Source organism: Marinibactrum halimedae, from assembly GCF_021234875.1.
Classification (GTDB): domain Bacteria; phylum Pseudomonadota; class Gammaproteobacteria; order Pseudomonadales; family Cellvibrionaceae; genus Marinibactrum; species Marinibactrum halimedae.
This window is the reverse complement of the sequence record NZ_JAJQVM010000034.1, coordinates 1-57,671: the sequence shown is the minus strand read 5'-3', so window position 1 is coordinate 57,671 and position 57,671 is coordinate 1. Positions and strand designations below refer to the sequence as shown.

The 57,671-nt window shown below is 44.4% G+C and carries 42 protein-coding genes (1 of these 42 running past the window's edge); 15 read left to right on the top strand and 27 right to left on the bottom strand.

Going from position 1 to position 57,671, the window contains the following annotated elements; all coding sequences use genetic code 11:
* A protein-coding gene (locus LU351_RS17130; RefSeq protein ID WP_232595316.1) for a penicillin-insensitive murein endopeptidase crosses the window boundary here: on the top strand, positions 1–301 show its final stretch. The gene continues 407 nt to the left of window position 1, outside the view; only the last 301 of its 708 coding nucleotides appear in the window; the start codon falls outside the window, past its left edge; the stop codon is at positions 299–301.
* Positions 302–464: 163 nt separating this feature from the next.
* Complete coding sequence (locus LU351_RS17125) at positions 465–968, top strand: endonuclease V (protein ID WP_232595315.1); 504 nt, start codon at positions 465–467, stop codon at positions 966–968.
* A gap of 118 nt (positions 969–1,086) precedes the next feature.
* Here the strand turns inward: LU351_RS17125 and LU351_RS17120 are convergent, their stop codons facing one another.
* Together LU351_RS17120 and LU351_RS17115 are read right to left on the bottom strand one after the other, a co-directional pair.
* A complete protein-coding gene (locus LU351_RS17120; RefSeq protein WP_232595314.1) occupies positions 1,087–1,767 on the bottom strand; it encodes a hypothetical protein in 681 nt (226 codons plus the stop codon).
* A gap of 209 nt (positions 1,768–1,976) precedes the next feature.
* On the bottom strand, positions 1,977–3,281 hold the full coding sequence (locus tag LU351_RS17115) for an MFS transporter (protein ID WP_232595313.1): 1,305 nt from the start codon (positions 3,279–3,281) through the stop codon (positions 1,977–1,979).
* 308 nt (positions 3,282–3,589) lie between these two features.
* Between LU351_RS17115 and LU351_RS17110 the strand changes: the two genes are divergently transcribed.
* Entirely contained in the window at positions 3,590–4,159 is a 570-nt protein-coding gene (locus LU351_RS17110) for a hypothetical protein (protein ID WP_232595312.1), read from the top strand.
* 13 nt (positions 4,160–4,172) lie between these two features.
* Here LU351_RS17110 and LU351_RS17105 read toward each other — a convergent pair whose 3' ends face one another.
* Entirely contained in the window at positions 4,173–5,084 is a 912-nt protein-coding gene (locus tag LU351_RS17105) for a LysR family transcriptional regulator (RefSeq protein WP_232595311.1), read from the bottom strand.
* 152 nt (positions 5,085–5,236) lie between these two features.
* On the opposite strand from LU351_RS17105, the gene LU351_RS17100 reads away from it, so the two are divergent.
* Positions 5,237–6,076: an SDR family oxidoreductase gene (locus LU351_RS17100; RefSeq protein ID WP_232595310.1), complete on the top strand. Its 840-nt coding sequence runs from the start codon at positions 5,237–5,239 to the stop codon at positions 6,074–6,076.
* A 224-nt stretch (positions 6,077–6,300) separates the two neighbouring features.
* Here LU351_RS17100 and LU351_RS17095 read toward each other — a convergent pair whose 3' ends face one another.
* Together LU351_RS17095 and LU351_RS17090 are read right to left on the bottom strand one after the other, a co-directional pair.
* Positions 6,301–8,445, bottom strand: a complete 2,145-nt coding sequence (locus LU351_RS17095) for a carbohydrate-binding protein (protein WP_232595309.1) — start codon at positions 8,443–8,445, stop codon at positions 6,301–6,303.
* Between the two features lie 502 nt (positions 8,446–8,947).
* Positions 8,948–10,177 carry a hypothetical protein gene (locus LU351_RS17090; protein ID WP_232595308.1) on the bottom strand — a complete coding sequence of 410 codons (1,230 nt, stop codon included), beginning with the start codon at positions 10,175–10,177 and terminating at the stop codon, positions 8,948–8,950.
* Positions 10,178–10,278: 101 nt separating this feature from the next.
* On the opposite strand from LU351_RS17090, the gene LU351_RS17085 reads away from it, so the two are divergent.
* A complete protein-coding gene (locus tag LU351_RS17085) occupies positions 10,279–11,229 on the top strand; it encodes a site-specific integrase (protein ID WP_232595307.1) in 951 nt (316 codons plus the stop codon).
* A 45-nt stretch (positions 11,230–11,274) separates the two neighbouring features.
* Here the strand turns inward: LU351_RS17085 and LU351_RS17080 are convergent, their stop codons facing one another.
* The 16 genes from LU351_RS17080 to LU351_RS17005 form a co-directional block, all read right to left on the bottom strand.
* Positions 11,275–12,561, bottom strand: coding sequence for a hypothetical protein (locus tag LU351_RS17080; RefSeq protein WP_232595306.1), 1,287 nt, complete (start codon positions 12,559–12,561; stop codon positions 11,275–11,277).
* A gap of 22 nt (positions 12,562–12,583) precedes the next feature.
* A complete protein-coding gene (locus LU351_RS17075; protein ID WP_232595305.1) occupies positions 12,584–13,429 on the bottom strand; it encodes a hypothetical protein in 846 nt (281 codons plus the stop codon).
* Between the two features lie 360 nt (positions 13,430–13,789).
* A complete protein-coding gene (locus LU351_RS17070) occupies positions 13,790–14,419 on the bottom strand; it encodes a hypothetical protein (protein ID WP_232595304.1) in 630 nt (209 codons plus the stop codon).
* 101 nt (positions 14,420–14,520) lie between these two features.
* Complete coding sequence (locus LU351_RS17065) at positions 14,521–16,659, bottom strand: LruC domain-containing protein (protein WP_232595303.1); 2,139 nt, start codon at positions 16,657–16,659, stop codon at positions 14,521–14,523.
* A 381-nt stretch (positions 16,660–17,040) separates the two neighbouring features.
* Positions 17,041–18,327: a hypothetical protein gene (locus tag LU351_RS17060; protein WP_232595302.1), complete on the bottom strand. Its 1,287-nt coding sequence runs from the start codon at positions 18,325–18,327 to the stop codon at positions 17,041–17,043.
* Positions 18,328–18,349: 22 nt separating this feature from the next.
* On the bottom strand, positions 18,350–19,195 hold the full coding sequence (locus LU351_RS17055) for a hypothetical protein (protein ID WP_232595301.1): 846 nt from the start codon (positions 19,193–19,195) through the stop codon (positions 18,350–18,352).
* 293 nt (positions 19,196–19,488) lie between these two features.
* Complete coding sequence (gene alr, locus LU351_RS17050; protein WP_232595300.1) at positions 19,489–20,568, bottom strand: alanine racemase; 1,080 nt, start codon at positions 20,566–20,568, stop codon at positions 19,489–19,491.
* Between the two features lie 77 nt (positions 20,569–20,645).
* Positions 20,646–21,791, bottom strand: coding sequence for an N-acetylglucosamine-6-phosphate deacetylase (gene nagA, locus LU351_RS17045; RefSeq protein WP_232595299.1), 1,146 nt, complete (start codon positions 21,789–21,791; stop codon positions 20,646–20,648).
* Positions 21,792–21,893: 102 nt separating this feature from the next.
* Positions 21,894–22,919 carry a glucosamine-6-phosphate deaminase NagB-II gene (gene nagB-II / locus LU351_RS17040; RefSeq protein WP_232595298.1) on the bottom strand — a complete coding sequence of 342 codons (1,026 nt, stop codon included), beginning with the start codon at positions 22,917–22,919 and terminating at the stop codon, positions 21,894–21,896.
* Between the two features lie 71 nt (positions 22,920–22,990).
* Positions 22,991–25,384, bottom strand: a complete 2,394-nt coding sequence (locus tag LU351_RS17035) for a GH92 family glycosyl hydrolase (RefSeq protein ID WP_232595297.1) — start codon at positions 25,382–25,384, stop codon at positions 22,991–22,993.
* A 2-nt stretch (positions 25,385–25,386) separates the two neighbouring features.
* Entirely contained in the window at positions 25,387–27,273 is a 1,887-nt protein-coding gene (locus tag LU351_RS17030) for a sodium:solute symporter family protein (protein WP_232595296.1), read from the bottom strand.
* A gap of 9 nt (positions 27,274–27,282) precedes the next feature.
* Positions 27,283–29,937 carry a beta-mannosidase gene (locus tag LU351_RS17025; RefSeq protein ID WP_232595295.1) on the bottom strand — a complete coding sequence of 885 codons (2,655 nt, stop codon included), beginning with the start codon at positions 29,935–29,937 and terminating at the stop codon, positions 27,283–27,285.
* 66 nt (positions 29,938–30,003) lie between these two features.
* Entirely contained in the window at positions 30,004–30,915 is a 912-nt protein-coding gene (locus LU351_RS17020; RefSeq protein WP_232595294.1) for a glucosamine kinase nucleotide-binding domain-containing protein, read from the bottom strand.
* Between the two features lie 58 nt (positions 30,916–30,973).
* Positions 30,974–32,848 carry an endo-beta-N-acetylglucosaminidase gene (locus LU351_RS17015; protein WP_232595293.1) on the bottom strand — a complete coding sequence of 625 codons (1,875 nt, stop codon included), beginning with the start codon at positions 32,846–32,848 and terminating at the stop codon, positions 30,974–30,976.
* Between the two features lie 158 nt (positions 32,849–33,006).
* Complete coding sequence (locus LU351_RS17010; RefSeq protein ID WP_232595292.1) at positions 33,007–35,976, bottom strand: TonB-dependent receptor; 2,970 nt, start codon at positions 35,974–35,976, stop codon at positions 33,007–33,009.
* A 414-nt stretch (positions 35,977–36,390) separates the two neighbouring features.
* Complete coding sequence (locus LU351_RS17005; RefSeq protein ID WP_232595291.1) at positions 36,391–37,410, bottom strand: LacI family DNA-binding transcriptional regulator; 1,020 nt, start codon at positions 37,408–37,410, stop codon at positions 36,391–36,393.
* 408 nt (positions 37,411–37,818) lie between these two features.
* Between LU351_RS17005 and LU351_RS17000 the strand changes: the two genes are divergently transcribed.
* The 6 genes from LU351_RS17000 (at position 37,819) to LU351_RS16975 (ending at position 48,582) form a co-directional block, all read left to right on the top strand.
* Positions 37,819–40,173: a GH92 family glycosyl hydrolase gene (locus LU351_RS17000; protein WP_232595290.1), complete on the top strand. Its 2,355-nt coding sequence runs from the start codon at positions 37,819–37,821 to the stop codon at positions 40,171–40,173.
* A gap of 166 nt (positions 40,174–40,339) precedes the next feature.
* Positions 40,340–41,641, top strand: a complete 1,302-nt coding sequence (locus LU351_RS16995) for a sugar MFS transporter (protein ID WP_232595289.1) — start codon at positions 40,340–40,342, stop codon at positions 41,639–41,641.
* A gap of 3 nt (positions 41,642–41,644) precedes the next feature.
* Positions 41,645–42,667, top strand: a complete 1,023-nt coding sequence (locus LU351_RS16990; RefSeq protein ID WP_232595288.1) for a carbohydrate kinase family protein — start codon at positions 41,645–41,647, stop codon at positions 42,665–42,667.
* Positions 42,668–42,726: 59 nt separating this feature from the next.
* A complete protein-coding gene (locus LU351_RS16985) occupies positions 42,727–43,941 on the top strand; it encodes an AGE family epimerase/isomerase (RefSeq protein ID WP_232595287.1) in 1,215 nt (404 codons plus the stop codon).
* 62 nt (positions 43,942–44,003) lie between these two features.
* Positions 44,004–46,265, top strand: a complete 2,262-nt coding sequence (locus LU351_RS16980) for a GH92 family glycosyl hydrolase (RefSeq protein ID WP_232595286.1) — start codon at positions 44,004–44,006, stop codon at positions 46,263–46,265.
* Positions 46,252–48,582: a GH92 family glycosyl hydrolase gene (locus tag LU351_RS16975; RefSeq protein WP_232595285.1), complete on the top strand. Its 2,331-nt coding sequence runs from the start codon at positions 46,252–46,254 to the stop codon at positions 48,580–48,582. The genes LU351_RS16980 and LU351_RS16975 overlap by 14 nt, the downstream gene beginning before the upstream one ends.
* Here LU351_RS16975 and LU351_RS16970 read toward each other — a convergent pair.
* Positions 48,579–50,549 (bottom strand): outer membrane protein assembly factor BamB family protein, encoded by a 1,971-nt coding sequence (locus LU351_RS16970; RefSeq protein ID WP_232595284.1) that lies wholly within the window; start codon positions 50,547–50,549, stop codon positions 48,579–48,581. The two genes, LU351_RS16975 and LU351_RS16970, sit on opposite strands and share 4 nt — an antisense overlap.
* 332 nt (positions 50,550–50,881) lie before the next feature.
* Entirely contained in the window at positions 50,882–51,682 is an 801-nt protein-coding gene (locus tag LU351_RS16965) for a ferredoxin reductase domain-containing protein (protein ID WP_232595283.1), read from the bottom strand.
* 99 nt (positions 51,683–51,781) lie between these two features.
* Between LU351_RS16965 and LU351_RS16960 the strand changes: the two genes are divergently transcribed.
* The 3 genes from LU351_RS16960 to LU351_RS16950 all read left to right on the top strand — a co-directional run bounded on the left by LU351_RS16960 (position 51,782) and on the right by LU351_RS16950 (position 54,928).
* Positions 51,782–52,684: a LysR family transcriptional regulator gene (locus LU351_RS16960; protein WP_232595282.1), complete on the top strand. Its 903-nt coding sequence runs from the start codon at positions 51,782–51,784 to the stop codon at positions 52,682–52,684.
* A 197-nt stretch (positions 52,685–52,881) separates the two neighbouring features.
* Complete coding sequence (locus LU351_RS16955; protein WP_232595281.1) at positions 52,882–53,859, top strand: DUF1852 domain-containing protein; 978 nt, start codon at positions 52,882–52,884, stop codon at positions 53,857–53,859.
* Between the two features lie 40 nt (positions 53,860–53,899).
* Positions 53,900–54,928, top strand: a complete 1,029-nt coding sequence (locus LU351_RS16950) for a methionine synthase (protein WP_232595280.1) — start codon at positions 53,900–53,902, stop codon at positions 54,926–54,928.
* Between the two features lie 185 nt (positions 54,929–55,113).
* On the opposite strand, the gene LU351_RS16945 is transcribed toward LU351_RS16950, so the two are convergent.
* The 4 genes from LU351_RS16945 to LU351_RS16930 form a co-directional block, all read right to left on the bottom strand.
* Complete coding sequence (locus LU351_RS16945) at positions 55,114–55,641, bottom strand: PIN domain-containing protein (protein ID WP_232595279.1); 528 nt, start codon at positions 55,639–55,641, stop codon at positions 55,114–55,116.
* 1 nt (position 55,642) lies between these two features.
* On the bottom strand, positions 55,643–55,879 hold the full coding sequence (locus tag LU351_RS16940; RefSeq protein WP_232595278.1) for a UPF0175 family protein: 237 nt from the start codon (positions 55,877–55,879) through the stop codon (positions 55,643–55,645).
* Positions 55,880–55,913: 34 nt separating this feature from the next.
* On the bottom strand, positions 55,914–56,909 hold the full coding sequence (locus tag LU351_RS16935; RefSeq protein ID WP_232595277.1) for a transposase: 996 nt from the start codon (positions 56,907–56,909) through the stop codon (positions 55,914–55,916).
* Positions 56,910–57,010: 101 nt separating this feature from the next.
* Positions 57,011–57,229, bottom strand: a complete 219-nt coding sequence (locus LU351_RS16930; protein ID WP_232595276.1) for a hypothetical protein — start codon at positions 57,227–57,229, stop codon at positions 57,011–57,013.
* A 185-nt stretch (positions 57,230–57,414) separates the two neighbouring features.
* Between LU351_RS16930 and LU351_RS16925 the strand changes: the two genes are divergently transcribed.
* On the top strand, positions 57,415–57,671 hold a 257-nt coding region (locus LU351_RS16925), incomplete at its 3' end, for a transposase (protein WP_232593637.1).

Sequence of the window (57,671 nt, the reverse complement as noted above, 5' to 3'; positions counted from 1 at the left end):
CCTTCCGACAAATCCACTCAACCGTCTAGGGTACGATATAGAGTTCGATTCGGGTGGGTTTTATGATGGTCTTGAAATCGACTACGAGGCTTTGGCCGCTCATGTAGTTGCTCTCCATAAGAATTCGCAAAAAAAAGGCTATGATTTATGGCGCGTCATTTTTGATCCAGAACTTCAGCCGAATCTATTAAAAACAAAATATGGCGCGTACTTAAAAAAGCATGTTCAGTTTTCGAAAAAGAGGTCGTGGGTTAGACATGACGAACATTACCATGTTGATTTTTCAATTCCGTGCAAATGAATATGCTAATAAATAAACCTGAGCGCAAAATACTGATGCATTTTGATTACTGCGCTATGCTTTAGAGCTGCACATCGGCGCATTATAGATATAAGGAGTTCCCGATGAGATATAAATCAACTTCAAAGATACTCTTAGGGCCTTTAGAAGGGAATTAATCACGTTGATTTTAGCTATAGATGTTCAATATTCTGATCATTCCGCATTGGCCGCTGGAGTGCTCTTTGATTCTTGGGTTTCCAGTCACCCTATAGAATGCTTTATTAAGGCTGTACCCGACATTCAACCTTATGAACCAGGGGCATTTTATAAACGAGAATTACCTTGTATTTTAGCTTTGCTCGAAGAAATTCCAGACAATATTGAGGTCATCGTCGTTGACGGCTTTGTCACCTTGGGTCGTGAGAAGAAGAGGGGGCTGGGTATGCATTTATACGAGGCTTTGGATAATAAAATAGCGGTTGTAGGTGTGGCGAAGAAAGCTTTTAAAGATACGCCTTTACAGGCTGAAGTATACCGAGGCCAAAGCAATAAACCACTTTTTGTTACCTCGGTTGGTATTAGTCAACAGCAGGCAAACTCAGCTATAGTGCAGATGCATGGGAAGCATAGAATACCGACCTTGTTAAAAAAAGCGGATCAACTTTGTAGAGGCATAAGTACCTAAAAAATGAGAATCGCTGTTGTGAGGCTGTTCAAAATCGAAGGGAAGGTCTGATTTGGATATGTGTCATCCCCTCTGGTAATAACCAGTTTATGAAAGAAATGACACAGAGATTTGAACGCTATTGCTGGCTGGGAAAAACATCAGTATGCTTCATTATAAATGGCTCTAGCAACTTTCCGTCATTGCTAATATTTTGTACAACAAACTCCCAGCTTCCAGCCTCTGTTCGACAGCCAAAAAGCCGAGCTTCTTTTTGATAGTATACGGTGTTAAATTGTATTTCTCTTGCTTCCATATAATCTCTGGTTTTCTGTCCGAGCTGTTTGAGATCCCCGATAGAAAGCCTTCTTTTTTTTAGTGTATTATCTACTTCTATACCTTCTTCAAGCTGATCTCTTTCTTTCGTTCCCTCTATCTTTTGGCCGCCTTCGGTATCGCCAGCGACATGCATTACAGTCACTTTTTTACCTTCATTGTCGTGATAATTTATTGTAAAACGACAGCCGCTAAAATGAGAAGTGACAAAAAACTCAGGAGAATCATTGTCAAGTGTTACCGAGGTTACACCTCTTCGCTTCCAAGGGAGGTAATATATATTTTTTGCTTTTTCACCTTCCCTTTTATACATTTTTATTATATTAGGTTGTGAAAATTTCCAGTCAATGCTGACTTCATAGGGTTTTACATCTTCGTTTCCAAATATGTCGAAATCCATACTGTTGAAGTCAAGCTTATATTTTTTAAAGGCCTCTAGGCGGTCTTTTTTTACTAAAGCTCTAAAGTCTTTTATGTCACACATGTTTTCATCCTTGTTTTTTAAATAAAATTAATAATTCCTTCAAATGTAAAATTGATTTTAACGTTTCGCAGTAAAAATCAATTTACAGCGAATTTGTCGTTAAAAACAGGATGCAGTATAGCTTGAGTTTTATCTGTAATAAAACCCCGGAAGGGTCATAATTCTAATTTTATCTTTGATCAGTAAATCAATATAAGTGTTAATGTGGATTAACCTAATTCACGCACTGATGACGCTTCAGCGCCTACCGATAGTTGAAGTGTCTGTTTTTTAATACGCCACAACAAGGCCGCACTGGCCATAACACCGATAATAACGATAGCCAGCATAAGCCAGAAAAAATGTTGGTGACCTGCAATGCCTGGTGAGGCATCTAGAATTCTCCCTGCCAGTGGCGTGAAAAAGAGATCTGGCGTAAATCCGACCAATGAAATAATGCCTACTGCAGCGCCAGTTCGCTCTCTAGAAGTTTGTGACTCTTCAAGTAACGCAAAATAGACTCCTCTTAGAGCGTATACGGCGGCAAAAGTAACGATAATGTTCGCGTAAATAATCCAGAGATTACTCTTTATTGGAGTCCAAAACGCAAGAGCCCAAAAGGTTGCGATAAGGATTGAGAAACAACCCAGAATAACCCGGCTGGCAGATATTCGGTTTGCCAGAAAACCGGCTGAGATGGCAGCGAGGGGGCGTAAAAAAGCAATGCTTGACGTGAATTGTGCGGAATCTACTTCGTTCATACCCAAAGCGTCTACGACGTATAAGCCAAAATTGTCTAAGCCTTTATAAGCGCAATAGGCACAAATCACCACCAACGCTTGCAGCCAAATGGTGGGCTTCTTCAAGACGTTTGTCAGATCTGTCAATACATTTTGATTGGCGGAGGGGAGGGAATGGATTGTATCGGGCACCGCCCACCAGATAAATACACCGGCAAGGGCAGTCATAGCCGAGTAAAAATAAATCACATATTGCAGTGCGTTGCGTCGTTCGTTATCCATAACGGCGTCTATGGTGTTAGATAAATAATGGCTTAACAACATTACTGCTAAGGTAGACAGCACCGCCGCTACAAGGCCACGCCCACCATCAAGCAATCCGAACGCGCTGCCTTGTTTTGAGGTGCCGCCCCATTCTCGGGTGGCTTTGATCATGGCGGCCCAAAATAACAGTATGGAGGTTGCTCCCCAGTAGCCATACAACAACGATAAACCCAATAAGTTAGGAATTTGCGCCAGATAAATCCCGCCGGCAGCGGTGCTTAATAGCGCACAGGTCATCAGTTTTCGCGCCGAAAATTTATCCGCCAGCACGCCACCGGGAAAGTACACCAACATGGCGATAAGCCCATACATCGCGAAAGCATCTCCCAAGCCGGTGTTGGAAAGGTCAAATACGGTTAAGAAAGTGGGGCGAAAAAAACGGGCAATGTGAAAAGGCAGGCTGAAAATCATTTCTCCTGCGAAAATTAAACTTATTAGCACACAGTAACGCTTAACATTTTGATGTTGCATACAATGATGACCTGTGGATTGACGTTACTTCAGCTTCAGCGACGATATGAACCATTATGATTTTGATTTCGAACATAATCGCTTATCCAGTGGATTTCAATGTATGCGTAAAATAGGCGAGATAAAATAGGTGCGGTAGTTTTAATATCAACCAAAATGGCGTAACGGTAATCTTGAGAACAGGTTTTCTTATTTCGGATGACGCGCAATACCACATCAACGTTTTTATTTATTGCTATGATTGGCAGCAGCTTAAATGCTAGTCAAATCCCAAAACAAATACTCTCTATGATCAGAAAGGAATTCCGATGAAAACATTTATGTTCATTGTTGGTTTATTTTTATCGCCTTTGACTTGGCCTGCCGATAAACCTTTTACAAAAGATTTATTGTCTTCACTTCAAAGTACCATGATGCAACTAGAAGATTTGGAGCAACAATTTCCTGCATTGCAAAATGAAAAAGTTGATGAAGACCTCTTCGATACTAAAGCTCAATTGACATTAATAGAATCTGCTGGAGCCACAGATGCGGTGACCAAAGTGGTAAAATCGGCAGGCTTTGAGGGCATTGAACCTTTTCTACGGTATACCCAACGAATGATGAGCAGTATTTATGTTGTTATGACAGAGCAAATGCCTGCGTCCATGAATATGGATGCCATGATTCAGCAACAAGAAAGTATGCTAGCGTCAATGAAATCAAGCGGTATGCCCGATACCACATTACAAGAGATGCAAAATAGCATTCAGGAGATGAGATTTGAGGCGCTAAAAATAGAAAAGGCAGCCAAGCAAGCGAAACCTGAAGACATCACTTTTATGCGTGAAAATATGGGTTGGGTAATGCAAAAGTTTGAGTCGACATTTGACAATTAGGCGGGGCGTCCGATTAAAACACCAGTCCGTCGGGTTCTCCAAATTCCATCAATGATTTTTCAATGTGTGTTAAAAACGTTTTTGCTTTTAACGAACGATCACGATGACTGTTGGACACCAAATAAAAATGAGCGGGCTCTGCTCGATGATTTAAGAGTACTTCTTGGAGGGCGCCTTGTTTTTCCCAAGGTGAGGCGTCGTAGCGGCTTGCAAACGTATAACCCAGGCCAGTGATGGCCGCCTGTAGATTTTGTTCAGGTTCTTCTAATAGCATTTGAACACGTTGAGGCTGAATCACTTGATCCCGAAATCGCCACGGTAAAGGCTTGCCTTGTGCGCCCATTGCAATAACGGGGGCATGGATAAGGTCGCTGGGTACGAGCAGGGGTGGTTGTGTGGCGAGCCACTTTGGTGAAGCAAATACACCGTATTGAATGCTAAATAAGCGTTTTGCGATGAGGGTAGAGTTGGGCAAAGGCCCTTGTCGAAACGCAAAATCCAGCTGGTGGGTTTGAAAATCTAAGTAGTCATTGCTGTGGATGAGTTCTATGGTAACGCTTGGATAGCACCGTTTGTATTGAATCATCCACGTTGATAAAGGGCCTCGGGCAAAGCTGCTGGGCGCAGTAACGCGCAATATACCAGTAGGTTCACTTTGTTGATTGTTTTGCCATTGCTCAACTTGTTCCTGTAAGTCCATGAGTTGCCTTGCCATAGGCAATAGTTGTTTACCTTCTTCCGTTACGATAAGCGAGCGGGTGGTGCGCTGTAATAGCGGATACCCCAAAGCGTGTTCGAGCTTGGCAATACGGCGGCTAACGTTACTGCTGGGTTGACGGAGTCGGCGTGATGCTTGAGCGAATGATCCTGCTTCTACCACTTCACCAAACAAGATAATGGCTTCGATATCGAACCTTTTTGTCACCTTTGAGCCTCTTTTATTGTTTCATATTTGGGATAATAAATTTCATTTTAGCCCACTAATCATTCCAATTAGAACCGCTTAGGCTGTCCTCATTCCATCAACACGCTTTAACGATTTTTTAAAACACCATTCATCACCACGAGGACATTGATATGACAACGGTTTCCATTATCGGAGGAACGGGTATGCTGGGTGCGCCGGTTGCTCACCAACTTCTTAACGATGGTTTTTCAGTTCGCATTCTCAGTCGTTCACCTGAGAAAGCCCAAGCGCAGCTAGGGGAGGGCTTTTCGTATGCTCAGGCCGACATTATGGATGTAGAGAGCCTAAAAGTGGCGTTGGCAAACACGGATATGGTACACATCAACGTCAGTGGTCATGACCGTAAGAGTTATTACACTCAGCATGTGGTGGGAGCCGAAAATGTGCTGGCGGCTCTAGGAAATAGAACGATTGATTGCATCAGTATGATTTCCAGCGCATCGGCTTACCCTGAATTTAATGATCGCTGGGATAATCGATACAAACTGGAAGCGGAGGAGAAATTAAAAGCCAGTCATCAACCTTATTTAGCCTTTTTGCCCAGTTGGTTTATGGAGACGTTACCGCTATTTCAACAGGATGAAAAAATGGTACGCATTGGCCCATCCACAAAGCCAATCCACTGGGTCACTGCCGCAGAATACGCTCAAATTGTCAGTCAATCACTACAAGACCCGAATTGCAGGAATCAACGAATTTCGATTTATGGTCCAGAGGGCATTGCGATGAAAGAGGCGGTGGAGCGCTATGCTCAACATCATCAATTAGGCGTAAAAACACTACCGACTTGGATGGCCAAGTGTTTTGGGCGAATTGCCCGAGATGCGGTGTTGGTGGATGTGGCAGATCTTATGCAGCATTATGATCGCACCGGCGAAAAACACGTTCCCAATACAATAAGAACTCAAATTACACTATCTGACTGGTTGGCTGAACGGCCGGTGACATAAAAAAGTCCTTCTTCTTGGTGGCCATAAACCAAGAAAGAAGGGCGCAAGGTAATTAATGCGCTTCCTCTGTAGAGGTTCAGGATCCGCAGCAATAATCAACACCGTGTTTTAATTTACGTCGGCCATACCATGACCGCCGCATTTGCATTAATGGCCTGTGCGTTTTTTACCCGTGTGATTGGCCCCATTTCCATATGGGGCTATTACATTATTGATACACTCTTTTATTCAATAATAAACGGTTCCGAAGTAAATTGGATAGAATCCACGTTATACCCTGATTCAAATCTTAAAAACACATCATGAACACCGAATACCATTTTGCTTAAAGGAAGAGAGGCAAAGTCAAAATCATTCCAGCCACCGGCTATGGGCAGGTCTGATAACACCGCGACAGGGGCGTTCTCCAAACTGTCAAGATGAACAGAAATGGCTCCCGAACTGGTATCGGTTCTTGATGCAATTTCGGCGATGAATGTATTTGCGCCAGTACCAAAGGCCACATCGGTATATTTTACCCAATTACCGGTATCAATATATCCTAACCAACCTTTGGAGTTGACTTCTCGCACGTCTCCCTTGCTTTCATTATAATGCTCAGCCTCTATATACACCGATTGAACCGGAGCAAAAGAGAAAGACTCAAGGTTGTACCCATACCGAAATTTCAAATAAACATCGTGAAGGCCAAATAGGGGTTTCGGTAATGTTATCGTCGTTAAACCAAAATCGTTCCACCCCCCCATAACAGGAGTATCCGCTAAAACGGCAACAGGCTGATTGTCCAAACTATCCAGATACACCTCAATTGTGCCAGAGCTGGTATTGGTTTTCGATGCAATGTTAACCGTTAAGCTATCGACACCGCCGGCGAAATCAACGTTGTTATATTTTACCCAATTCCCGGTACTGATATGGCCAATCCAACCGCCATCGTCGGATTCTCTCACATCTCCCTTTTTCTCATCAAAGGCTTCAGCTTCAATAAACACCGTTTTCGATGGTGTGTTCGGTATTGGATTGAGAACCGCTAATTCTACTCGCTCTGAGTAAATTCTGTCGCTTTGGGTGTTGGAATTGGAATCCGTGTAGCGATTTAGATACTCAGTATCATTATTATTGAATTTGTAAAATGTGACTGCGCCATTCCACGAATCAGGAAATTTAAGTGAGCCCACCCGAGAGAGAAAGCTGATATCATATTCGTTATTGCTATCCTGTTGAGTAGGTAATACGGCTATTGTATGACGAATATTTGCTTTCTCTTTCGCATATAGGCTTATTCCCTGGCTGCGGAAATACGCTTGTCGACATTTGCTATTACAGTATTTCGGTTCAGCTGTGGAGTTAAACGCACTTTCTTGTTTGTAGTTTTCCATCGCTTTTTTGATACCCAGCACTAAGGCTTCTTGCGTCCCTTCTAAATACGAGTTTGGTTCACCACCAATCTCATCTTTTCGCATCGTCGTAGGCATTTCATAGTGTACGGCTTGAATCCGTTTAATATGCTCGGTCGAAAATCCATTAACATGATTGGTATTCACTGCCCATAAAAATTTAGTGAGATTAGCAATACCAAATTTATGGCCATTGGGTGCGCGCAATTCCGTTAATAACCTCGGATCAGCATCCGGAATTTCTCTTAGCGCTTCTCCCATGCCCTGCGCCAGCAGGTCATTAAAAGACGGTACATTAAATAATTTACGAGCGTTCATAGTCCATCTTTCATCCGCCGGCTGTATCATTCCGGAGGTTTTATAGCCATCGGGCTCGCCTTTATCATCCCTGCCCATACCGTGTAATACCACCACCGCTGATTGAGGGTATTTTTCCGTAACCGTGTTGCTCACATCCAAAAATACATGGCCATCAGGGCGCGCCGCATTCATTGAGTCAGGATAGTTGTTATGTTTGTTTAACGCGATGATCATCGCTTTGGCTGGCGTTTCACGCATCAATCGTACTGCAACGGGTAGTGCTTCGAAGAAATGCGGTGCTTGGTAAATAAGAGGGTCAACGGCATTGTTTTGTGTGCTTTCATCACCCGGTAAAACAATCTCGCCCACTCGCCACAGAATACCAATGGGGGTTCTATCCTCGTCATTTTTTGCAGTAGGATAAAAATACAGCAAATCCTTTTCCTGACATGCTGACATTTTTAAATCCGATAGGGAATTTTTTAAGGTTGCAGATAATTCATTGGGAATCTGTTGCAATGGAGCCAACTCATCCACCACAATTTTCAAGTCTGCTTTGACGCCACTGTTAGATTTTTGAAAATCACTCTTTGAATAATCGCGGTAACTTTCTCTTACTAACTTCTTTAATCCACCTATGTCTTCACAATAATCCACTGCATTTGCCGACATGGCCGGCAACATTCCAGCAACGATCGTTAATATCAAGTTGCTTATTTTTTTACAAGCGGCATTCTGTGATGGCAATAACTTTATTGTAGAGTCATGATGTTCACTTTCACTTGTTTTAACTGACATTTTTAATGAGTTTATTTGCGCTTTAAGCAACATTTTCATATAAGATTTTCTCGGATAATTGTTTTCAGTTAGGCTTTTTTATATTTGCCTAGCCTCGCCAAGTCGTTTTGAACTTAACCTAAAAGGACTTGGCTTACTGCCTGAATACAAAAATGGAGAAAATTTTCTTTCACATTAATTATGAAGTTTTTATGACTTTCATTAAAAGTGGTCTCGTTGATTTATAATTCACCATCGGTGACGCAGAAAATTATTTTTTAGAAGTTTTAAAGAGCATCATGTGACACTTCTAAAAAGGCGAATTTAATATTTCTTATTTAAATCTATTTTTATTTTCAAATTTTTGCTGATGGTTTGTCTGTTGCAGACCTCAATTTCAATAAATGATGTCGATCATGCTGTCTCGTCGAACTTGTAAAACCTCTTTTAACACTGAGAGGTTTTTCAGTTCAGAGAGTACCTCTAATGTGTTGGTTTCTTGTTTTTGAATATCTTTTTTCCAAGCGTTCAATTTACGTGTTTTCGCGGATTTTGAATTGGCATGGAGCTGATCGTAGACGAACTTTTGCATCGGAGAGTCAAAAAGTTCGAAATGCAGGGTATGGTCTATATCGTTTATTTGTTGCTCTAGGGCATCAATGACGGATTGAGAGTCAGCCTCAGACAAGGCAAGTTCGCCATCCTCAACGTGCTCAGCATACAAACTGAGTATTTCTGCCACATCTTCGCGGTCTCGTGCATCAAGGAGTTTTGCCATAATGGCTTCTTTTTCGGCCTTTCGAGTTTCATCTTGTTCTTTGTCTGGGTGCAGGGCGGCGGCGGTACGTCGAAACAGTGAACGTAGCCACTTTTGATTTACTACGCTGGTAGGCTTGGATTTTTTGTGATCAAAAGGCGATTCGAAATCAGCAGCACTATCGTCGTCATAGAAACCATCAAAACCATTGCCCTTGTTCTCGCTGTCTTCTTTTGCCTTGTTCTTAAAATCTTGACGCAGCTCGGCTTCAAACTCCGCCAGTGCTTCTTCAATGCCTTCATCGCCAAACATATCCTCGGTGGCGCTGCCCATCTTTTTCATTTTCTCACGCATAGCTTGGACAATCGCTTCTATGGTAGCTTCGAAGTCGTCCTCGTCCTCGTCGTCTTCGAATACAGATGCCTGAGCTTCTTGCTCTTCTTGCTGGGCTCGTAATTCAGCTTCTTCCATTGCGGCTGCTCTTTCTTCTGGAGTCTGGCCGGTTAATGTCTCGACAACATCATTGAACTTCATAGCCAACTCTCGGGCCAGTTCAGAATCCGTTTGGCCAATCAGATGCATCATTGATTGCAGCCATTCGTACATCTCATCACGGTGCCAGTTGGAGAGGCTTTTTCGGCTGAAGAAGACAATCAACTTCTCCGCCAGTTTGGCGATTGACGGATTCAAGACATCTCGTTCAAGGGGCATAATTTTTTCGTGGTAAACGGCCATGGCGGCATCGATATCGGCTCGTTTTTTCTCCACAAGACGTTGTTTAAATTGCAACTGTTTCCACAGATCATTGACTTTATTTTGTGCTTTTTGGCCTTTTTTCTTGGTTTTTTGTTCTGTTACTGTAATTTTCATAAAATGGTGACAGCCTGTGGAGTGATATTGTTAAGTTGCGGCATCATACCGCAGTTAATGTGGTGATTTCACAAAAGTGATACTGAAAACCAAGATTAAGTATGTCCAAATCCGTTAACGACTATATCCATGCCGCTACCCGCGACAATACCCGCAAAAGTTATCGTTCTGCCATTGAACATTATGAGAGTACTTGGGGGGGCTTCTTACCGGCCACCGCTGACAGCATTGCTCGATATTTAGCCGAACACGCCGAGAACTTATCCATCAATACGCTTCGCCAACGCCTCGCTGCACTGTCAGCCTGGCACCGAGAACAAGGCTTTGCTGACCCCACGAAGGCTCCTCATGTCAAGAAAGTGCTTAAAGGTATTTCTCAGCTGCATCCTAAGCGAGAAAAACGGGCGAAGCCGTTGGGGATCAAAGAAATAGCCGCCATTGTTGAGTACATTGACGCTCAAATGCTGAGTGTGAATAACCCAGAGCAACGACGACTCGTCCGAGATAAAGCCATCTTATTGATTGGGTTTTGGCGTGCTTTTCGTAGTGATGAACTGGCGAACCTATTGGCTGAACACATTGATGTGTTTCCTGGTGAGGGCATGACGTTCTTTCTTGCAAGTACAAAGGGTGATCGCAGTGGACGAGGTGTAGAGTATCGAGCGCCCGCCTTAAAGGAACTCTGCCCGGTTGAGGCGTATCAAGCTTGGATACATATTGCACACATTACAGAAGGGCCGGTGTTTCGTAAGATCAATCGCTGGGGTCATATCGGAGAAGACGCCTTACACCCCACCAGTATTATTGGGATTATTCGAGCGCTATGTGAACACTCGGGTATCGAAAACAGCAGCGAATACAGCAGCCACTCCCTACGCAGGGGCTTTGCGAATTGGGCGAATGACCAACGTTGGAATGTAAAAGAATTAATGGCGTATGTAGGATGGAAAGACTTTCATTCGGCCATGCGGTATTTAGACTCACCAGACCCGTTTCATAAAGAGAAGATTGAGCTGGGGCTTCAGGGTGATAAAGGGTTAGAACACCCATAAAAGCAGCCAACATTAACCGCTTTTTGTTGGTTATTTTATTGAATTCTAACGACTCATCATCTCGATTAAATGTTCATCATCCTCAGAGATAAAGTTATTACCTCCTTTACGAGAGACAAGGTAATACGCTTGAATGGCATTGCGCCAATCTTCAGAGACCTCTTTAATGGCGTTATAGCCTATTCTTCCGACCATGGCCGCCCCTAATGCGGCGGTTAGCATTCCTGCTGGGGTGGCGTCAGTCGTATAGTTTTTAATGATGGTAAAGGTGCCGCTAAGTTTTGAGCTGGACACCATGTCGGCTACGAAAGGCGTTGCTGGGGCAAACAGTGAGGCGGCGAGTATTTTTCCTGCATGATCATCAAATACGTCTTTGAAGGTTAAGTTACCGACATGCCGGTTATTCTCATAAGTAGCGACGACTTCAATACCGGCTTTTTCACACGCCTCTTTGAGATCTTTAGCGGGGACACCAACCGGGTTGACAATAATGGTGCGAATATTCGCTTCTTCATTAATTCTTGCTTCGGTCTGGCGAACAAATGCACGGCTAGTTAAATTTTTAGTGGCTTCATAAAGCGTCTGAGCTGCTTCACCGTGGGTAAGAATATTCAGCGGGGCTTTCCGCATAGCGGCTTGTTCAATCCCAGACACTAATCTTTGTACACTTTTTGAGTTTTTAAATTCCTTATCTTGTGTATAGCCAACGGTGATTTGAGAGCCAGAAGAGAGCGTTTTGACATTAAAATCTTCGGCTCGATTACCAAAAGCATCGACAATTAACGCGCCGACAATATCACTGGCTTCTTCGGGATTAGCAGATTTTCCAGATAAGCCCACGTAGTGAGCATCGGGTTTATTATTTTTATTGGAAGGCCATTTTTTTGTTTGTAATAAAGAGTTTACCGGTGTTTTGTTAACATTATCCCAATACTTATCATCCTCTCTTTTACCCGCAATGTAAAAACCAGATGCTTTGGGGTGATTGGTGAATTGATCACTAATTCTAAAGTTAGTGATTAATACGCTGCCATTCGCATGAAATTTATATTTAAACGCAAAGCCTTCATTGGTGAGTGAATGAAGGATATTGCTGATGGCTTGTTGTTGATTGCCGCCTTCATGGTAGGCATTAAGGTGACAGACTGCCCTCATGATCGAGGCTAAACGATAATTTTGATGCTGAAAGGATTTGGCCGCCTCAAAGTTAGGCAAATACACTTTAGCAACGTAAACGTCCCGGCCTCGTTTTGAGCCGTTTTGAATGTTTTCATATATCCTGATGTAGGTAATATTTTGGTCATCTCTCAGTTCTTGAGGAGTATTATTCATGCGTAATCCTTCATACATAGTGTTAAGGGTGGTAGTTGGGAAAAGGGCTGCCTGGATCAACTAAAATTTGCTCAGACTCAAATGGGCTAATTTTGTGTGTCCGGTAGGTTGCAAACGTCCAGTCAAGTTTGGGTTTTTGGTAAACAGTGCGTTTGGCTTTTTTCAAGGTCGATAATTTCAGATTTTCGCACCTAGAACTTAGCTTAATTTCAACAGAACCTATTAAATCTTTCGTTAAAGACTGGAGCAAAAGAGTTGCTGTTTCACGATTTGTGAGTGTGCTCGATTTACAACAAAGCATTAGATAGATATTCTCATCTAAAGGGTAAAACCCATAAGAATAAAAATAGTGATTATTTTGAGTGTCTTTGAGCGTATTTTGGTCGTGGGCTTCGACGTACACTACACCATTGTTTAATACTTCCCAGTTATGGAACTCATAGGGAATAAAAGAATTTAAAGGCCCTCTTGATCGATGTAATGATCGAGTAATTACTTGTTCAAAATGGGCTGGATTAAAGCAACTCATGGTTTTTGGCAGATCGTCCAAAAAATGAACAAGTGCTTTAAAAGTGGATAACCCAATCGCTTTTTTGAACAACGGCCCTGATATTTGAAACCAACGATTAAAGACAGAAGCAACTCCAAAGGCGTATTTGCCTTCTTCTTTATGGAATTCAAAGTTATCCCTGTTGTAAAGGTCGAAATTGCTTGGGCATGATTGATATAGAATGGGGTCTCTCGTATGAGCCGGTAGGCCTACCGTTAGTGTTGTACCGGAAAGGTCAACTTGTAATTGGTCTTTGTTGTACCAGCCTTTTACGTAAGGGCGTTTGAGGCTGGCCAATAATCGATAACGTGAAAACATCTAAAATCCGTTTTTATCCTATAAGTCAATGAGAAAGGCGTTTAACGAAACTCTGTAGCGCTTGTAACACAGGGTTGATGATATGATTTCTGATGGATAAAGACAGTGCTTTATTTCCGTTATGGCTGTTTTGTCGTTTAATTAGCTTTTTATGTCGTAAAGATTTGTCAAGACACCCAATGTGATGCAAAGAGGGGCTCTTTTTATCTGCGGCATCCCCAGCTAGAAGGGGAGTCGCAGGTAAAAAGCAAATCTCAGAGGAAGGCGAAATCATCGACACCATTTTTCATGGTCGAGCCTACCTCTTCAGAGGTTGTTTAAATTTCAGAAGCTACTCTTTTTATTCGTGTGCACATGGCGTTATTGAATTTCCCAAGATAAGCCACTTTGGCGCTGCCATTCATAGAGTACAGGTGTTACGGACTCTTTGGGTATCAGTACCGCCGCCATGAGGGTATGGGTATGTGGCGGTAGGTTAATGTCGGCCTGAAATGTTTTTGTTCTAATCCAGCTTCTGAATAAACATTGTTGGTAATCTATCGTTAATAGCATGGTATATTCGTCTTCTTTTGTATTGCATACGGATACGTAAGCAAGCTCCGATGCGCTTAAAGAAACGTTTAATTTTTCGGCTTCATTAAATGTAAAGCTCTCCGGTACGGTAATACCCGCAGTCCCTTCGGCTTCTTCCTCTGGAGCAACTTCACTATCGATATTGTTGTCAGCGTTATTATCGGAATCACTGATGGTATCTTCCTCGTTTATTGTGTTTGTATCACTGCCCGAGCTAGGCGGCGTACTACTTGGCTGTGTACTACTAGGTGGTGTGCTAGTCGTCGTCTCACCCTGGGAGCGGTTGTTGTTTCCTGAGTCTGAACCACCACCACCTCCGCCGCCACATGCCGTTAATGCAATAACGAGCATGAAGGAGAATGTGATGGTGGATAGTCGAGGTATTGAATAATTTTGTATTGCTTCATGAAGTTTCATTACAGTTACCTAAATTCAGTGTTCATTGAGTGGATTTAATCGAGTGATGCTCAATGGGTTAATTCTCAATGGGTTAATTCTCAATGGATTGAGTACCATCGCTATTGTGTAAAGAGATTTTTTTGTGTCGCTTTTTCTTGTAAAAACCAATCGTTATTGAGAAGACCACCGCTGTTTGCATGATCACCAAATTGAGGGTAAGCATAGATAATATCGATGTATTCCAATGGGTGATGCCATTGGGTGGGAATGTTAATGACCCAAGGCATACCATTTTCGTTGAGGTAATATTCGCCTGAATTAGGATTACTTTTATCATCGCCTCGTGTGAAAAAATCCTCTCGGGCAGCTTCTGTGGGCGCCATGTTTTTCAGATGAATTTCGTAAGCACGCCCTGGTGGCAAGCCAAACACATAATTACGTTCATGGCCTTCTGTCGCTGTGATAAAGGGGTCATAAGGTACTGCTGGAAAGTTATCGGTTGTTATACCACTGACCAGCGGAACGGTTAACGAGAATGTCATTTGAATATCGGAACCACAACCGGGCTCCGTGCGATAATGCTTACAGGTTTCACCCGGGGTGACAAAATTATGAAGGTCGTCGGCAATAAATAAGATGGCCGAATTTCGGTTTGCTTCTAATGGTGAGGTCGTTTGGGTGACGCCATTAATTTGGTAGCGAATACCGGCTTCAATAACTTGAGATCGTAAAACGCCGGGAAGATGAAAGGCAAAACCATTATGATAAGCCGCTCCTTGTGCAACCACGCGACCTTCAATCGTAATTTTACTGATTTCTTGTTCTGCATTTGACGAGTTTGGCACGGGCTTTAGGTATTCGGAGATACGATAATTCACCACTAAATCATTAAAGTCATAATCGCCCATTAATGGCCAATTGTCTTCGAAAGCCAGCGTTGCCCATTGGTTTTCTCCGGGGTAGGTTCTTACGCTGATATTGGGCTCGGTTAAATCGACTTTATAATCTTCGACTTCTCCGTCGTCCACTCCGCCGCTAGGGCCCACGACATCTTCGCTGCTGAGACGAAAACGAGCCCAGGTATTTCCACTGGCAGCCCAACTGGGTACCGCATATTCAAGGGTGTTCGTGCCTGTACTGACGGCATAGCCTGAGGCAATTTTCTCGTCACTATCAAATTCTCCGTCAATGTCGAAGTCGACCCAAGCATTCAAATAACCCGGAGCCGATGCGGTGACTTCTACAAACGCAGGGGCATCCACTTCCAAACCGGTGAGAAATACGATGCCTTCGTCTCCGGCGTCATCCATACCGGAGGCATTGGGCTCGGCGTCTACGGAGTTGCCGAGATACAATACGCCGTTGCTGGTATCGTGTCGCGCACCATTGTCATCAAGGCTGGTGCCATAGCTTGCCGGAGCATCACCGAAATCAATTGTTGGATTTTCCACGGAGGCAATGGGAGCCAGTGCACAGCGTGCGCCGTCGTTGTTGCCGGAGCTTGGGCCATAAGCAAAGAACTCTGCTGTATAATTTTCATCGCCAATTTTTATTCGATAAATATGGCCGTCATTATTTCGGCTTATATACAGGTTTTCTTCCACATCGAAATAGACAGCGCCAAAAGTACCGCTTTGGCCAACATTACCTAAAGATTCGATTACACTCCCATTGGTATTAAATCGATATAAATTGCCTTTGTGATTCACAGAGTAGGCAAACTCATTTGTGGGATGAAAAGCCATATCAAAAATATTTAATGACATAGCACTGGCATTAACGACTTTTTCAGAGACTAAGTATTGCGGGTGTTCGGGATCAAGAGGAATACGGTATAAACCATGGCCAGGCCTGTAAAAATAATAAATATTTTGCGATACAGCAACGTCACCGATATAAAAGTTAGTATCCGGTACGTTTTCTACCTCTAGCGGTGTGAGCTGATAATCTCGATCTATTTTAGCGAGGGTATTATGCTCATAGCTCCATGCATAGAGGTAATTGTCAAAATGATTAAACCCTAATGCGTTTATCTTTCCTGTAGTGCCCATATCTGAAGATAATAAATTATAATAACCGGTCGCGAGTTGGACGCTGTATAATTGAGGAATGGCATTCTGGCCAAGAAAGGCTTCAGCAGGGCAATCATCAAAAGGGGTGGCCCATGCTGTTGGCAAATACAGTGAGAGCGATAGAGACGAGCTTATCAGTAAAGGTATTTTGTTTCGTAGACACATTTTCAGAGCGCATTTCATCATTTGGCATTTCCATTTTTACATACGTTGCCCATTTCGGGATTGCAAATTGAGAGAGTGAGTGGCTCACTTAAATGATGAATTGCAATGACTATGCCATGCTTGTGCAAACGATAACGTGTTGTTTTATATGGATTTTATTTTATTTTGATTTTTTTATTTTGAGAAAAACAAAAAGCGAAAAGCGAAAATGACAAGGGTTTGGTTGAACATGTTGATGTGTTTCCTGATTTTAGATTCACCGGACCTGTTTCATAAGGAGAGGATTGAAATTGGGCTTCAGGACTAGAAAGGGTTAGAGCATCCGTTAGAGTAATCAACTAGGTAACGCTGCTCTAAAAGCGGCCAACATTGACCGCTTGTTGTTGGTTATTTTATTGAATTCTAACGACTCATCATCTCGATTAAATGTTCATCATCCTCAGAGATAAAGTTATTGCCTCCTTTACGAGAGACAAGGTAATACGCTTGAATGGCATTGCGCCAATCTTCAGAGACCTCTTTAATGGCGTTATAGCCTATTCTTCCGACCATGGCCGCCCCTAATGCGGCGGTTAGCATTCCTGCTGGGGTGGCGTCAGTCGTATAGTTTTTAATGATGGTAAAGGCGCCGCTAAGTTTTGAGCTGGACACCATGTCGGCTACGAAAGGCGTTGCTGGGGCAAAAAGTGAAGCGGCGAGTATTTTTCCTGCATGATCATCAAATACGTCTTTGAAGGTTAAGTTACCGATATGCCGGTTATTCTCATAAGTAGCGACGACTTCAATACCGGCTTTTTCACACGCCTCTTTGAGATCTTTAGCGGGGACACCAACCGGGTTGACAATAATGGTACGAATATTCGCTTCTTCATTAATTCTTGCTTCGGTCTGGCGAACAAATGCGCGGCTAGTTAAAGTTTTAGTGGCTTCATAAAGCGTCTGAGCTGCTTCACCGTGGGTAAGAATGTTCAGCGGGGCTTTCTGCATAGCGGCTTGTTCAATCCCAGAGACTAATCTTTGCACACTTTTTGAGTTTTTAAACTCCTTATCTTGTGTATAGCCAACGGTGATTTGAGAGTCAGAAGAGAGCGTTTTCACATTAAAATCTTCGGCTCGATTGCCAAAAGCATCGACAATTAGAGGACCAACAATATTGCTTGCACTACGTATATTAGGTGACTTTCCGCATAAGCCAACATAATGTGCATCAGGTTTGTTATTTTTATTAGATGGCCATTTTCTTGTTCTTAATAAAGAGCTTACGGCATTTTCATTAACAAGCTCCCATCTTGTACCACGTTCAATTTTCTTCGCTAGGTAGAAATTCGATTCCTCGGGATGATTGGTGAATTGATCACTAATTCTAAAGTCAGTGATTAATACACTGCCATTCGCATGAAATTTATATTTAAATGCAAAACCTTCACCGGGGAGTGAATGAATGATATTGCTGATGGCTTGTTGTTGATTACCGCCTTCATGGTAGGCATTAAGGTGGCAGACTGCCCTCATGATCGAGGCTAAGCGATAATTTTGATGTTGAAAGGATTTAGCTGCCTCAAAGTTAGGCAAATACACTTTGGCAACGTAAACATCCCGGCCTCGTTTTAAGCCGTTTTGAGTGTTTTCATATACTTTGATGTAGGTAATATTTTGGTTATCTTTCAGTTCTTGTGGGGTATTATTCATGCGTAATCCTTCATACATAGTGTTAAGGGTGGTATTTGGGGAAAGGGCTGCCTGGATCAACTAAAATTTGCTCCGACTCAAACGGGCTAATTTTTTGTGTCCGATAGGTTGCAAATGTCCAGTTGAGATTAGGTTTTTGATAAATAGTGCGTTTGGTTTGTTTTAAGGTCGATAATCTCAGCTCTTCGCAACTAGAGCTTAGCTTGATTTCTATAGAGCTAATTAAATTTTTTGCTAAAGACTGTAATAAGGGCGTCACAGAATCTCGGTTTGACAGCGTATCCGAGTCGCAAAAAACCATAAGGTAGATTCTTTCATCTAGAGGATAAAATCCATAGGAGCTAAAAGAGTGGTTTCTTTTAGCGTCATTAAGCGTATTCAGGTTGTGCGCTTCGACGTATACAACATTGTTGTCTAATACTTCCCAATTGTGAAACTCATAGGGAATAAAGGAATTCATTGGACCTTTTAAGTCGTGTAGTGACCTCTCAATGGCTTGTTCAAAATGAACTGGATTAAAGCAGCTCATTGTATGAGGTAAGTCATCTAAAACATGAATAATTGCTTTAAAGCTTGATAACCCAATTGGTTTTTTAAACGGTGAACCGAATAGTTGAAACCAGCGGTCGAAGATAGAGGCAACTCCAAAGGCGTATTTGCCTTCTTCTTTATGGAATTCAAAGTTATCTCTATTGTACAGGTCGAAGTTGCTTGGGCATGGCTGATATAGAACTGGATCTTCAGTATGAGCCGGTAGGCCTACCGTTAGTGTTGTACCTGACAGGTCAACTTGTAATTGGTCTTTGTTGTACCAGCCTTTTACGTAAGGGCGTTTGAGGCTGGCCAATAATCGATAACGTGAAAACATCTAAAATCCGTTTTTATCCTATAAGTCAATGAGAAAGGCGTTTAACGAAACTCTGTAGCGCTTGTAACACAGGGTGAATGATATGGTTTCTGATGGATAAAGACAGTGCTTTATTTCCGTTATGGCTGTTTTGTCGTTTAATTAGCTTTTTATGTCGTAAAGATTTATCAAGACACTCAATGTGATGCTTTGGGGCAAATGGTGAAGTTAATCTGGAGAAGGCTAAATAAATTTTATGAACTTCGAACGGGATTTGAGCTCGCATTTGTGGGTAATTAAATGCAAACCGACCATTAATCCGTTACATAACGCAACTGCACTCGACTGGTAATATTACAAAGCAGTTCATAAGGAATGGTTTGTACCAGCTCAGCAATTTCTTCTACTGCCAAGGTTTCGCCCCATAACACGACGGGGTCACCAACTTGTACCGCCTGTTGACCGATATCCACCATCGTCATATCCATCGATACCCGACCGACAACCGGCATTCGCTGGCCGTTAATCAATACTGGTGTACCGTTGGGTGCATTGCGTGGGTAGCCATCACCGTAGCCTGTAGCCACGACGGCTAAGTTAGTGTCTTTTGGCGCTACCCAAGTGGCGCCATAGCCCACGGCATCGCCTTTTTTTACCTGCCTTACGGCTATAACAGAACTGCTGAAGGTCATTACTGGCCGTAAACCATGTTGCGCTGAGCGGCCTGCCAGCATCGGTGATATCCCATAGAGTGCCAGCCCAGGACGAATCCAATCTCCGTGACTTTGTGGCCACGCCAGCACGCCGGCTGAGTTGGCAATGGACAATTCGGCATCGCAGCCCTGAGTCAGTTGGGTAAACAAAGCCAGTTGCGCTGTTGTGGCGGGGTTTTTCGGGTCATCTGCACAGGCAAAGTGCGTCATCAGCCGCAGTGGCTTTAACACCTTAGGGCTTGCCATTAACTGCTGATAAATATCGTGAAATTCAGAAGGGTAAATACCAAGCCGGTGCATGCCACTGTCCACTTTCAGCCAGACGTGTACTGGCGCTTCCAGTTCAGCGGCCAATAAGGCTTCGGCTTGCGATTGGTCATGAACCACGATTTGTAAATTGGACGCAACGATTTGGGGTAATTCATCTGGATGAAAAAAGCCTTCCAGCAAAACGATCGGCTTTACAATACCGCCAGCGCGTAACATCAGGGCTTCATCAATTCGCGCTACGCCAAAGGCACCGGCAGCGTTTAACTGCTCGGCCACCGCCAATAAACCATGACCATAGGCATTGGCTTTGAGTACGGCCAGTACGTTACTTTGTGGGGCAAGGCTGCGGATATGATTAAAATTGTGCTGTAACGCATCCACATTAATTTGCGCTATTGGCCGACGATTCATCAACACGTATCCTAAAACTTGAAAGTGGAGCGTATAAAACCTCTTTTGTTTCCTGTATTCAAGCTTCTTGCCTAAATTTACACTTCCTCCCCCGCAACCCAAACCTTCTCAACACCTAATTGCGCATCCAGCCACACCATGTCCGCAGGCAGGCCGACTTTTATGGCACCCAACTTCGACCCTTGACCAATAAAACTCGCAGGGGTGGTGGTGGCCATGGTGAGGGCGTCGGCCAATGATAGCCCTAAGGTTTGATGGGTATTGCGAACGGCGGTGGCCATATCTAATACCGACCCGGCTAGGGTGCCGTTGGGCAAGGTGAGTTTGCCTTGGTGACGGATGATGGTGGTGTCGAAGAAGTCAATTTGAGTTTCATCGCTGCCAACATGGGCCATGGCGTCAGTGACCAGCACGATTTTGTCGGCGGTTTTTTGTTGCATGGCCAATTGGCAATTCATGGGGTGAACGTGCTCGAAATCCACGATTAATCCGCAATAGGCATCGCGAGTCATTAACGCGGTGCCCACCATACCGGGTTCACGCCCGGTAATGGGCGACATGGCATTAAACAGGTGTGTAAAACCACTGGCACCCGCGTCTAAGGCTTTGGTCACGATATCTGCGGTTGCGTTGGAGTGGCCGAGGGCGACCACAACCCCTTCTTTGACTAATTCAGAAATCACCGAAGGAGAGACGTTTTCCGGTGCGACGGTGACCATAACGGTGCCTAAATCTCGTCGGCAAAATAACGCGAATTCTTCATCGCTAATGGAGCGAATAAATTTTTCAGAATGGACGCCTTTTTTGGCGCTGCTTAAATGAGGGCCTTCAAAATGAATGCCTTTAACCTGTGGAACACACTTCTTGGTAATTGACTTATCGGCAAGTGCCTCGGCCACGGCATCAGCGGCGCGTTCCATCACCACCAACGAATCGGTAATGACCGTGGGCAGCAGGCTGGTGGTGCCAAAGCGGGAGTGTGCCTTGGCCATGATGGACAGTGATTCTACTGTGGGGGATTGATTAAACATCACGCCACCACCGCCATTCACCTGAACGTCAACAAACCCAGGCACCAATACGCCGTGAATAGGCAATGACGTTGGAGTAGGGGATTGATCGGGCTCTAATGCAGTAATAACCCCCTTGTCGATTGTGATCAAAACATTGTCTTGCCATTGCTGGCCATCAAATAAACGCGGGGCAAAAAACGACGGCGTCATAATTAAAATTCAGTGCTGTTGAGGTCGTAGTTAAAAAATAGTTAAAAAATAGCTAGAAAAAATAGTTAAAAAATAAAGTACTAAAAAATAATTTAAAAAAAATTAATGCGTCATGGTCACTTTTTTAAGCCCAGCGGGGGCGTCTGGGTTCATGTTCATGGATTGTGCCATGGCTTCTAAGTCCAGATAAAACCGCTGCATTAATAACAAAGGCGAGAGTCGCTTAGGTAAGGATTCTTCTGGTGAGTTTTCACCGGGGGCGTGCAGGTGAATCACTTCGGCACCGCGTTTTTGAATGTCGATAATTTGTTCTTTGTGGGCTTTGGAAGATTCATCCCCAATAGAGACATCAATAACGAGTAAACCTTGTTCTGCCAAGGTCACGGGGCCATGGATAAATTCGGCGCTGCTGAAGGCTTCCGCTTGAATACTGCACACTTCTTTTAGTTTGAGGGCAATTTCCCGAGCGATGGCATAGCCAAACCCACGGCCCAATACCACACAATGCTTGTGTTCACCAAAGGCGAGGCGTTGAAATTGAGCCGGGGCCGCGATGGCGTTTTCAACCAAAGACGGCAAGGTTTTCAGCTGCTCTAGGAGGGCTAGGTTCCCACTCCAACTGGCTACCAAATGGGCGATGGCCGATAAAGTCGCCAGATAACTCTTGGTGGCCGCCACCGCCAGTTCTTCCCCGGCATGCAGAGGAATCACATGGTCGGCTTTTGAGGCCGCCGGGGAGTTTGGATCGTTCACCAAGGCCACGCACAAGGCGCCAGCTTGCTTGGCCATTTCAATGCCGTTGACGATGTCTGGGCTTCTGCCGGATTGTGAAATCACGATGGCGAGCCCGCCCTTGAGTTTTAATTGCTGATGGTAAACACCACTGACGGAGGGTGCCGCAGCCACCACAGGAATACCCAATTCCACCTCAATAAAGTATTTCGCAAACACACCGGCGTGGTCGGATGAGCCTCGGCCCACGATGTACACAAACTTTGGATCGAATTTGCGAATTTCGGTCACTAAGGCTTCCATGTGCTGGGCATTATTGGTGTATTGGCGTGAAAACACAGTGGGGGTTTCTTGTGCTTCTTTGGCCATTACGCTGGTGTATGTTGATTCCGTCATGGTCTCGTGCTCTCGTTGGTGCTCTTGGATCTGTTTTTAAAATCGTTGTGTAATTGTGTTTAATGTTCTTTTTAAAATTGAAAATTCAGGGTGCCGCCATTCATTAATTGCTTGTGAGAAAATTGTGGGTTGTTGAGTGGCGCTTGGTTTAATTGTACGCTCTTCACATAATTTTCCCCGTTATTATCTTCTTTGTTTTTACCCTGTTTGTTTTCCCCTTGCTTGCTTTCCATTTGTTTGCTTTCCCCTTGCTTGGTAATGACAAAGGTTTTTTGGTCGGGTAGGGCAATTTCCACTTTATCGAATAAAGGGGTGCCTAAAACATAATCGCCAGAGGCGGGATTTACCGGGTAAAAGCCCAAGGCACTGAACACATACCACGCCGACATCTGGCCTAAGTCATCATTGCCCGATAAGCCTTCTGGGCCGGTTTTGTACATGGCCTCGCGAATTTCACGAATACGCGCTTCGCCTTTCCATTTTTCATTGGTAAAGGAATACAAATACGGCACGTGATGACAGGGCTCGTTACCGTGAGCGTATTGGCCAATTAAACCGGAAATATCCGGTGAGACATCGCCTTCCATTGAAGAACTGGTGGTGAATAATTCATCCAGTTTGCTAACAAAGGCCGCTTCTGAACCAAAGCCGTTAATCAAGCCCTCTACGTCGTGGGGCACATACCAGGTGTATTGCCAAGCGTTGGCTTCGGTGTAGTCGGTTTTACGATGCTCTACATGAGTTGGGCTGAAGTTCTTGACCCATTCACCATCGGCGGTTTTGCCGCGCATAAACCCGGTGCTGTCATCGAATAAGCGCTGGTAAGATTGAGCACGCTTTTGAAAGTAGGCAAACTCATCGTCTTTTCCTAACGCTTTGGCCAGTTGGGCAATGGCCCAATCGTCGAAGGCGTATTCCAGCGTTTTTGATACCGCTTCCACTTCCAGTTCAGAAGGGATGTAACCATATTCGTCATAGAGGTCGATGCCGAAGCGCTTTTGCGTTGCCGAGGCTTTTACAGCGGCGAAGATCAGCTCCGGGTCGGCATCGGTAAGCCCTTTGAGGTAGGCATCCACAATAACCGGCACCGCGTGATAACCGATCATCACATCGGTCTCGTTCGACATTAAATCCCACGTGGGCAACACACCGGTTTCTTGGTAAAACCCTAACATGGATTTCACCATGTCATTCACCTTGTCTGAATCCGAAATGGTCAATAACGGGTGCAACGCTCGGAAGGTGTCCCACAGTGAAAACAAACTGTAGCGTTCGTAGTGACTTTTTTCATCGCTTTTATCTAAGGTCGCATTGAAATGCGCACTGCCATCGGCGCCGTAAAACGCCCCATTCACATCATTGAAAATTTGCGGAGCCAAGAAGCTGTGATAAAGCGCGGTATAAAATTTCACTTTATTGTCGTGATGGTCGTCCGTCACACGAAAGGTATTTAATTGTTTCGCCCATTTTTCTTCCGCCTGCATTTTGACTTGATCAAACGTTAAATCCGCCGCTTCGGCGTGTAGATTTTCTTTCGCCCCTTGAATGCTGACGTAAGATAAACCCACTTTGGCTTCCACAGGCATGGTATTGGCATCGTCAAAACGCAATACAATTTCAGAGATGCGGGAATTTTCGCCTTGAATAATCTGTCCATCGACGGGTTTTCCATCAATGTACAGTTGGTGAGAAAAGGATTGGTTAAACTCGGCCACAAAATACACTGGTTGATGTTTTGCCCAACCTGTGGAAATACGGTAGCCCACCACGGTGTGATCATCTAACACACGCAATTGAGTGGCGACGGATTTGTCGTAATTTTGGGCGTAGCCTAAATCAATTAAGATTTGTGCCGGATTATTTTTATTGTTGTTTTGGTCACTGCTTTCATTGCTGTTTTCATTGCCATTAGCAGTCTCATCGAACGAATAACGGTGAACGCCGACCCGTTCGGTGGCGGTTAATTCGGCGGCCACCTGTTCGCCTTCCAATTCAACACGATAATAACCCGGTGAGGCGCTTTCTTTTTCGTGGGAATACTGGCTGATTACAAAGCCATTGCCGGCTTTGCGGCGTGCGGAATAATCACCACGAAAGGGCATGACAAGAATATCCAATAAATCCCCCACACCGGTGCCCGATAAATGGGTATGACTAAAGCCCACCAGTTCATCGTCGGAATAATTGTAACCGGCCGTCCAGTCCCAGCCTTTTGAGACGTTATCGGGGCTTAATTGCACCATGCCAAACGGAACCACCGCGCCGGGAAAGGTATGGCCATGGCCACCGGTGCCAATAAACGGGTCGACGTATTGCAGTACGGATGCGTCGGTTTGGGGGCTGTATGACATGGTTTTTGTTGTCATGGACGTTGACGCGTCCATGGAGGAGGGGGAGGTTGAACACCCGACCAATAAAGCAGCACCACATAGGAACAGGCTTGGGTTTAACCGTGTTGTTATCATGTTTATTTTCCTTCTAATTCTTCGTACTGCTTGGTTGTTCTGTTATTTGCCGTACTGTCAGCATTGCTATCAGTCCTGCTATTCGTTCCACTATCAATTGAACGGTCTAATTTGTCGTACCATTGTTTTTTCAAAAACCACGTGGTCGCGACCATTAATAAAAAGGCATACAACAATGGCATCATTTCTTGAATGACCAGGTAAATGGGCATGACCACTAAGGTCAATTGCCAGATGACACCGACCACAATATTGGTACTGTCTCGGGTGAAATCCTTATTGGGAATAAAATTTGGGTCTTCTGTGCAGACTTTATCGCGAATGGGCTTCCAGAAACCCCAAGGATTCACATTGCGATAGAACTGACACAAGACGTCTTCTGGGTCGGGTTTGGTGAGCAATGTGCCTGCAATCGAACCAATTAATCCAAACAAAAATAGGAATGGGAAGGCCATAAGAGGTTGAACATCGGGCAATAATATCGGCATGCTTAGCGAACCCACCAAACCGGCCATCATGCCCCAGAAATAACCAAAGCCATTAAAGCGCCACCAGTGCCATTTCAATACGTTAGCAGCGGCATAACCGCCAAATAACGCGGCAAAAATCCATTGCATGATGTCGTTAATGCTTTGCAACATTAGCCCCACTAGCACACCGGCAATCACCAATACAAACGACACGCCGTAGCTCATGCGTATGCATTCGCGATTGGTGGCTTCTGGTTTTAAGTAACGCTTATAAATATCGTTCACAAAATAGGCGGGTGCCGCATTCAAGGATGCCGCGAAGGTGGACATAAACGCGGCTAACAACCCGGCAATCAATAAACCGGTTAACCCTACAGGCACAAAGGTGTTGATGGCATAGGGTAAGATTTGTTCGAAATCAAAATGGGTACCTTGAGCTTGAATATCTGGCCCCATGTACACCAATGCCAATATGCTTAACCCCGCGACCATCATGTAGCGAGGGAAAAACATCACCAGTGAGACCAATCCGCTCATTTTGGCGGCCTCTTGAGGGCTTTTGGCGGCCAGAATTCGTTGCATGTCGTAGTTGGGTACGGGGCCTGCCATGCTCGATAACACGCCTTTTAGCAACATCATCATGACCATCAGCCCAAACAATTCAAAGCCATCGTCTTGCACTTTAACGTTCACACTGTCGATCACCCCTTGCCAGTTGAGGTCTAACGTCCAGCCAAAAAAGACATTGCTCCAACCTTCTGGCGTGGCGGCACTGAGTTGCTCTGATGTCACGCTGTTCATCGCGATAATACCAACGGCCACGGCGGCAATGGACATCACCACAAATTGGACAATCTCGGTAAATACCACGCTGTACATCCCGCCCTTAATCACATATAGGGTGGTCAGGGCGAAAATAATCATGGCGTAGGTATCGGGGGAGAGATCCCAAGGGAAGAAAATGACAGCGAATTTGCCGATGCCTTTGAAAGCGTAAGCAATAAAGCCAACGGCACTCACAATGGCAAAAAAGACCACGGCCATATGAGAAAAACGCGCTCCTTGGCCGGAGCCAAACCGGGTTTTTAACCACTCGGCGCCGGTCGTGGCATTAGAGCGGCGCAGCCAACCGGATAAATACACCATCAAAAAAATTTGATTAAAAATAGGCCAAATCCACGGTAGCCACGCGCTTTTTAAACCATAAACAAAGCACATAGACACCAGCCACATGGTGCCGGCAATATCAAACATGCCCGAGGCATTAGAGACACCTAACGCCCACCAAGGAATGGTTTTTCCTGCAAGAAAGTACGAACTGATGTCTCGGCTGGCCAATCGGGAGATGTACAAACCGATGGCCAGAGTGCCCAAGAGGTAGAGCGCGATAACGGCAATATCAATTCCGCTTAAGTTCATTGGCGTTCCCTATGATTGATAACTGTCGTACAAACTAAATAACGTTAGCTGCTCGGCCAACCCATACAACTGCGCGGTGGTTTTGCCGGAAATGGGCATAACTATCACTTTGGTTTCACCGGGCAATAAATCAAAAAAGTTATCAGAAAAATTAACGGTCTTTTGTGTATCTGGTTCGGTGACGGTTGGTAAGTTAACGAAGAGCTGACGCACCAACACATCCGACGACAAAATCACCGCCAGTAAACCCGGCGAGCACTGTGTCTCAACTCGAATCGCGGGTTTTGATAATGCCAGTGCTTTACAGGGCACCAAAAAGTGATGAGCGTGGGTGAGGGATTTGCCGCTGTCATCGATCAACTCAGCATGGAACACGACCGTGGCCGGGTCAACGGATTCTAATAACACACGGATGGGCGACTCAAAAACCGACTGGGCACCATTGATCGGTGTGGTGATGGCCGAACGTTGTTCCCATAAAACCGTGCCTTCAAAGTCCAATAAGGTTAATCGAAGGGTGCCGGTGATGGGGGTGAGTGCATCGGAAATACACTGGACCTTGAGAGTCTGGTCTTTTAATTCTGAATCACTTGTGGTCGTGCTTTCTGTTTGCGTGACGACCGTTTGTGTGACGACTAACGACTGTGGTGTGAAACTGCGTTTGGCTTGGTAATGCAGCGCTTTCCAACGACCAAAATAGTCAATGCCAGACCATGAGGCGGCAGGCCAGGTATCGTTCAGCTGCCAATAGAGCGACCCCATGCAGAAGGGCATGGCACTGCGGTGCGCATCGAAGGCCATTTTTAAGCCCATGGCTTGTTGAACTTGGCTTAAGTACAGCAGGCTTTCGAAATCTTTTGGTGTGTGGAACTCATTTTCCATGTAGCTGGAGATCAGTCGGTTCCCACGGGGGTGCTTCTGGTGAACCTGCATCACGGGCGATTCTAGATGTTGGTCTTCCGGCAAGGTGTATTGCTGCATGGACGCCAACAAGGGGAAAGACTGAAAACCAAATTCGCTCATAAAGCGAGGAATGCGTTGTTGGTATTCGGTAAACGGTTCTTCTCCGTGCCACACTCCCCAATAGTGATGATTGCCTTTGTTGTCTTCATCACGCTCCCAAAATCCAATGGGAGAGGAACGCAAATAGAAGAGGTCTGGCGCGTACTCCTTTAAGACGCTGGGCAAACATTGATCGAAAAGTAAAAAATAATCTTCTTTAAGTTTGGTGTATAAGTCATTGGAATAGTTGAATTTTTCAGGCCATTCCCAATGGGCAATGCCCATTTCCACTTCATTATTTCCACACCACAACGCAATGCAGGGGTGGTTGCGAAGGCGGCGAATATTGTAGATGGCTTCTTCACGAACCGTATCGAGAAACGTCTCGTGGGCAGGATACAAACTGCACGCAAACATAAAGTCTTGCCAGATGAGAATGCCATATTCATCGGCTAAATCGTAAAAGACGTCGTCTTGATAAACGCCACCGCCCCAGACTCGAAGCATATTCATATTGGCGTAAGAGGCCGATTCAAAGGTTTGGCGATGCTCTGCTTCGGTGACCCGATGGATAAAGCTGTCGGAAGGGATGTAGTTGGCGCCCTTCATAAACACCGGGTGGCCGTTGACCTTAATATAAAAGGATTCCCCCATGTCATCGGGGCGATTGACCACCTCAATGGTTCGAAAACCCACCTGCAAATCGTAAGACGCTAAAACGGTGTTTTCAGTATCCGTTGCCGACCTATTCTTAAGTGAAACGGAAAACACATACAGCGAAGGGTCGCCCAAGCCATTGGGCCACCAGCGCTTGGGCTGTTCAATGGATAGGCTAAATCGGTGCGCTTTTTGTACGAACGAGCCTTCAGGGACAGTAACGTTAAAAGGGACTGTGGATTCCAAAATAGAGGGGTTGGCTTCAGAAGCGTTATTGGGCGCTTTGAGTTTCGCCGTTACACACAATTCGCCTTCCATACTCTTGTAGACATCCATCTCAACGTTAAGCGAAAAGTGAGCCGTATTTTCATCCAATGACTGTTGCTCGAAGGTAACGTCTTTAATCAATGCGGTATCGATAAAATCGAAATACAGGTCTCGCCAAATACCAGAACAAACAAAGCGTGGCCCCCAATCCCAACCAAAGTGGCAGGGCGCTTTTCGACAATACACACTGAGGCGTTCTTCCGATTTATCGTTTTCTGCCGGATAGGTATAGCCTGCTTTTGTAAACAGAGGCATGACTTCTTTAATCGGCGAGCGAAACAGAACATCAATTTGGTTGGTGCCCACCACGAGGTATTCTTTACAGGAAACCCGCTGCCCGATAAACATGTTTTGGCTGGAGGTGACCAATTGATGATTGATTCGAACTTCCGCAAAGGTATCTAACCCTTCAATGACCAGCTCAATGGCTGAGTGATTCAATTGGGTTTCGGTTACTTCAAAGGTTTTACGATATTCCCAATCTTCCTGCTCAATCCATTGCAGGGCGTTTTCATTATCTCGATAAAACGGATCTTCGATTTTTTGATTCGCCAGAAGATCGGTAAAATTATTGCCCGGCACCTGAGCGGTTAACCACGTGGTGGTGCCTTTCTGACGAAACGCCCATTGGCCAGCCAGAGGTAATGGGTTGGTATCGGATACGGTATAAGAAGTCATAAACGTTCGGTTCGCTTTGATCTCTGAATGAATAACAAATTCATCATGGTGAAATTGGGTTAGAAATTACGTCGCTGGAAGCGCAGCGTTAGAAAGTGGTTGTTGTGCAAAATGTTGCTGTGCAAAAAGAAGCGCCCCGTGCTCGGGTTTCGCTTTGGCTGGAACAATATAATCGGTGAAAGACGCATCGAGCCAAGGCATTAAGACCGGCGCGACGCCGCCACAGAAGGCAATGTTATGAATCCCTTGGTGAATAAAACGTTGCATTACTCGCTGTACAAATTCGGCGGCATCTCGAATTAAAGACAGCGAAACATCATCACCTGCCTGAGCACACTCAAAAACCAAAGGCGCAAACTGTGCAAATTGTTGAGCGGGGGCGTTTTGCAATACGGTCGCGAGGCTTAAGGCCGTGTGGTTGGCTAATAATTTCTCAGTGAGCTGTGTTGAGGGGCCTACCTCGTCGACCGCCAACAACACGGCTTTTACGGCTTCTAGCCCAAACCACGAACCACTGCCATTAGCGTTAATGGGGAAACCATAACCCCCAATGGCGTATACCTCTTGGTTGATCAGGCCTAATGCGCTAAAGCCTGTGCCTAAAATAATCATTGCCCCTTCGGGCTTGCCGTGGGCGGCGAGGGTGGCAATCCATAAGTCGGTGGTAAAATAAAAAGCTTTAAACGGGTGATCCCACTGGGAAAGTTTTTCTTTTAAATCCGGTAGGTGTAAACCCGCAACACCGGCGCCCACGACCACATTCTGAAGGGTGTCACTGGGCAAGTCGGCATTTTCGATGGCATTCGTGACAGCCGATACCATGGAGTGTAAGGATTGCTCAAAATTATTGGCAATGTTCGCTGGCCCAGAGCGGCCTTCACCTAACGTCTGTCCGTTAGAGGCTTGCAAAGTGGCCCGGCAATGGGTGCCACCGGCATCAATGCCCACAAAAAAAACCGCTTCAGAAGTCGTTGTCATCGTAAATGCCATTTCGATTTTTGATGTCCAGTGAAAAATTGAGAGACAGAGCCTGCTTTTATTGGATGGATAACCGGCCAATATTCAATGATGCACTGCGATTGGTTGATGCTTGTTGAACAATGCCGATTTTTTGTATGGTCATGCCTTCAAATTCCGACAAATCAAAAGTTACGCTTGTCCAACTATTAATGGTTTTTACCGATGCAGAAGGGCTGGACAGATCAAAAAAAGCACGCCCTCGATTTTCAAGGTCTAAGTACACCTGGGTGCCTGAGCTGTCACCAGAAAAAACCACATTCAGCGAAAAAGGGTTTTTTAGTGAAAGAAAAGTGCCGTACAGGGGAATATCGATATCAAAATCGGTTTGGGTATTTTCGAGTAAGAGTGAACTGCCGCCGTCAAAGACCGTATCAAAATCATAGCGAACGTTTTTAACGATAAGGTTGTCCGCTTTAGTCGTTTGATTATTATTGGAAAGAACCGCAAATTGCCATGTGGGCAGAGGACTTTGTTGACGAATGTCGGTCCATTCACCGCTTAACAACACGCCTTCTTCCACTCGTTTTTTGCCTTGCCCAGTGTTAAAGGTGGTCTCAAATGGCAGGGTAGTGAGTGTGGTTTTCGCCGGTACATAACGGCCAATGCCTTTCCAGCCTTCATCAGGGTAGAAAGGGTTAAGATCATCACCACCAAATAATTGTTGCTCACCCTCATAAAAAGACATTACACGCTCAGGGTGTTCTTTAAAATTCGCATAGGGGGAGGGCAAAGTGCTGTTGGGCGAATCGTAATTATAGTTAAAATTCGGCGCAAATAGGGCAATAGAACCTAAACCACGGGTGCCGTTTTCAACAAAAAGATCGTCAATCCATGTGTCGTTTTCGAACGCCTTTTGCGCGGTACGAGAGGGCCATAAATCTGCCCCCACATACACATCATAAGGGGAGCGGCCAATCTCGAGGGCCTTTTGGTGGGAGTTTTGAATCATCGGCTGATCCCACCAATAATTTAAAAAGATGGCATCGGCTGAGGCGACATCATCTTGCAAAAACATTTTATTGTTATCGTTTAAGGCATTTTGCCACTTCACTTCACCCGACATCACCATAGAGTCATACCAATGAATTTCCATCTCTTTTGGTGCTTTTGCGGTGAGGTATTTCATAAATGTTAAGAGTTGTTTGGCCAACCTTTTTCCGGTTTCTGGGTCTTTTTCATCTTTTACGAGATTATTGTTTTCATCTTTGATGGAAGTCAGATGAGTTTCTTGATTAATTAACCAACCATCAAAACCATAATAATCCGCAATACGAATTAACTGATCGGCAAAAATAAAATGCCCTTGGTCGTCTTGTTCTAAAAACAATTCCATCGTCGCCGGATTGCCACCCCATTGATCGATGGCAAAAAAGACCGAGCCAATCACTTTTACACCGTTTTTATGGGCGGTTTCTACCCAAGGTTTTGCTGGAATTTGCACGGTATGATCTGCCGTACCGGCAAACCAATTAAGGACATCAATATAGGGCCAGTGAGTAAAGTTATATAAATTAAACGATTCTTGAGTGGTTAAATAATTGGAAAAGTTATTCATACCATCGGGGGCATAAAGCACTTTTACAGAAGTATCTAACGATTTTTGAGCTGCATTAAGAAACGTAGGGCGTCTGTTTGCCAAAGGCACAGAGGAGACATTGCTGGCCGTTGAGAGCGTTGAGTTCGGTGACCATTCCTTGACCTGAGCCAGTGTTAATGCAAACGGGGGTTTATCTGAAATAATCGTTGTGGACGATACCGGCGTACTTGGAACAATAGGTTCTTCCGAATTCAATTCGGTACACCCGGTATTAAACAAAGCGCAAGCCAGTGAAAGTAGGGGGGCAGTGAATGGTTGTGACAATAACCCAGGTTTGTTCTTTCGCTTAATCATACTACATGGCCTTAATGTAAACGAAACACCGTTATCACAGTGGTAAAAAAAATGAGATAAAAATGTTGCCAGCACTCATGTCGAGGCTGACAACTAAGGGGCATCGCAATAAAAACGTTTTTACCCACGCTTAACCAAGCATGGGTAAATTCGGTACATTAAAATTGATAATTAAGGCCAAGGAAGGCGCGTCGACCAGAATAAGAACTTCTTAACAAGCGAGCGCTAGTATCATTACCTAAGCGAACAAACTCTTCTTCTTCGGTCAGGTTGATGATGGACGCCGTTAAGGTCAGGTCAGGCGTTAAGTTTACACTCGCATTGACGTCAATCTGTTCATACTCGTCGGCAAAGGTGTTGATACCATCTGACAAACCAAGAATTTGTTCGCCACGGCGGTTATAAGAAACGCGAACACTAAAATCGTCGTTCTCGTAGTAAGCTGAGAGGTTGTATTGGTCTTCTGAGCTGCCTACCAATGCGGATTCACCGACTTTTTCTCCGTTCAAGCTTACATCGGCTTGGTTGGTATCGTTGTAGGTGTAGTTGGCGTAAAGGCCAAACCCATTGTCAAACGCGTGTTGTGCGAAAAGTTCAATACCTCGGGAGGTTGCATCTGTTCCGTTGGCAAACGTTTCAAAAGGCTCGATGGTGATATTGCCAGCTGGAACAATATCTCTAAAGCCGTCAAAATTATTGGTTAAAGAAATTTGTAAAGGGACGACAAAATTATCAATTTCTTTACTGAATAGGGCCGCCCCCACTGCTGAGCCTTCGGCATAGTAGTACTCAACAGACAAATCCGCTTGCACTGCCTCTAACGGTTCTAGGCCATCGTTCCCGCCTCGACCAGACCAGCCTTGCTCTTGTACAACATTCTCTGAAGCTCTGTCATCAGACCACTCTTGAGAAACAAAGGTTAAGCGCTGAGGTGAAGCAAGGTCTGAAAGGCCAGGGCGAGACATGGTTTTGGCTAATGCACCACGTACCACTAAGTAATCTGTTGCATCCCAAGCAATATTAAAGCTGGGTAAGACGTGGGTGTAATCGGTATCTTGATTGATAGGCGTAAATACATCAATTAAACGATCCTCGCCGCTGGTGCGTGGTAAATTACCATTGCTATCACGAGGTGCCCCGTCAACAATATCGTCAATCAAATAGGTAAATAGATCTGTGGATAGTGTAGAAACATCCGTTTGTACAACTCTCACACCCACATTACCGCGAATATCATTATGGGCGAAATCACCTTGTAGGTAGGCAGACGTGATGTCTTCTTCAACTTCAAAAATAAAGTTAGGCTCACGACGGGTGTATTTTTCATAATTACTGGAAACAATACTGCGATAACGGCCCCAGTTAATGGTTGGCATCACATTAATGCCAAAGCCACCGGTAATATTATCTTCAGGAGAGGTGTTAAGGATGTCGCGTGTTTCTGGGTTACCGCCAATACGTTGATACCCTAAGTCCCCTAAATCATCCGGGTCGATGGTGCCATTATTTAAACCATCAATCGTTTCTTGTTCTACGAAGAAGGTGTTTCGTGTTTCTCGATGCAAAGCACTGCTACGGTATTTCATACCCGTATGAATCGTGGTGAAGATGCCAAATTCCACATCAAATTCCACGTCCAATTGCATGTAATCTTCTTCCAGATCACTGACAGCAAAGCTCGAATTGGTTGAACCAATGTCCGCATTGCCTCCAAAGCCGTTGAGTAGATTAGTGAGAATGTTCGGGTCGGTATACATATTCACTCGACCGTTGAGGTTCCAGCCGGCCACTTGCGCAGCACTTTCAACGATATCCGAGTTAGGCCCAGCGGCAGGGTTTGTGGCTTTATAAGCTGCGCGCCATGACTCACTAGGCCCGCCCTCTGATTCGGTATGCCCAACAATGGCTTTTACATGATACCCATCGCCTTCATAGGCAAAGTTAAAATCGTAAGTATCGGAAGTGGATTCTTCTTCAATGTATCCACCTAAAATCCAAGGGAATTCTAAGTTTTGATTATCTGGTGTGTTAGCAAAATCAACGCCTGTGACCACCGTACCTGATGAATCGTAGTGGACATCGGTTAGATAATCGGGGTTGTAGCGCCATTCTGGAATCATAAATTGAGATTCCGTTCTGTCTTGGCTTAGTGAGAAATGATAAACATTAACCCCTAATTCCATTCTTTCCGTAGGTTGCCACTGACCACTTAACTGAATGCCTTCACGCTCCCGAGATTCTTCCAGCACTGTTGTACCAACAACCTGAGGAATCCAAGCTCCCTCGTGCGTGGTTCCACTCGCATCGGTGATGGGGCCAAAGCGGCGTGTGCTATCAGTAAATTCATTGCCATTCACATCTACCGCTGGGCTGTCACCAATCCAGCGCCAGCCGCCACCAGGTTCAGCCGTGCCAGAAAGGGTTCTATTGGTGCGTTCTTGGCGGGTATAACCGACGAGAAATCCTAAGGTTTCATCGTCGTTTTTCCATGAATACATACCTGAAAAGTTGGGTTCAAACTCTTCAGTTACATCGGCATAAGTGGCTTCAACATTTAAAATGCCGGAATTGGCATCCATATCTAATGGCTTGCGTGTGTGTAGAATAACGGTACCACCAACACCGCCTTCATCAAGGCGCGCCTCTGGGCTTTTAAAGACTTCAACCCGTTGAATAAAGTTGGCAGGAAGCAAGGTGTAATCGAAAGAGCGGGAAGGTTCACCTGGAGACGAAGCAATAAAATTACCATTGAGTTGGGTAAAGGTGAGGTCAGAAGATAAACCACGAATACTGACTTGCGCGCCCTCACCACCATCACGGTTGATGACAATACCCGGTACACGCTGAAGAGAGTCCGCCACGTTTTTATCGGGGAATTTACCGATATCTTCTGCCGTAATCGCATCAACAATCGCACCAGACATACGTTTAATGTCTAAATTACGATCCATACTGGCGCGGATACCTGAAACAACCACTTCTTCCAGTAACTCAGCAGAATCGGAAGAGGCGGGCTCTGCCTGTTGTGCGGAGGCAAAACTGGCGGCGCTGAGCATAGCGATACTGAGAAGGGTTTTGGGGAAACGTTTTTCTTGTAGAAAACGGAGGTTTTTATAGTTATTGGTCATTGCTTCTCTCCTGTTGGATCGGTAACAAAACAGAGCTCAAACTCGCGCAATTGACCCCTGTTATGACGAAGCCATTTTAGAACTGCAATGAGTTATCTCTATGTTGCTAAGCTTTTTGGTGATGCTTTGTTGCGGTGAATTCTGTAATGACGACGCGATTTATTTTTATTGTTTTACCTTGTTGTTTTTCTCTGACAGGTGAGAAAATTGATTGTTTATCATCCCATCTTGAATATTTGTTACATTTCAAGGTCTAATTGAATGTAACCGGTTACATTGGGTGACCATTTAAAAGGGCTTAAAAGCCCTTAAAAATAGTAAAAAGCGAATTTGTAACGCGTTTCATCAACTAATGACCTGATGGTAGACCGGTCATTCATTCAATGTCAACCACTGCTTAAATAAACGACGAAATTATTGTGACGTTGAACGATTAATTGGCCCACTGCTGTGACGTTCAAGTAAAGTAAAAGGCATAATTTCTCGTGTGCGTAATAATTCTTGGTTATGCATCATACGGTACAGCATCTCAACGGCTTTTACGCCCATTTCATAGGCAGGCTGATCGATGGTAGTAAGAGGAGGGTGCATGAATTCGGATACGCGAATATTATCAAACCCAACCACCGATACGTCTTTGGGAACCTTATAATTTAAGCTGCGCAGCTGGTGAATTGCACCAATGGCGATATCATCATTAAAGCAAAAAATCGCCGTTGGTGGCTTTTTATGCTTCATTAATTCATTCACACCTCGGATACCTTCTTCGATGGTGTAACTTCCGCCTACCAACATAGAATCTGGAAAATCAATATTCTCTTCGGCAAGCACACTTTTAAAACCGCTGAGCCGATCTCGGTAGATTTGGCTTTGAATTTGCCCGGCAATGGCACCAAAACGGACGTGCCCGTAACTGATTAAGTGGTGCGCTAAGGCTCGGCCTGCCGAATAATTATCCAAATGAATAAAGGGGTAGTGGTGTTGGCTTTCAATGCGTTCTCCCACGCTCACCATAGGAATGGATCGGGCAAGCTCGGCGTCATTGTCTGAAAAGGGAAAACAGTGGTCTAGCTGAATCAGGCCATCGGCCCGACTGGTCAACACCATACTGGCATATTCGTTCTCAAGGGTCTTTCTGCCTTGAGTATCTCCCAATAAAACGGTGTATCCGCATTCTTGGGCGGCACTTTCTATGCCTTCAATAATACGCTGAAAAAACGCGTTCAAAAGGTTAGGGACGAGGACAACAATGGATTTTGATTTACCGGTTTTAACGCTGGTGGCCAACCAGTTGGGGCGATACCCCGCTTCTTTTACCGCATCCAATACCTTTTGACGGGTGCCGGGCGAAACTTGCTCGGGGGTTTTGAGTGCCCGAGACACGGTGGCAATGGAGACGCCCGCAATGGCGCTTACTTTTCGGATACTGGTCATGCTTTGCCGACGTCCTTTTTCTACATTATCGGTTATTTGGTTGTTGATCGGTTTGTTGATTGGTACAACATCTATTAGTGCAACATCTATTGGTACAACATCTATTAGTGCAACATCTATTGGTACAACATCTCGTTTTGAGCCTCTCGAAGGCAAATCTGAAGCGGTGTGATGTTGTATTTCTATGATATTCCGCCCACTTTGTAATCATTTTATAGCATAATCCACCCAAATGAAACAAGTTACATTTTAATAAAACTCATATATAACAGTAGGTTAATGATTTTGTTTTTATAAACCGGATAATTTTTTTCGAAAATATAGACCAATATGGTGTAACCGGTTACACTGAATTTAATCAAGTTAATCACAACGATAATAAAAGCAACTTTTGCATTGAGCCGACTAATGAGACAACCAGTTTTAATCACGGCCGCACTCACATTTGTGTTCTCCGGCTGTACACCTTCGTTACAACAAGAGTCTTCTTCCGCGATCGCTTCAAAAAATAGCAGTGTTAGCGTGTCGACAAACGTGAATCTTGTAGAAACCGATGTAGTTCAATACGTTAATCCATTAATGGGAACGGATTCGAAATTCAGCCTTTCTAATGGCAATACTTATCCCGCCATTGCGACCCCTTGGGGAATGAATTTCTGGACGCCCATGACCGCCCCAATGGGGGATGGCTGGACGTACAAATACGACGATGAAAAAATTCGGGGTATTAAACAAACCCATCAGCCCAGCCCTTGGTTAAATGATTACGGTGCTTTTTCATTAATGGCCGTAACCGGTGAACTGCAATTTAAAGAAGAAAAAAGGGCCTCTTGGTTTTCTCATAAAGCCGAGGTGTCACGCCCCGATTATTACAAAGTGTATTTAGCCGATTACGATGTGACTGCAGAAGTCGCTCCGACAGAACGGGCAGCCCATTTTCAATTTACCTTCCCCGAAACCGATAGCGCTTATCTTATTTTAGATGCGTTTGATAAAGGCTCTATGGTGAAAGTATTGCCAGAGAAGCGTCAAATTATCGGTTATGCTCGAAATAACCATGGCGGTGTACCTGACAATTTCCATAATTATTTTGTTGCGCAATTCGATAAAGATTTTGATCTTTCGCACACATGGAATGATGGTTGGGTATTACAAGAAAACACCCTGGAAAGCCAAGGTCAACATGTTGGCGCCATTGTCAAATTTAAAACAAACGATAACGAACAAGTGAATGTAAAAGTAGCTTCTTCGTTTATCAGCCCGGCGCAGGCACAATTAAATTTAAATCGCGAGATTGGCGACCAAACGTTTGAGGCAACCCAGCAGCAAGCACACTCGGTATGGCAAAAAGAACTTTCTCGTTTACGAGTTGAAGACGACGATATCGAGAAGGTAAAAACCTTTTATTCTTCATTGTATCGCGTTTTATTGTTCCCCCGTGCGTTTTACGAAATTAACGAACAGAATGAAACGGTTCACTACAGCCCTTACAATGGTGAAGTTCTGCCCGGTTATATGTATACCGATAACGGATTTTGGGATACCTTCCGAGCGGTCTTTCCGTTCTTCACCTTAATGTACCCCGATTTAAATGCCCGCATTATGGAAGGCTTGGCCAATACCTATAAAGAATCTGGTTGGCTACCAGAATGGGCGAGCCCTGGGCACCGTGGGGTAATGATTGGTTCTAACTCTGCGGTTAATATTGCCGATGCGTATTTAAAAGGCATTACGGATATCGATATCGATACCTTATACGAAGCCATTTTAAAGAACGCCGAAGTGGATGAAGGGCGCCCGGTGAGTTCCGTCGGGCGAGAAGGGGTCCATTATTATAATGACCTGGGCTATGTTCCTTACAATGTTGGGATACATGAAAACGCCGCTCGCACGCTCGAATACGCGTTTGCCGATTACACTATTTATCGTTTGGCCTCTGTGCTCGGTAAAGAGGAAGACGCAAAATTATTCCGTCAACGCGCTAATAATTATACCCATTTATTCGACCCTGAAAGTGGTTGGATGCGTGGCAAAAATGAAGACGGCAGCTTCCAATCGCCATTTAACCCACTGAAATGGGGCGATGCCTTTACCGAAGGGAATAGCCTGCATTACACGTGGTCGGTTTTCCATGATGTGGAAGGGCTCAAGCAGTTAATGGGTGGCAATGAGGCCTTTGTTGCTAAGCTCGATGAAGTGTTTGAAATGCCACCGCTGTTTGACGATAGCTATTACGGATTTACTATTCATGAAATCCGGGAAATGCAGATTGTGGATATGGGCAACTACGCCCACGGTAACCAACCCATTCAACACATGACCTATTTGTATAACTACGCAAACCAACCTTGGAAAACCCAAGAAAAGGTTCGTGAAGTTATGACTAAACTCTACGCCCCCACACCCGACGGTTACTGCGGCGATGAAGACAACGGCCAAACCTCTGCTTGGTACGTCTTCAGTGCGTTAGGTTTTTATCCGGTTACGCCGGGCACCGACCAATATGTTTTTGGTAGCCCATTATTTAATGCAATCACCATGACGTTGGAAAACGGCAATACCTTCCGAGTCGAGGCCGGTGATAACAATCGTCACACGCCTTATATTCAAAGCACCGAGCTTAATGGTAAAGCCTACCCGAAGACGTGGATTTCCCATGGTGATATTCAAAAGGGCGGCAGCTTAACGTTTGATATGGGGTCGGCACCGAATACCCAATGGGCTACCGGTACAGAAGCTCACCCATATTCAATGTCTCAATAATTGATCGTTCCAATAATTAATCGTCTCAACATTGATCGCTCATTAACTGAATATTCAATAGAAGGTGGGGGCGCAACCGAATGCGTTCTCATCTGTTGAGACTCTTATTTTTTGTACTTTCATCCATATTCTAATAATAACGATAACAACAGGCAGGTAATCTCTCGTGGCAGGAAACATCCCAATCACCAATACAGCGCAGAATGCGCAAGCGGGCTCTTCAGGGCCTTCAAATTACCATTTTGCATTCGCGTCTATGACGACGTTATTTTTTATTTGGGGCTTTATTACCGCTCTAAATGACATTTTAATTCCTGGTTTAAAAGCGGCTTTTAATCTTGGCTATACCCAAGCCATGCTAGTGCAATTCTGCTTTTTTGGTGCGTATTTTATTGTGTCTCCTTTTGCAGGAAAACTGCTGGAGAAAATCGGTTACTTAAACGGGATTACCCTTGGTTTAAGTACCATTGCAGTGGGTTGCGGTATTTTTTATCCGGCCGCTGAATTAAAAATGTACCCTGTTTTTCTGTTGGGTTTATTTGTGTTGGCTTCGGGTATTACTGTATTGCAGGTTTCTGCCAACCCCTATGTGGCGATATTGGGGCCAGAGCGAACCGCTGCCAGCCGATTAAACTTAGCGCAAGCCATTAATTCCGTGGGCCATACCGTAGGCCCGCAATTTGGCGCGTTATTAATTTTCGGTGCTGTTCATGGGGAAGGCGTTGTTGATGCTTCCGCCGTGCAATTACCTTATTTAATTTTGGCCGGTGCCGCCATTGTGACGGCCATTGGCTTCCGCTTTTTGCACTTGCCAACCATCGAACCGGAGACTCATGACGCATCCCCTCAAGACAGCAGTGCGTCTATTTGGCAACAGAAAGTGTTGGTGTTGGGTGCCGTTGGTATCTTTTTGTATGTGGGTGCCGAAGTCACTATTGGTAGCTTCTTGGTGAATTATTTCGCTCTGCCTGAAATCGGCAATATGACCGAACAATCCGCCAGTAAAATGGTGTCCTATTATTGGGGTGCGGCGATGATTGGGCGTTTTATTGGCGCGGCTTTAACCCGTATTGTTAAACCTACCTACGTCTTGGCCATTAACGCTGCCTTCGCCATCGTCTTACTGGTCACTACCGTTATGACCGAAGGCAATGTTGCGGTGTGGTCTGTCTTGGCCATCGGCTTTTTCAATTCGATTATGTTCCCGACCATTTTTACCTTGGCCATTCGCGGCCTAGGGCCGTTAACCAGTCGGGGTTCGGGCTTGCTGTGTCAAGCCATTGTGGGCGGCGCATTGTTACCGTTATTGCAAGGGTTTGTTGCCGATACCAGCGGCGTTCAAGTGAGCTTTCTCGTCCCGATTTTCGCTTATGTTTATATAGCTTGGTATGCCCTGTACGGGGCTAATTTAACCAGTTCCTCAGAATCTCATTCCTCCGAAAAAACGGCCTCATCCAAAGGAGCTTAAGTTATGAAGTCAGTGATCTGCTTTGGTGAAGCACTAATTGATTTTTTATTATTTAATCAGATGGACCAAGCGCCGCTTACGCTTAACGAGTTTAGACAATACCCCGGCGGTGCGCCTGCTAACGCGGCTGTGGCCGTGGCCAAGCTGGGTGGGCACGCGTGCTTTGCTGGTCAAGTAGGCGATGATCCTTTTGGTCATTTTTTGGCAGATGCACTCGCACGTTACCATGTGGATGTCCGTTTTTTGTCAAAACACCCAACCGCAAAAACGGCATTGGCGTTTGTTATGCTGGATGAAACCGGAGATCGTAGTTTCTCGTTTCATCGGGACAATACAGCCGACATTTTGTTTGAAAAATCGCAAGTGAGCGACGAATGGTTTGAAAATAGTCCTATCCTCCATTTTTGCAGTAACACCTTAACCGATACCGCCATTGCTGAATGCACACAGCATGTGGTGGAAAAAGCCAAGCAGCATAATGCGCTGATCAGTTTTGATGTGAATTTGCGCCATAACTTATGGGCAGAAGGCGAGGCCAATGTAGCTCGTGTCAATAATTTGGTTGAGCAATCGCACTTGATTAAATTCTCCAAAGAAGAGTTGGATTATTTGGCCGAAGGCGATAACCCGGCTTATCTAAAAGCCTGTTTGGAAAAAGACTGCAAATTGATTTTGGTGACTGATGGGCCAAACACATTGCGTTATTACACCCGCTCAGTCAGTGGTGAATTGTCTCCACCGAAGGTGTCCGTTGCCGATACCACTGCGGGTGGTGATGCCTTTATTGGTGGCTTTTTATTCGCACTAAGTCAGCTCGACGATGAATATTTAGTAGACGACCAATTGTTTGAGGCGTCTTCGAAACTTGAGACTTTGCTCAACTTTGCTGCCCATTGTGGTGCTTGTGCGGTAACAAAGCCTGGTGCTTTTCCCGCACTACCAGACAAAAACACCACGTTACAGTCTTTGGAGCAACACGGGCAGGCAATCGCGCCGTTGAATGAACTATTGCGCTCAACCTCTTAAGAGCAAGTTATAAATAAGAGCACGTCATGAATAGGAGCCGCTATGAATAGGAGCACGTCATGAATTCTTCAATTAACTCTTCAGGCAACGCTTTTTTCAGCGATGCTTTTCTAGTAGAGCATTGCGACAGCATTTTAGACTTTTATACCTCACGGGTAGTCGATAACAGTGGTGGTTATCACCAAAATTATTACGACGACGGTACGGTTTTTGACAGCGATTTTAAGCAGTTGGTGAGCAGTACTCGAATTGTGGTGAATTACGCAACGGCCGCCATGATTTATGACAACGCAAACTATTTAGAGATTGCCCGTCATGGTTTGGCGTTTATTGAGCAAACCCATTGGCAGCCTGAAACAAGCACCTATGCGTGGACGCTCAGAAATAATCAACCGGAAGACATGACGCAACAGGCGTATGGCTATGCATTTGTGCTGTTAGCCTACGCTGCGGCGCGAAAGGCCGGTATTGTCACCACCAATGAGCCACTGCTTAAGGTTTATGAATTATTGGAAGCGCGTTTTTGGCAAAACGACTTTGGTCTCTATGCGGATGAAATCAGCCCAGAAGGTAAGCTGAGTGATTACCGTGGCCAGAATTCCAACATGCATTTATGCGAAGCGATGCTCGCGGCTTACGAGGCTTCTTCGGAGCCTCTTTTTTTACAGCGTGCAGAACAACTGGCTGAAAATATTGCCTTTCGCCAAGCAAAACTCACGGACAATCTTATCTGGGAACACTATCAAAGTGATTTTCAGCCAGACTGGGATTACAACCGAGACGACCCCAAAAACCTTTATCGCCCATGGGGTTTTCAACCCGGTCATCAAACCGAATGGACGAAGCTGTTGTTAATTTTGCACCGTCATTCCCCAAATCAAAAATGGGTCGACCAAGCCAAACATTTATTTGATGCGGCTTATAAAACCGCATGGGATGAAGAATGTGGTGGGCTGATCTACGGTTTTGATCCGGAGGGTAAGTGGTGTGATGACGACAAATACTTCTGGGTTCAGGCAGAAAGCTTTGCGGCTGCCGCCATGCTGTACGACGTAACTGGCGATGAAATTTATCGTGAATATTACAATGCTTTATGGCAATACAGCTGGGATCACTTTGTCGATCATGACCATGGTGCATGGTATCGAGTGTTACGCAGAAACAACGAAAAAATGAGTAATGAGAAAAGCGCAGCCGGTGCCAAATGTGACTACCACACATTGGGCGCGTGCTATGAAGTTCTGCGTGTGCTAAAGCACCCTAAATTGGTGTGATTTTATAAAAATCACACGGCTAAGAACCATCATTATCACTGGTATTGAATAAGGCGGAGCGAGTGTTCGTTAGAAGTTTACTGATTGCGGCAAGCATTTGTGTATTAGGTGGTTGTACCGAAACCACGTCCACCGTGAAGCCAACGCAATTCGACCCCACTCAATATGTCGACCCTTTTATTGGCACTGATGGCAAAGGAAAAACTTTCCCTGGTGCCACCGTTCCCCATGGGATGGTGCAACTTAGCCCCGATAATGGCCGCAGTGGCTGGGATTGGATTGCCGGGTACTTTTACCCAGACAATATTATTGCGGGCTTTAGTCATACGCATCTGTCTGGCACCGGGGCGGGGGACTTATACGATATTTCTTTTATGCCGTTAACTCGCCCCTATGAGCGCCAAGTGACGGAAGGCGGGCCGGAAGCGGGGACGATAGTGTCACGATTTTCTCATGACAACGAATCGGCCTCCCCGGGATATTACCAAGTCCACTTGTCTGACTATGATATTAATGTGGAACTCACGGCAGGGGTAAGAACCGGCTTTCAAAAATACCATTACCCGGACGATCATGCGACGGGCATCGTGCGTTTAGATTTGGGTTACAGCCGTAATTGGGACAGCACCATCAATGCCCACTTAGTTGTGATTGATGATTACACCATTGCCGGTTATCGAAAATCCACCGGCTGGGCGAAAGACCAGCGCGTGTATTTTTACACCACCTTTTCCCATCCGTTTAAAACACTCTCGATATTTGATGGTAGCGAAGCTTCGATGTCAGAAATGTCCGTTTTCGAGGCAGAATCTGTCTTCACTGGCAAGAACCTTGTGGGAGAATTTGAGTTCGATCTTTCGGATAACCGAGAGGTTACCGTCCGCACCGCACTGAGTTCCGTTAGCACTCAAAATGCGAAAGCAAACTTAAACGCCGAAGTGCCCAATCGCTCTTTTGAACAAGTAAAAAAGCTGGCGCAATTTCAATGGCGTGAAGAACTCAGTAAAGTCAAAGTACAGGCCAGCAGCGATAACCTGACCCAGTTTTATACGGCTATGTATCATGCGTCGTTGGCGCCTCGAATCTATTCGGATGTGAATGGACAGTACAAAGGCCCCGATGGCAACAATCACACCTCAACGTTAAAAAGTGGTGAGGTGGTTCCTCGTTACGATTTCTTTTCCCTTTGGGACACTTTCCGTGCGCTGCACCCATGGAAGACCATTATTGATGAAAAGCGCACTACGGAAATGATGCACTCCATCTATAGCCATTACACGGTGTTTGGCCGATTGCCTGTTTGGATTTTTCAGGGAAATGAAACCGATATGATGATGGGCTATCACTCTGTACCAGTGTTGGTGGATGCCTATTTGAAAGGCTTGTTGCCCATTGATGGTAAGGCGTTATTGGCAGCGGCCATTGACAGCGCCACTCAAAAAGACTTTGGTATTCATTCGTATCAAAACAAAGGCTATGTACCTTACGAGGAGAAGTCTTGGAATGTTTCTCTCACACTGGAATACGCCTACGATGACTGGGCTATTGCGCAATTAGCCAAGGTGTTAGGGGAAGACGATATTTACCAAACTTACCTTAAACGCTCCCAAAATTATCAGCATCACTTTGACCCCATCACCGGTTTTATGCGTGCGAAAAGTGAAAGTGGTGATTTCCGTGAACCGTTTATTCCCACCGCATATCACCCAGAAGATTATTGCGAAGCCAATGCTTGGCAGTACACGTTTTTCGTCCCGCAAGATATTGCAGGGTTAATCAAACTAATGGGGGGCGAAGACGAGTTTTCAAAAAAACTGGATGCCATGTTCACCACAGAGCAGGCCGTGGATGAATTACCGGAGTGGATTTCGGGATTTATTGGTCAATACGTTCACGGCAACGAACCCAGCCATCATGTGCCTTATTTGTACAATTATGTGAATCAACCCCATAAGACTCAAGCCTTAGTGCGGCGAATTATGGATGAGCTTTACACCACCAAACCGGATGGCCTAGCGGGTAATGAAGACGCCGGCCAAATGTCCGCGTGGTATTTGTTCAGTGCCTTGGGTTTTTATCCCGTAGACCCGGTGGCCGGAGTGTACAGTTTAGGCAGCCCGGAGGTGGATTCCGCCACAATCATGCTCGAAAACGGCAGCACCTTCTCAATCAAAACAAAAAATCAATCTTCAACCCATGTGTATGTAAAACAGGTAACGTTAAATGGAAAGGTCATCTCGGACTTTTCATTGAAACACTCGGAGATTCTCGCGGGTGGAGAACTGGTCTTTACAATGAGCGAAACCCCTTATGATGCACAATAATCATGTTGGATTAACAATAAAATATCTCGCTTTAGACGGACGCGCGCCAAGAAATGACGACGTTTTTTCAACACTGATGGCGGTGGTGTTCGGCTTTTTTTTCTTGGTTAGTGCTTCATTTTCAATCGCGAAAGAGGAAGTGGATTACGTTAACCCATTTATTGGCACCTCCAATTTTGGCGCAACGCACCCCGGTGCACAATACCCTCATGGTTTAGCTTCCGTAGCGCCATTTAATGTGGCTTTTGAAGAAGGGAAACTGAATAAATTTGAGAAAGATGCCGCTTGGAATTCCCGCGTCTATATTCACGAAAATCAATTTCTCACCGGTTTCACCCATTTAAATTTAAGCGGTGTAGGATGCCCAGAAGCCGGCGTTATCAACGTTATGCCCACCACAGGAAAACTAGAGCTAAACCCGGAATATTACGGTTCTACTTATTCGAACGAGATCGCCACGCCGGGATACTATTCCACCATTCTTAATGACTACGACATTCAAACCGAAGTCACGAGTACTCTCAGAACCGGTTTAAGCCGTTTTACCTACCCAAAAGGGGAGTCTCACATTATCGTGAACCTCGGGTTAGGGTTATCGAACGAGCAGGGCGCCAGCGTAAAAGTGGTTTCTAACCAAGAAATCGAAGGTATGCGAACGCTGGGCACCTTTTGTTACAACGCCGATGATGTTCGGCCCGTTTACTTTGTGGCAAAACTCAGCAAACCCGCTAAACGCTTTGGTGTTTTTAAACAAGCCCCGGCGTATAAAGGGGTTGAGGGGGAGTGGATTGGGTACAACAATACCGTTAAGCCATACCCTAACTACCAACACACCATGGCCGGTGACGACATCGGCGCGTATTTTAGTTTTGATTTGAAAGATCAAGAACAAGTGCAAATCAAAGTAGGGCTATCGTTCGTCAGTATCGATAACGCCCGAGAAAACCTAGAAAAAGAACAGCCACGCTTTGCCTTTGAATCCACCCGTAAAAAAGCTCGAAAAGCGTGGCAGGAAAAGCTGGAAAAAATTAACGTCAGCGGTAAAGACGAAGACAAAACCTTATTTTATACCGGGCTGTATCACACCTTAATTCACCCCAATATTATTCAAGATGTGAATGGGCAATACCCCTTAATGGGCCGATACGGTGTTGGTCAAACCACCAAAGATCAAAATCGCTATTCCGTCTTTTCTCTCTGGGATACCAACCGCAATGTTCACCCATTATTAAGCCTCATCTACCCAGATTTGCAGTCTGAAATGGTCAATACCATGGTGGGTATGTACAAAGAAAGCGGATGGCTACCGAAATGGGAATTGTACGGCATGGAAACGCAGGTTATGGTCGGCGACCCTGCCACACCGGTCATTGCCGATACCTATCTGCGTGGTATTCAAGACTTTGATGTGGCTACAGCCTATGAGGCAATGACTAAATCCGCCGATACCATTCTTGAAAACCCTCTGCGCCCTGAAAACAACGATTATCTCAAGCTCGGTTATGTGCCTGTAGACGACGAAGGCCCTTACGATGGCAGTGTGTCTACCAGCTTGGAATATTTTCTGGCGGATTTCTCCCTTGGGCAATTGGCCAGCGCGCTGGGTAAAGAGCAAGATGCAGAGCGTTACCTTGCTCGTGCCCAAGGCTACAAAAAACTGTATGACCCCACTACCAAAATGTTGCGCCCGAAAGATCGAAAAGGGCAGTGGTTAACCCCTTACGACCCAGAATTAGGCCGAAATTTTGAACCCGCGCCGGGCTATATTGAGGGTAATGCATGGAATTATCGTTTTTATGTGCCTCACGATATGCCGGGGCTAATGGTACTACTGGGTGGGGAAAATGAGTTTGAAACGGAGTTAAGTAAAACCTTTACCACCGATAATTTTGATATGGCTAACGAGCCGGACATTACCTATCCGTTTCTCTTTAACTATACCAATGCGCATCAATCGAAAACTTCTGAGCATGTGAAGGCATTAATTGAAGAACACTTTCATAATACACCCGGCGGATTACCCGGTAACGATGACACCGGCACCTTATCCGCTTGGTTAGTCTTCAGTATGATGGGCATTTATCCAGTCTCACCTGCCGACATGGATTACGCCGTATTCGCGCCAACGTTTGATAAAATCACACTGACGCTGGATAAAAACTACTATGAAGGAAAAAAGCTCACCATTATAAGTAGCAACAGAGTCGATGCTTCACAGCTTCACACTCGCGCCACCTTCAATGGCAAGCCTCTAGAAACCCCCTTTATTTCTCACCTTGAGCTAACAAAAGGGGGAAGGTTAGAAATTCATCGTTAAATAGAATGTGCCGCCAATACACTATTGGCGGTTCTTACGTAAATCGCCTGAGTGACAGGATCGGCAACGTACGCGGGCACCTGTCCTTCATTGGTGTCATAAAACAAGTAGTTCTTGTTCGGTGCTTTTAATACGTTAAAGCCAAAGGCACCCATATCCAATGCGCCTAATACCTTACCTGTAGATTTACTGACTTTTTTCAGCAACATTCGCTTGCCTTCCAGCGTCAAAATAAGCATAAAATCCCGATAAGACGTACTGGCTTTGTAACGCGCTAAAAGATGTTGAAAGGCTTGGCTAGCAATGCCATAAGACTCCAAACCTAGATCAACCATATTCTTCACGTACTCCCCATTGTCAGTTTCATTTCGATCCTTTGCGGCACTTTTAGCGGAGTCGAATGACCCAGCTGCCAGTGCAGTAAAGGCCAACGCCTGACCAAAAACCAAGGCTTTAGAGTAGCCACGCTCTTTAGGTTCTGGGAAATATTTTTGAAATTGAAGATTGCCACTGAAATCGTATTTGGCAATATTTTGTGAAGATGAAATAAAGAGGCCGTCATCCAACAATTCTAAGCTTTCCGGCGTTTCTTTTTGGAAAGCCAGAGGCGCTTTATTAAATTGCGATACTTGATTGGAGTCAGAATTAACCACATTAACAACTTGGTTTTTCCCTTCCTTTCCAACGGTATAAATCAGCTTTCCTTTCTGTTGTGCCAAGTCGACATTGGCTTTGATATCTTTGGTGATTTTCCATTTTCCAGAGGAAGCGTCTAACACATTCACGCCTTTACTGGTAACGCAAAATAGGCCCTTGTCGGTTTCAAATAAAGACTGTATGTAACCTTTAACTTTGGCGGGTTTCTTTGTGGTAAAAGCGCCTGTCGCAAAGTCTAATTCATAAATAAAGCTTTTTTTGGGGTTTTTTACGGCAATCAACATACCTTTAGAAGTCATCTTGTAATCAACTTCACCCCCTTTAATCCGCAGCCCTTTGCCTTTTTTCCCTAGCATTCCTTTGCCGGTTTGATAATCGATAAGGTTGACTTTAAAACCCAGAATATTGGTTTTAGCGGGGCCATTTGGTGCCCTTTCGGACATTAATAAAAGGCCCGATTTAAGAGGTAAAATTTTCCCTATGTAATACGGATAGTCTGTCTCCCATACTATTTCACCCGTATTTGGATCAAAGGCAACCGCACCGGTTGCAGACGATTCCGATTTATCGATCAACATAATGAGTTTAGATTGATCATAAGACCAAACAGACTGCATGTCGAAATCAACATCTGCAAAGGTGTCTTCGATATAGTTGCCCAACAGCTCTTTCATCGGCCCATTCATCACAGCACCTAGAGAGGGCTCGGTCAGCTTTTCCCATACCACGCCGCCATCCTTTTTTCGGACTTTATAATATTTAAGTAAGCTCAAGACCATCATATGATCAGAGTCCATGCTGACAACATTGACTATTTTTTTATAGTCAACCGTCTTTTGCCACAACACTTTCCCAGAGTTAAGTTCGACCAACACAATTGAGGTTTGATTTGAATAACGACTTTGCCCACTTAAAAGAACCGTACCCTGATCATAAACAAAATAGGTATGATCAATGCCTTGAATGTCGACATCAGTCGAGTCAAAAAGCACTTCTCCACTGAATGGGTCTACCATGTAAAACTGATTGTTTGCCTGAATACCATAAAAGGGAGAGCCTTCAATTTGCAGAAGGGCATTTCGGTCTAGGTTCGCAAGCTGTTTTAATCGCCAGGCAATTTGGCCAGTATTTTGGTCAATTCTTACCAGCCCCGCATTCGTAGAGGCAATAAGATCACCAATCTCCGTGACCTGATGCCACTTAATTTCACCACCCAGATTAACGCGCCATAGCTCTTTAGCGAATACATTGGTATTCGCAAAGCAGAAAATAAATACTGCAATAAGTGTTATGTGTCGATACATGTCCATTTCAACTATCGTTAGGGCTGCTGATCAGGCAGCGTTATTGATTAAGGCGTGTGCTTAATCTTATATTTCTTAAAATTGGTATTGTCGATTTCACGCCTTACGAGAAAGTATCATTATAGAGATATTATTCTTTGGGTAGACCGGATAAACTTTCACTATAAAGACATAAATAATGAAGCGGTGGCGAAAAGCTCTCTTTATCACCCAACAAAGGCATGATTACATCGGCCTGCCCCCTATCACCAGAGAGAATAAAAACACCGGAGGGAATAAAAAAGAACCTCAGAAATCGATTGCGAGATCATGACTGTAAGTTATCATAGCTAACTATCTTAGATAGCAATTTTCTGATCTCTTGGCGCATATTCAAAAACATCTGAGTAGCAGTGGTTCTCTTTTAAGCCACGAGAGTTAAGCTTATCGATAGTGCCATAGACCATTTGTGGCGAACCGCATAAGTACACCTGAGTCTCATCAAGACGCTCAAAGTCGTTTTCAATCACTTCATAAATATAACCCGAACGACCAAGCCAATATTGATGGGGCGACTCTAAAATAGGGGTGAAGCTGAAGTTTTTATTCTGAACTGCCCAATGTTGAAACTGTTCCATTAGATAGAAATCATCGATATTTTTATTCGACCAATACACGTTTACCTGTGCATCAGATTTCTGGCTTAAGGCTTCTTCAATTAAACATTTAATCTTAGAAATTCCCGAGCCTGCGGCGATAAAGAGATGCGTGCTACTCAGGTTTGTTTGTAAAAACGCTTTCCCCATTGGCAGTGTGACGTTGACTTTTTCGTTACTCTCGGTGAGCTGGGATAGATGTTTTAGAATTTTATCTGCCAATTCACTGCTGTTTTGAATGAAAAGCTCTAGGCGGCGGGGCTGCTCTGGGTTAAAACGATTCGCGATAGAATAAAACAGTGATTGAGTTTGCCCATCGTCGTTTAGGTCTAATTCAAGTTGCAGATATTGGCCTGCCTGGTAGCGCAAAGTTGTGCCTGTGGGTGACTGTAGTTCAACTTGAAACGTATTGGCACTTAAAGGGGTGACATCCATTATCTGACAAGCACAAGTGAAAACCGGAAGTGCCTCGGTAGTGGCAGTGTTGTTCATATACAAACCCATTGTTTTGTTTCCGTATCGATAAGCAGCACCTTAAATGAGTTTTAAAATGAAGAAAAATGGTATATTTTCACGTATCGATTAATTTTGCTCATACTTAATATGATTGAACGCGTCCACTTAAGGGTGATACAAGCCGTTGAACAGCACGGATCGCTAACCGCTGCGGCCAAAGAGTTGTGTGTCACTCAGTCTGCTCTGAGCCACACCATGCGAAAGCTGGAAGAGAACCTTGGTACCGAAATCTGGTTAAGGGAAGGGCGGCGTTTACGACTGACGCAAGCCGGTCAGTATCTGCTCAATATCGCCAATCGCGTGTTGCCTCTGTTAAATCATGCCGAAGACAAGCTTAAGCAAATCGCCCAAGGCGAACGCGGCACATTGCGAATTGGTATGGAATGCCACCCCTGTTACCAGTGGTTATTAAAAGTGGTCTCACCGTTTCTAGACGCTTGGCCAGATGTGGATGTGGATGTAAAACAAAAATTTCAATTTGGTGGTGTTGGCGCGTTGTTGGATTACGAAATTGATTTACTGGTCACGCCAGACCCACTTAATAAAACCGGCCTCTGTTTTAATCCTGTGTTTGATTATGAGCAAGTTTTGGTTGTACCTAAGGGTCATGCATTAAGCAATTGCTCATACGCTCGGCCAGAAGATCTACACGATGAAGTGTTATTAACGTATCCTGTCGCCACAGATCGGCTGGATATTTACACTCAGTTCCTCAACCCTGTAGGAATCGTGCCTAAACAGCATAAAACCATTGAGACCACCGACATCATGTTGCAAATGGTCGCTTGTGGTCGTGGCGTGGCGGCAATGCCACACTGGCTGGCACAAGAATACTGCGCCAAACTCCCCTTATCGGCCGTGCGCTTGGGCAAAAGCGGCATCGCCAAGCAGATTTATTTGGGTACCCGTGACAGTGATAGGGGTATCGAATACCTCAAAGCCTTTATGCATTTGGCCCGCAGTTACAAGCACCCCACAGAAGCAATATAGCCCCCTCCCATCACTGCCATTTCTCAGATTACCCTCTTCATAGTGGCAATCAAAAGCGTTCGCTTGTTCGTGATTTGCTCAAAAGCATGAGAAAAATTCATCTACCCATGAGATAAAATCAATTTTATTCATGTAATGATCAGCGTATAAAGTGGGCCTGCTCTATTTTATTTCCAGAAACGGGATACTAGATCACAATGAGTACAGGTTTTACATACACCATTAAGCGCATTTGTTTCGATGAAAACTATCAGCCTTCAGACAGTACGCGGATCACCACAAACTTTGCGAATTTGGCAAGAGGGGAGCATCGCCAGGAAAATTTGCGCAATGCGTTGAGAATGATTGACAGACGTTTCAACGCGCTCGCTTATTGGGATAACCCCAAGGGGGATCGTTATTCTGTCGAGCTGGAAATCATTTCTGTGGATATTGATATCGAAGGCAATGGCCAACATTTTCCGTCGATTGAAATATTAAAAACCAATGTTATCGATCATAAAACTCAAAAAAGTATTGAAGGCATTGTCGGAAATAATTTTTCGTCTTACGTGCGTGATTACGATTTTAGTGTTTTGCTGCAGGATCACAATAAAAATCAATCGGGTTTTAGCATTCCTGATAACTTTGGCGATCTGCACGGAAAACTGTTTAAAGATTTTCTAGGCTCAAGCACTTATCAGGAAAATTTTACGAAAGCGCCGGTAGTATGTCTGAGTGTTTCGGATAACAAAATTTATTACCGTACTGAAAATCAACATCCTGTATTGGGTATCGAATACTTACCCAATGAAGCTTCGTTAACGGAGCAGTATTTCAAAAAAATGGGGTTTGAAGTTCGCTATTTTATGCCGCCCAATAGTGTCGCGCCTTTGGCTTTTTACTTTTTGGGTGACTTGCTCAGTGATTACACCAATATTGAGCTGATCAGCACAATTAGTACGATGGAGACGTTTCAAAAAATCTACCGACCGGAGATTTATAACGCGAATGCAGCGGCAGGGAACCACTATCAACCTAATTTGAAACACCCAGATCATTCATTAACGCAAATTGTGTATGACCGCGAAGAGCGCAGCCAATTGGCGATTAAACAAGGGAAGTTTGCTGAAGAACACTTTATAAAACCTTACCAATCGGTTCTTGAGCAATGGTCTGAAAATTACACTCTATAAATTACATTTTATAGTTCACTCAAGTAGATAAGCATTCATTATGAAAACACTATTACCGACGTCCACTGCGGGCAGTTTACCTAAACCGTCTTGGCTTGCTGAACCTGAAAAACTGTGGTCCCCTTGGAAATTACAACATCAAGAATTAATTGACGGCAAACATGATGCCTTACGAATTGCTTTACAAGAGCAGAAACAGGCAGGTATTGATATTGTGAGTGATGGCGAACAAACGCGCCAACATTTTGTTACCACATTTATTGAGCACCTCGACGGCGTTGATTTTGAAAAGCGTGAAACCGTTAAAATTCGCGATCGTTATGATGCCAGTGTGCCCACCGTGGTTGGCCCGGTAAGCCGACCCAAATCTGTCTTTGTTGAAGACGCCAAGTTTTTACGTCAGCAAACCGATCAACCCATTAAATGGGCTTTACCAGGCCCCATGACTATGGTGGATACACTTTATGATGATCATTATAAAAGTCGTGAAAAACTCGCCTGGGAATTCGCAAAAATTCTGAATCAAGAAGCCAAAGAGTTAGAAGCTGCCGGTGTTGATATTATCCAGTTTGATGAGCCAGCATTTAATGTGTTTTTTGATGAAGTCGGTGAATGGGGCATGGCGTGCTTAGAGCGGGCAATCGAAGGCCTTAAATGTGATACCGTGGTTCATATTTGTTACGGCTATGGCATCAAAGCCAATACCGATTGGAAAAAGACCTTAGGCTCTGAGTGGCGACAATACGAAGAAGTATTTCCCAAATTGCAGCAATCGAATATCGATATTATTTCACTAGAGTGCCACAACTCTCATGTGCCCATTGAGTTGCTCGAACTGATTCGAGGTAAAAAAGTCATGGTAGGTGCCATTGATGTGGCAAGTAATACCATCGAAACCCCCGAAGAAGTCGCCGCAACTTTACGTGAAGCCCTTAAATACGTGGATGCCGACAAGCTTTACCCTTGTACAAACTGCGGCATGGCGCCGCTGTCTCGTGAAGTGGCAAGAAGCAAATTGAACGCTTTGCGAGCAGGTGCAGACATCGTGAGGAAAGAACTCTTGATGTAGTAAAAGAAACCGGGTAGAGGGTTGTGAATACGCTCTCTGCCTTAACTTTGCAGAATAGAGATAAATAATATCGATTTAGAAGCTTCGTCAATTATGCGAGAAGGGGTGTATATCTAAGTATCTTAATATGCAATTTAACATAATATACATTATGCGCACATATAAAATGGCAGTGGCAATATCAATTATTTATTTTTTACCTTTTTCGGTTGCCCCTCTCCAGCCAACTGCAAAGCTCTACCGTATAATGCAGGTCCCATTGTAAAATTAGTTTTTCTTAATTGATCAAGATAAGGAGCAATGCGATCAATAACACCTTTTTCTTTAGCTTTTATAAATATACCGATCATCCCTGTTATTTTCAGACCCAAATTTTCAGCTTCAGATCGCCCCTTTCTCTCATCAATAACCAACAAATCAGCTTGCTTGTGAAGTGCTAATCCTATTGCCTGACTTTCACCAGGGTCAAGCTCAACACGAAATTTTGCTGTAATTTCATCAATGTTTTTAACTTCTTCTACAACAATCCAATTTAATGTTTTGACTTCTTTGGCTCCAGGTATGTGATCCCCTTGCCTTGTCAGCTCTTCGTAAACAGCTTCGGGTATATAAACTTGATTAAAAAGAGACTTCAGTATGAAAAGAGCATTAATTCGTGAAAAATAAGTAATAGCAGTAGTATCACTAACGACAATCTTTCCTTCTTGATTCATGTTAAAAGTCTCTCAAATTATCTAAGTCAGTATCCAAATCATCTTCATCATAGTTGACAAATTGACCGTATTTTCCAAGCAAACCATGAAACTCTATCTCTGATGACCCAATCATCTTTCCACCCTGCACTCCATTAATTTTTTTTAACTTATACAGGGCAACAGCCAACACCTCCAACATTTCTTTCTCTGTCAAACCTGTTTTTTCCGCAACCTCATTTATGATGTTAATATTCATATAAATTAATCCCTGCATCACAAAAAATTAAAATTTAAGCTAAAAAATATTGGCATGCCGATAACCCCGGAGTTCGACTCATACCCAAAGACCGACACACTTTTTTCAGTTGACAAACACCTCCTACCAGCCCCTTAAATCGACTCTCGAAGTGCTGAGCCATATACAACCAATGCTTAATATCAATTTCCAATCGATTAAGAATCGATGGCAATTGCGAATCTATCACCCCACGCTTATCATTTCTTAATTGCCTACCTGTCCAATCAACCAACTCTAAATACGCCGTCAATTTAAACGGCAAACCTTCCGGCATCGGCTCTCGCGGGTTACCAACAAAAGGCATTAAGGTATTCGGTTGCTGGTATTTATGATTGGGAGACGTCGCCGCTTTTGCTTTTTCACAACGAGCTTTCACAGAGGTATGATCAGAGGCTTCTGGGGTTTCCGCCATGGCGGCACGAATTGGATTTAAATCCACATAAGCCATACACGCCGCTAACGCCTTTTCATCTAATAACGCTTGAGATTTAAATCGCCCCTCCCAAAAACGGCCAGTGCAGTTATCTTCCTCGTTGGCTTTTCGAGCAATAAATTCGTTGGTACAGCGAATAAACCAACTAATATCCATTAAACGCTCACGCCACACCGCCACCTGCTCACTAACCGCATCGTATTCGGCAGGATCCAGTTTCTCTTTTCGTAAAAATTTTTGCGTTAACAACGTTCCTTTAAATAGCCGTTGCCAACGCTCTACCACTTCAAGCTCGCTCCAACTTTCTGCCTGAGCTTTATTCACATGAAGCACGACATGATAGTGGTTGCTCATCACTGCATAAGCAGCAATATCAATGGCAAACACCGTTTGCAGCTCTAATAAGCGATCTTCAATCCACCCACGACGATGCTCAAAAGATTGCCCCGTCTGTCGATCCTCCCCACACAGAAACGCACGCCTCACACAGCGGGTGACGCAATGGTAATAAGGCGTTGCTTCTAATGAGATTTGTTGTTTTCGGGCTTTCGTCATGGGCTTTTATCAGGATTGAAATGAATGGGTGCCTGTATTTTGATCATCCAATAAGCTTATGTCAAATTATCATGGGTGTCCTATTAGAGTAAAATTCGCCTTCACCTTCGGGACAATAACCCCACTTTCTCGGCATTTTTAGAGGCCTGTCCTTTATAAATAATAATTTGATTTGAATAACAACCAAGCCAATAAGAGCCACAAACAAACCAATATTTATCACCTTCTGACATACAACTCATAACCAGTTGTACTGCCGATGTTTTAGAGCTTGCAACATTTTTAGAGAGGGCAAAAGGCTCCATCCCGCCAAATTTCATTCCACTATTCTTAAACCATTCAGATATTCGATTCTCAAATGTTTTTAACCTAAACACTCTAATTGCATAAGGTGGGGCAACTACAACGAAAATCATGAAAATAGTTAAATATCTATAGGGCACCTCTAAAAATAGCCCAACTTTGATATAATCTCACTGTTCAAAAATTTCAAGAGTTTCCTTCTATGTCTCAGCCCGGCTTTTTTGATTTAGATGACAGGTATCGCAAGTTAGATGAAAAAGATCCATTAGTTCATCTCAACAAACTGATATTTTGGGAAGCCTTTCGTCCGACCTTAAAGGAAATACGAAAGTCAAACCGAAAAAGCAATGCGGGTCGTAAAGCCTATGACGAGCTACTGATGTTCAAAGTACTCGTACTTCAGCACTTATACAATGTATCCGATGATCAGATAGAGTACCAAATACGGGACCGCTATTC

What these genes read in the sequence shown, in the direction of transcription:
- LU351_RS16930 (WP_232595276.1), bottom strand. Translation starts at nt 57,229, where the DNA reads ATGAAATTTGGCGGGATGGAGCCTTTTGCCCTCTCTAAAAATGTTGCA.
- LU351_RS17030 (WP_232595296.1), bottom strand. Translation starts at nt 27,273, where the DNA reads ATGAACTTAAGCGGAATTGATATTGCCGTTATCGCGCTCTACCTCTTG.
- LU351_RS17010 (WP_232595292.1), bottom strand. Translation starts at nt 35,976, where the DNA reads ATGACCAATAACTATAAAAACCTCCGTTTTCTACAAGAAAAACGTTTC.
- LU351_RS17060 (WP_232595302.1), bottom strand. Translation starts at nt 18,327, where the DNA reads ATGAATAATACCCCACAAGAACTGAAAGATAACCAAAATATTACCTAC.
- LU351_RS16960 (WP_232595282.1), top strand. Translation starts at nt 51,782, where the DNA reads ATGATTGAACGCGTCCACTTAAGGGTGATACAAGCCGTTGAACAGCAC.
- LU351_RS16950 (WP_232595280.1), top strand. Translation starts at nt 53,900, where the DNA reads ATGAAAACACTATTACCGACGTCCACTGCGGGCAGTTTACCTAAACCG.
- nagB-II (WP_232595298.1), bottom strand. Translation starts at nt 22,919, where the DNA reads ATGACGGAATCAACATACACCAGCGTAATGGCCAAAGAAGCACAAGAA.
- LU351_RS17000 (WP_232595290.1), top strand. Translation starts at nt 37,819, where the DNA reads ATGAGACAACCAGTTTTAATCACGGCCGCACTCACATTTGTGTTCTCC.
- LU351_RS17100 (WP_232595310.1), top strand. Translation starts at nt 5,237, where the DNA reads ATGACAACGGTTTCCATTATCGGAGGAACGGGTATGCTGGGTGCGCCG.
- LU351_RS17110 (WP_232595312.1), top strand. Translation starts at nt 3,590, where the DNA reads ATGAAAACATTTATGTTCATTGTTGGTTTATTTTTATCGCCTTTGACT.
- LU351_RS17005 (WP_232595291.1), bottom strand. Translation starts at nt 37,410, where the DNA reads ATGACCAGTATCCGAAAAGTAAGCGCCATTGCGGGCGTCTCCATTGCC.
- LU351_RS16955 (WP_232595281.1), top strand. Translation starts at nt 52,882, where the DNA reads ATGAGTACAGGTTTTACATACACCATTAAGCGCATTTGTTTCGATGAA.
- LU351_RS16935 (WP_232595277.1), bottom strand. Translation starts at nt 56,909, where the DNA reads ATGACGAAAGCCCGAAAACAACAAATCTCATTAGAAGCAACGCCTTAT.
- LU351_RS17025 (WP_232595295.1), bottom strand. Translation starts at nt 29,937, where the DNA reads ATGACTTCTTATACCGTATCCGATACCAACCCATTACCTCTGGCTGGC.
- LU351_RS17115 (WP_232595313.1), bottom strand. Translation starts at nt 3,281, where the DNA reads ATGCAACATCAAAATGTTAAGCGTTACTGTGTGCTAATAAGTTTAATT.
- LU351_RS16965 (WP_232595283.1), bottom strand. Translation starts at nt 51,682, where the DNA reads ATGGGTTTGTATATGAACAACACTGCCACTACCGAGGCACTTCCGGTT.
- LU351_RS17020 (WP_232595294.1), bottom strand. Translation starts at nt 30,915, where the DNA reads ATGACAACGACTTCTGAAGCGGTTTTTTTTGTGGGCATTGATGCCGGT.
- LU351_RS17065 (WP_232595303.1), bottom strand. Translation starts at nt 16,659, where the DNA reads ATGATGAAATGCGCTCTGAAAATGTGTCTACGAAACAAAATACCTTTA.
- LU351_RS17055 (WP_232595301.1), bottom strand. Translation starts at nt 19,195, where the DNA reads ATGTTTTCACGTTATCGATTATTGGCCAGCCTCAAACGCCCTTACGTA.
- LU351_RS17080 (WP_232595306.1), bottom strand. Translation starts at nt 12,561, where the DNA reads ATGAATAATACTCCTCAAGAACTGAGAGATGACCAAAATATTACCTAC.
- LU351_RS16985 (WP_232595287.1), top strand. Translation starts at nt 42,727, where the DNA reads ATGAATTCTTCAATTAACTCTTCAGGCAACGCTTTTTTCAGCGATGCT.
- LU351_RS17015 (WP_232595293.1), bottom strand. Translation starts at nt 32,848, where the DNA reads ATGATTAAGCGAAAGAACAAACCTGGGTTATTGTCACAACCATTCACT.
- nagA (WP_232595299.1), bottom strand. Translation starts at nt 21,791, where the DNA reads ATGACGCCGTCGTTTTTTGCCCCGCGTTTATTTGATGGCCAGCAATGG.
- LU351_RS17095 (WP_232595309.1), bottom strand. Translation starts at nt 8,445, where the DNA reads ATGTCGGCAAATGCAGTGGATTATTGTGAAGACATAGGTGGATTAAAG.
- LU351_RS17035 (WP_232595297.1), bottom strand. Translation starts at nt 25,384, where the DNA reads ATGATAACAACACGGTTAAACCCAAGCCTGTTCCTATGTGGTGCTGCT.
- LU351_RS16970 (WP_232595284.1), bottom strand. Translation starts at nt 50,549, where the DNA reads ATGGACATGTATCGACACATAACACTTATTGCAGTATTTATTTTCTGC.
- alr (WP_232595300.1), bottom strand. Translation starts at nt 20,568, where the DNA reads ATGAATCGTCGGCCAATAGCGCAAATTAATGTGGATGCGTTACAGCAC.
- LU351_RS17090 (WP_232595308.1), bottom strand. Translation starts at nt 10,177, where the DNA reads ATGAAAATTACAGTAACAGAACAAAAAACCAAGAAAAAAGGCCAAAAA.
- LU351_RS17075 (WP_232595305.1), bottom strand. Translation starts at nt 13,429, where the DNA reads ATGTTTTCACGTTATCGATTATTGGCCAGCCTCAAACGCCCTTACGTA.
- LU351_RS16945 (WP_232595279.1), bottom strand. Translation starts at nt 55,641, where the DNA reads ATGAATCAAGAAGGAAAGATTGTCGTTAGTGATACTACTGCTATTACT.
- LU351_RS17070 (WP_232595304.1), bottom strand. Translation starts at nt 14,419, where the DNA reads ATGAAACTTCATGAAGCAATACAAAATTATTCAATACCTCGACTATCC.
- LU351_RS17085 (WP_232595307.1), top strand. Translation starts at nt 10,279, where the DNA reads ATGTCCAAATCCGTTAACGACTATATCCATGCCGCTACCCGCGACAAT.
- LU351_RS16940 (WP_232595278.1), bottom strand. Translation starts at nt 55,879, where the DNA reads ATGAATATTAACATCATAAATGAGGTTGCGGAAAAAACAGGTTTGACA.
- LU351_RS16975 (WP_232595285.1), top strand. Translation starts at nt 46,252, where the DNA reads ATGATGCACAATAATCATGTTGGATTAACAATAAAATATCTCGCTTTA.
- LU351_RS16990 (WP_232595288.1), top strand. Translation starts at nt 41,645, where the DNA reads ATGAAGTCAGTGATCTGCTTTGGTGAAGCACTAATTGATTTTTTATTA.
- LU351_RS17120 (WP_232595314.1), bottom strand. Translation starts at nt 1,767, where the DNA reads ATGTGTGACATAAAAGACTTTAGAGCTTTAGTAAAAAAAGACCGCCTA.